General features: G+C 65.0%; 57 protein-coding genes (2 of these 57 cut by a window edge). 25 read left to right on the top strand and 32 right to left on the bottom strand.

Annotated features, from left to right (window positions below; genetic code table 11):
• The 4 genes in view from QQA13_RS15875 to QQA13_RS15890 are tightly spaced (at most 50 nt apart) and all read left to right on the top strand, a layout consistent with a single transcriptional unit that may run on beyond the window.
• Positions 1-349: the 3' portion of a TIGR02391 family protein gene (locus QQA13_RS15875; RefSeq protein WP_108470220.1), read on the top strand. The gene continues 656 nt to the left of window position 1, outside the view; 349 of the gene's 1,005 nt are visible here — the last part of the coding sequence; its start codon lies beyond the left edge, outside the window; it ends in the stop codon at positions 347-349.
• Positions 350-399: 50 nt separating this feature from the next.
• Positions 400-2,418 carry an FTR1 family protein gene (locus tag QQA13_RS15880; protein ID WP_234411237.1) on the top strand — a complete coding sequence of 673 codons (2,019 nt, stop codon included), beginning with the start codon at positions 400-402 and terminating at the stop codon, positions 2,416-2,418.
• Positions 2,419-2,430: 12 nt separating this feature from the next.
• On the top strand, positions 2,431-3,054 hold the full coding sequence (locus tag QQA13_RS15885) for a cation transporter (RefSeq protein ID WP_108470219.1): 624 nt from the start codon (positions 2,431-2,433) through the stop codon (positions 3,052-3,054).
• Positions 3,051-3,620, top strand: a complete 570-nt coding sequence (locus QQA13_RS15890; protein ID WP_108470218.1) for a phosphatase PAP2 family protein — start codon at positions 3,051-3,053, stop codon at positions 3,618-3,620. Before QQA13_RS15885 ends, QQA13_RS15890 begins: the two co-directional genes overlap by 4 nt.
• A 213-nt stretch (positions 3,621-3,833) precedes the next feature.
• Here the strand turns inward: QQA13_RS15890 and QQA13_RS15895 are convergent, their stop codons facing one another.
• The 9 genes from QQA13_RS15895 to merR all read right to left on the bottom strand — a co-directional run bounded on the left by QQA13_RS15895 (position 3,834) and on the right by merR (position 12,928).
• Positions 3,834-4,739, bottom strand: coding sequence for a cation diffusion facilitator family transporter (locus QQA13_RS15895; RefSeq protein WP_108470217.1), 906 nt, complete (start codon positions 4,737-4,739; stop codon positions 3,834-3,836).
• A complete protein-coding gene (locus QQA13_RS15900) occupies positions 4,739-5,359 on the bottom strand; it encodes a cation transporter (RefSeq protein ID WP_108470216.1) in 621 nt (206 codons plus the stop codon). Before QQA13_RS15900 ends, QQA13_RS15895 begins: the two co-directional genes overlap by 1 nt.
• Positions 5,360-5,492: 133 nt before the next feature.
• Entirely contained in the window at positions 5,493-5,822 is a 330-nt protein-coding gene (locus QQA13_RS15905; protein WP_108470215.1) for a P-II family nitrogen regulator, read from the bottom strand.
• Complete coding sequence (locus QQA13_RS15910) at positions 5,819-8,953, bottom strand: efflux RND transporter permease subunit (protein WP_108470298.1); 3,135 nt, start codon at positions 8,951-8,953, stop codon at positions 5,819-5,821. The genes QQA13_RS15905 and QQA13_RS15910 overlap by 4 nt, the downstream gene beginning before the upstream one ends.
• A complete protein-coding gene (locus tag QQA13_RS15915; RefSeq protein WP_108470214.1) occupies positions 8,953-10,050 on the bottom strand; it encodes an efflux RND transporter periplasmic adaptor subunit in 1,098 nt (365 codons plus the stop codon). The genes QQA13_RS15910 and QQA13_RS15915 overlap by 1 nt, the downstream gene beginning before the upstream one ends.
• Positions 10,047-11,195 (bottom strand): TolC family protein, encoded by a 1,149-nt coding sequence (locus QQA13_RS15920; protein WP_234411240.1) that lies wholly within the window; start codon positions 11,193-11,195, stop codon positions 10,047-10,049. Before QQA13_RS15920 ends, QQA13_RS15915 begins: the two co-directional genes overlap by 4 nt.
• A 212-nt stretch (positions 11,196-11,407) precedes the next feature.
• Entirely contained in the window at positions 11,408-11,731 is a 324-nt protein-coding gene (locus tag QQA13_RS15925) for a hypothetical protein (RefSeq protein WP_234411236.1), read from the bottom strand.
• A gap of 123 nt (positions 11,732-11,854) precedes the next feature.
• Positions 11,855-12,292, bottom strand: coding sequence for an arsenate reductase (glutaredoxin) (gene arsC / locus QQA13_RS15930; protein WP_159082129.1), 438 nt, complete (start codon positions 12,290-12,292; stop codon positions 11,855-11,857).
• A gap of 228 nt (positions 12,293-12,520) precedes the next feature.
• Positions 12,521-12,928 carry an Hg(II)-responsive transcriptional regulator gene (merR, locus tag QQA13_RS15935; protein ID WP_108470211.1) on the bottom strand — a complete coding sequence of 136 codons (408 nt, stop codon included), beginning with the start codon at positions 12,926-12,928 and terminating at the stop codon, positions 12,521-12,523.
• A 333-nt stretch (positions 12,929-13,261) separates the two neighbouring features.
• Here merR and QQA13_RS15940 point away from each other — a divergent pair, with 333 nt between their 5' ends.
• The 6 genes from QQA13_RS15940 to QQA13_RS15965 all read left to right on the top strand — a co-directional run bounded on the left by QQA13_RS15940 (position 13,262) and on the right by QQA13_RS15965 (position 18,303).
• Positions 13,262-13,594 carry a hypothetical protein gene (locus QQA13_RS15940; protein ID WP_159082128.1) on the top strand — a complete coding sequence of 111 codons (333 nt, stop codon included), beginning with the start codon at positions 13,262-13,264 and terminating at the stop codon, positions 13,592-13,594.
• 98 nt (positions 13,595-13,692) lie between these two features.
• Positions 13,693-14,055: a mercuric ion transporter MerT gene (merT, locus tag QQA13_RS15945; RefSeq protein ID WP_108470209.1), complete on the top strand. Its 363-nt coding sequence runs from the start codon at positions 13,693-13,695 to the stop codon at positions 14,053-14,055.
• A gap of 18 nt (positions 14,056-14,073) precedes the next feature.
• The gene (gene merP / locus QQA13_RS15950; protein ID WP_108470208.1) at positions 14,074-14,352 is read left to right on the top strand and encodes a mercury resistance system periplasmic binding protein MerP; all 279 of its coding nucleotides are present in this window, start codon (positions 14,074-14,076) and stop codon (positions 14,350-14,352) included.
• A gap of 19 nt (positions 14,353-14,371) precedes the next feature.
• On the top strand, positions 14,372-14,800 hold the full coding sequence (merC, locus tag QQA13_RS15955; RefSeq protein ID WP_286042293.1) for an organomercurial transporter MerC: 429 nt from the start codon (positions 14,372-14,374) through the stop codon (positions 14,798-14,800).
• A gap of 311 nt (positions 14,801-15,111) precedes the next feature.
• A complete protein-coding gene (gene merA / locus QQA13_RS15960) occupies positions 15,112-16,833 on the top strand; it encodes a mercury(II) reductase (RefSeq protein ID WP_108471277.1) in 1,722 nt (573 codons plus the stop codon).
• 123 nt (positions 16,834-16,956) lie between these two features.
• Positions 16,957-18,303 carry a dihydrolipoyl dehydrogenase family protein gene (locus QQA13_RS15965; protein WP_108471276.1) on the top strand — a complete coding sequence of 449 codons (1,347 nt, stop codon included), beginning with the start codon at positions 16,957-16,959 and terminating at the stop codon, positions 18,301-18,303.
• A gap of 381 nt (positions 18,304-18,684) precedes the next feature.
• Here QQA13_RS15965 and QQA13_RS15970 read toward each other — a convergent pair whose 3' ends face one another.
• From QQA13_RS15970 to QQA13_RS16060, 19 genes are all read right to left on the bottom strand, one after another.
• Positions 18,685-19,911, bottom strand: coding sequence for an MFS transporter (locus QQA13_RS15970; RefSeq protein WP_108471275.1), 1,227 nt, complete (start codon positions 19,909-19,911; stop codon positions 18,685-18,687).
• Between the two features lie 86 nt (positions 19,912-19,997).
• Positions 19,998-20,693 (bottom strand): cytochrome c biogenesis CcdA family protein, encoded by a 696-nt coding sequence (locus QQA13_RS15975; protein ID WP_108471274.1) that lies wholly within the window; start codon positions 20,691-20,693, stop codon positions 19,998-20,000.
• 1 nt (position 20,694) lies between these two features.
• Positions 20,695-20,955: a thioredoxin family protein gene (locus tag QQA13_RS15980; protein WP_108471273.1), complete on the bottom strand. Its 261-nt coding sequence runs from the start codon at positions 20,953-20,955 to the stop codon at positions 20,695-20,697.
• A 4-nt stretch (positions 20,956-20,959) separates the two neighbouring features.
• Complete coding sequence (locus tag QQA13_RS15985) at positions 20,960-21,382, bottom strand: heavy metal-responsive transcriptional regulator (RefSeq protein ID WP_108471289.1); 423 nt, start codon at positions 21,380-21,382, stop codon at positions 20,960-20,962.
• A gap of 90 nt (positions 21,383-21,472) precedes the next feature.
• Positions 21,473-21,739, bottom strand: a complete 267-nt coding sequence (locus QQA13_RS15990) for a thioredoxin family protein (RefSeq protein WP_108471272.1) — start codon at positions 21,737-21,739, stop codon at positions 21,473-21,475.
• A 589-nt stretch (positions 21,740-22,328) separates the two neighbouring features.
• The gene (locus QQA13_RS15995) at positions 22,329-22,670 is read right to left on the bottom strand and encodes a hypothetical protein (protein ID WP_108471271.1); all 342 of its coding nucleotides are present in this window, start codon (positions 22,668-22,670) and stop codon (positions 22,329-22,331) included.
• 127 nt (positions 22,671-22,797) lie between these two features.
• On the bottom strand, positions 22,798-23,142 hold the full coding sequence (locus tag QQA13_RS16000) for a copper-binding protein (protein WP_234411306.1): 345 nt from the start codon (positions 23,140-23,142) through the stop codon (positions 22,798-22,800).
• A gap of 9 nt (positions 23,143-23,151) precedes the next feature.
• Positions 23,152-26,328 (bottom strand): efflux RND transporter permease subunit, encoded by a 3,177-nt coding sequence (locus QQA13_RS16005; RefSeq protein ID WP_108471269.1) that lies wholly within the window; start codon positions 26,326-26,328, stop codon positions 23,152-23,154.
• Entirely contained in the window at positions 26,325-27,629 is a 1,305-nt protein-coding gene (locus tag QQA13_RS16010) for an efflux RND transporter periplasmic adaptor subunit (protein ID WP_234411305.1), read from the bottom strand. Before QQA13_RS16010 ends, QQA13_RS16005 begins: the two co-directional genes overlap by 4 nt.
• A complete protein-coding gene (locus QQA13_RS16015) occupies positions 27,626-28,900 on the bottom strand; it encodes a TolC family protein (protein WP_108471268.1) in 1,275 nt (424 codons plus the stop codon). Before QQA13_RS16015 ends, QQA13_RS16010 begins: the two co-directional genes overlap by 4 nt.
• A gap of 82 nt (positions 28,901-28,982) precedes the next feature.
• Entirely contained in the window at positions 28,983-29,378 is a 396-nt protein-coding gene (locus QQA13_RS16020) for a hypothetical protein (protein ID WP_234411304.1), read from the bottom strand.
• A 247-nt stretch (positions 29,379-29,625) separates the two neighbouring features.
• Positions 29,626-31,971 (bottom strand): heavy metal translocating P-type ATPase, encoded by a 2,346-nt coding sequence (locus QQA13_RS16025; RefSeq protein WP_108471266.1) that lies wholly within the window; start codon positions 31,969-31,971, stop codon positions 29,626-29,628.
• Positions 31,972-32,016: 45 nt separating this feature from the next.
• Positions 32,017-32,559 carry a DUF411 domain-containing protein gene (locus tag QQA13_RS16030; protein WP_343230547.1) on the bottom strand — a complete coding sequence of 181 codons (543 nt, stop codon included), beginning with the start codon at positions 32,557-32,559 and terminating at the stop codon, positions 32,017-32,019.
• A gap of 11 nt (positions 32,560-32,570) precedes the next feature.
• A complete protein-coding gene (locus QQA13_RS16035; protein ID WP_108471264.1) occupies positions 32,571-33,674 on the bottom strand; it encodes a c-type cytochrome in 1,104 nt (367 codons plus the stop codon).
• 11 nt (positions 33,675-33,685) lie between these two features.
• Complete coding sequence (locus tag QQA13_RS16040; RefSeq protein WP_234411303.1) at positions 33,686-34,969, bottom strand: copper resistance protein B; 1,284 nt, start codon at positions 34,967-34,969, stop codon at positions 33,686-33,688.
• The gene (locus tag QQA13_RS16045) at positions 34,966-36,744 is read right to left on the bottom strand and encodes a copper resistance system multicopper oxidase (RefSeq protein WP_108471263.1); all 1,779 of its coding nucleotides are present in this window, start codon (positions 36,742-36,744) and stop codon (positions 34,966-34,968) included. Before QQA13_RS16045 ends, QQA13_RS16040 begins: the two co-directional genes overlap by 4 nt.
• A 112-nt stretch (positions 36,745-36,856) precedes the next feature.
• Positions 36,857-37,261, bottom strand: coding sequence for a hypothetical protein (locus QQA13_RS16050; RefSeq protein ID WP_159082173.1), 405 nt, complete (start codon positions 37,259-37,261; stop codon positions 36,857-36,859).
• A gap of 58 nt (positions 37,262-37,319) precedes the next feature.
• On the bottom strand, positions 37,320-37,649 hold the full coding sequence (locus QQA13_RS16055; RefSeq protein ID WP_108471262.1) for a hypothetical protein: 330 nt from the start codon (positions 37,647-37,649) through the stop codon (positions 37,320-37,322).
• A 109-nt stretch (positions 37,650-37,758) separates the two neighbouring features.
• Entirely contained in the window at positions 37,759-39,243 is a 1,485-nt protein-coding gene (locus tag QQA13_RS16060; RefSeq protein ID WP_159082172.1) for an ADP-ribosylglycohydrolase family protein, read from the bottom strand.
• Between the two features lie 167 nt (positions 39,244-39,410).
• Between QQA13_RS16060 and QQA13_RS16065 the strand changes: the two genes are divergently transcribed.
• On the top strand, positions 39,411-40,208 hold the full coding sequence (locus QQA13_RS16065; RefSeq protein WP_234411302.1) for a hypothetical protein: 798 nt from the start codon (positions 39,411-39,413) through the stop codon (positions 40,206-40,208).
• A 316-nt stretch (positions 40,209-40,524) separates the two neighbouring features.
• Here the strand turns inward: QQA13_RS16065 and aroE are convergent, their stop codons facing one another.
• Positions 40,525-41,355 (bottom strand): shikimate dehydrogenase, encoded by an 831-nt coding sequence (aroE, locus tag QQA13_RS16070; RefSeq protein ID WP_108471285.1) that lies wholly within the window; start codon positions 41,353-41,355, stop codon positions 40,525-40,527.
• A 119-nt stretch (positions 41,356-41,474) separates the two neighbouring features.
• Here aroE and QQA13_RS16075 point away from each other — a divergent pair, with 119 nt between their 5' ends.
• Positions 41,475-41,732 carry a hypothetical protein gene (locus QQA13_RS16075; RefSeq protein ID WP_108471260.1) on the top strand — a complete coding sequence of 86 codons (258 nt, stop codon included), beginning with the start codon at positions 41,475-41,477 and terminating at the stop codon, positions 41,730-41,732.
• Positions 41,733-41,785: 53 nt separating this feature from the next.
• Here the strand turns inward: QQA13_RS16075 and QQA13_RS16080 are convergent, their stop codons facing one another.
• Positions 41,786-43,273, bottom strand: coding sequence for a RimK family protein (locus QQA13_RS16080; protein ID WP_108471259.1), 1,488 nt, complete (start codon positions 43,271-43,273; stop codon positions 41,786-41,788).
• A gap of 191 nt (positions 43,274-43,464) precedes the next feature.
• Here QQA13_RS16080 and QQA13_RS16085 point away from each other — a divergent pair, with 191 nt between their 5' ends.
• The 5 genes from QQA13_RS16085 (at position 43,465) to idi (ending at position 49,054) form a co-directional block, all read left to right on the top strand.
• Complete coding sequence (locus QQA13_RS16085) at positions 43,465-43,998, top strand: GNAT family N-acetyltransferase (RefSeq protein WP_428992325.1); 534 nt, start codon at positions 43,465-43,467, stop codon at positions 43,996-43,998.
• A 99-nt stretch (positions 43,999-44,097) separates the two neighbouring features.
• Positions 44,098-45,090, top strand: coding sequence for a diphosphomevalonate decarboxylase (mvaD, locus tag QQA13_RS16090; RefSeq protein WP_108471257.1), 993 nt, complete (start codon positions 44,098-44,100; stop codon positions 45,088-45,090).
• Positions 45,090-46,109, top strand: a complete 1,020-nt coding sequence (locus QQA13_RS16095) for a mevalonate kinase family protein (RefSeq protein WP_108471256.1) — start codon at positions 45,090-45,092, stop codon at positions 46,107-46,109. Before mvaD ends, QQA13_RS16095 begins: the two co-directional genes overlap by 1 nt.
• Positions 46,110-46,137: 28 nt before the next feature.
• Positions 46,138-48,474: a hydroxymethylglutaryl-CoA reductase, degradative gene (locus QQA13_RS16100; protein WP_108471255.1), complete on the top strand. Its 2,337-nt coding sequence runs from the start codon at positions 46,138-46,140 to the stop codon at positions 48,472-48,474.
• On the top strand, positions 48,467-49,054 hold the full coding sequence (gene idi / locus QQA13_RS16105; RefSeq protein ID WP_108471254.1) for an isopentenyl-diphosphate Delta-isomerase: 588 nt from the start codon (positions 48,467-48,469) through the stop codon (positions 49,052-49,054). Before QQA13_RS16100 ends, idi begins: the two co-directional genes overlap by 8 nt.
• On the opposite strand, the gene QQA13_RS16110 is transcribed toward idi, so the two are convergent.
• Positions 49,032-49,721, bottom strand: coding sequence for a hypothetical protein (locus QQA13_RS16110; protein WP_108471284.1), 690 nt, complete (start codon positions 49,719-49,721; stop codon positions 49,032-49,034). The genes idi and QQA13_RS16110 overlap by 23 nt on opposite strands.
• Positions 49,722-49,833: 112 nt before the next feature.
• Here QQA13_RS16110 and lptM point away from each other — a divergent pair, with 112 nt between their 5' ends.
• The 8 genes from lptM to rbsK all read left to right on the top strand — a co-directional run bounded on the left by lptM (position 49,834) and on the right by rbsK (position 56,453).
• Positions 49,834-50,013: an LPS translocon maturation chaperone LptM gene (gene lptM / locus QQA13_RS16115; protein ID WP_108471253.1), complete on the top strand. Its 180-nt coding sequence runs from the start codon at positions 49,834-49,836 to the stop codon at positions 50,011-50,013.
• Positions 50,014-50,026: 13 nt separating this feature from the next.
• Entirely contained in the window at positions 50,027-50,872 is an 846-nt protein-coding gene (gene dapF / locus QQA13_RS16120) for a diaminopimelate epimerase (RefSeq protein ID WP_108471252.1), read from the top strand.
• 94 nt (positions 50,873-50,966) lie between these two features.
• Positions 50,967-51,659 carry a DUF484 family protein gene (locus QQA13_RS16125; protein ID WP_108471251.1) on the top strand — a complete coding sequence of 231 codons (693 nt, stop codon included), beginning with the start codon at positions 50,967-50,969 and terminating at the stop codon, positions 51,657-51,659.
• A 7-nt stretch (positions 51,660-51,666) separates the two neighbouring features.
• Entirely contained in the window at positions 51,667-52,554 is an 888-nt protein-coding gene (gene xerC / locus QQA13_RS16130) for a tyrosine recombinase XerC (RefSeq protein ID WP_108471250.1), read from the top strand.
• Between the two features lie 188 nt (positions 52,555-52,742).
• Complete coding sequence (hslV, locus tag QQA13_RS16135; protein WP_108471249.1) at positions 52,743-53,279, top strand: ATP-dependent protease subunit HslV; 537 nt, start codon at positions 52,743-52,745, stop codon at positions 53,277-53,279.
• 123 nt (positions 53,280-53,402) lie between these two features.
• Complete coding sequence (hslU, locus tag QQA13_RS16140; protein WP_108471248.1) at positions 53,403-54,737, top strand: ATP-dependent protease ATPase subunit HslU; 1,335 nt, start codon at positions 53,403-53,405, stop codon at positions 54,735-54,737.
• Positions 54,738-54,764: 27 nt separating this feature from the next.
• Positions 54,765-55,397 (top strand): hypothetical protein, encoded by a 633-nt coding sequence (locus QQA13_RS16145; RefSeq protein WP_199909819.1) that lies wholly within the window; start codon positions 54,765-54,767, stop codon positions 55,395-55,397.
• 162 nt (positions 55,398-55,559) lie between these two features.
• Complete coding sequence (gene rbsK / locus QQA13_RS16150) at positions 55,560-56,453, top strand: ribokinase (RefSeq protein ID WP_108471247.1); 894 nt, start codon at positions 55,560-55,562, stop codon at positions 56,451-56,453.
• 4 nt (positions 56,454-56,457) lie between these two features.
• On the opposite strand, the gene mnmE is transcribed toward rbsK, so the two are convergent.
• On the bottom strand, positions 56,458-57,099 hold the 3' portion of the coding sequence (mnmE, locus tag QQA13_RS16155) for a tRNA uridine-5-carboxymethylaminomethyl(34) synthesis GTPase MnmE (RefSeq protein ID WP_108471246.1). Its footprint extends 705 nt past the window's final position; the window shows 642 of its 1,347 coding nt (coding positions 706-1,347); its start codon lies off the right edge, out of view — the gene reads right to left on this strand; its stop codon occupies positions 56,458-56,460.

A 57,099-nucleotide genomic window follows, 5' to 3' on the forward strand; every position in this document is an offset into this window, starting at 1 on the left:
ATCCGGTCAGTCCGAACGACACGATACGGTTGTGACCGAGGCAACCCGCATTCTGGAGCATCGTCTGCGTACGTTGACCCGATCCACCGATGCCGCCACCGGCGCCGATCTGGCCGCCCGCGCCTTTGCGGGTGGGACGCCGGCGATCCGCGTCAGCGATATCCAGGGAGAGCAGGATGCGGTCCACCTGCTGTATCGAGGCGTGTTTGGCTTCATTCGGAACCAAGTGCACCACAAATTGCTGTCCGACCTGGCACCCGAACGTGTGGTGCAGATTCTGGGTCTGATCGACTATCTGCTGTACGTGGCGAATACCGGCGTCCCATCGGAAGGTAAAGAAGTGTCATAACAATCGTGATGTGCTGCCTCATACGCGCGAGGCGCTGCCCAATTTGATCTATGCAATCTCTCAAGGACGAGTATCATTTGCCAATGATAACGAATCGTATTCGCAGTATTTTACGCAGCTTTTCCATAGCCGCCCTTCTCCTGTTCGGCATGACTGCCTTTCCGGTCATGGCTCAGGACGCGATGACCTCGGTTCCGCAAACTTGGCAGATGCTCGACTACCTGGCGACCGATTACGCGGGGGCAGTGAAGGATGGCGCTGTGATCAGTACCTCCGAGTACGCCGAGATGCGGGAGTTCACGGCGACGGCGCGATCCCGTATCGCCGCTCTGCAACCGACCGCGGCCACGCCTTTACTATTGAAGCAGGCCGATACGTTGGTGATCTCGGTCGAGGCCAAAGCGCCGCCCGCTCAGGTGGCGACACAAGCACATGCGTTGGCCGACGCGTTGCTGCAGGCGTACCCCGTGCCGACCGCACCGGAACACGCTCCCGATCTGGCGCGCGGGGCTATGCTCTATCAAAACCAGTGCGCTGCCTGTCATGGCGTCACCGGACACGGTGACGGGCCCGCTGGCCTGCAACTGTCGCCCCGTCCGGTGAACTTCACCGATCAAACGCGGGCAGATCAACGCAGCGCGCTGTCGTTGTATGAGGTGATCAGCCAAGGCGTGGAAGGCACGCCGATGGCAAGCTACGCGCAGCAACTCTCTTCCGATGACCGTTGGGCGCTGGCGTACTACGTAGGTTCGCTGGCTTACGCCAAGGAAGCGGTCGCCGGTGCCGATACCTGGCAACATGACACCGCCGCGCGAGCGCAGATCGCCGACTTGAAGGAGCTGTCGCGTGCGCGTGTCGCGCAGCTGACACCCACCCTCGGTGCGGAGCGTGCCCGGACGATCGTGGGTTATGTGCGGGCTCACCCTGACGTCATCCAGCAGCAGGCCTTGGCGGGTATTCCTCTGGCGCGGGCGCGACTGGCGGCGAGCCTGACGGCTTACCGTGCTGGTGCGAAGACACAGGCCACCCAACTGGCGCTGTCGGCTTACCTCGATGGGGTGGAACCGGTCGAACCGCAACTCAATGCGCGTGACGGCGCGTTGCGCGCCCAGCTCGAAACGGCGATGGGCGCTTATCGCAGCGCATTGTCGGGTAACACGCCCATGGCGTCGGTGGTAAAACAGGCCGATGCTGTCGACGGTCTGTTGGTACGCGCGCAGGAAGTCACCGCCGATGCGGCGGGCGATGCGGCTGCCATCTTCTTGGGCGCCTTCACCATCCTGGTTCGCGAGGGTCTGGAAGCCCTGCTGGTCGTGGTCGCACTGCTCGCCTTCCTGCGCAAGGCCGCGCGACCCGAAGCGCTGCGCTACGTGCATGCCGGCTGGAGCCTCGCACTGGTCGCCGGCGGGATCACTTGGGCGATCGCCAGCTATGCGATTTCCATCAGCGGTGCCGGTCGTGAATTGACCGAAGGGCTGTCGTCGCTGTTTGCGGCGTTCGTGCTGCTCGGGGTCGGTCTGTGGATGCACCAGAAGAGCATCGGCGGTCGCTGGCAGGCGTATCTGAAGGAAAAGATGGCGGCCGCGCTCAACCGACGTTCGGCGTGGTTCCTGTTTGGGCTGGCCTTCATCTCGGTGTACCGCGAGGTGTTCGAAAGCATCCTGTTCTACGCCGCACTGTGGAACGACGGCCAGGAAGTGTGGCTACTCGGCGGCATCGCCGCCGGTGCGGCAGTGCTGGGGCTGATCGCCTGGGTGCTGCTGCGCACCAGCCGGCGGCTGCCGATCGGCACATTCTTCTCCGCCAGTTCGGCGCTGATCGCTGTGCTCGCCATCGTGTTGACTGGCAAGGGTATCGCCGCCCTGCAGGAGGCCGGATGGGTCGCGGTGGGCGTCGCGCCGGTGCCGCATATCGAACTGCTGGGTATCTATCCGACCTGGCAATCCTTGCTGGCCCAGTTGACGATTCTGGTGCTGCTGGCGGTCGGATTCGTGTTCAATATCCGTCGTGGCCGTCAACCATCGGCGTCGGCCACCACCACCAAGGAAGTTCTCCCCGATGCAGAGTGAAGGCGATACGGCATGAGTGAGTGTGGCTGCCATACGCAAGCGACCAACGAAGCGGAACGCCGGATCCTTCGCCTCGCCTTGGGACTTAATACCACCATGTTCGTGGTCGGCATCGTCGTCGGTCTGATCGCCCAATCGATGGGATTGATCGCCGACTCGCTGGATATGCTGGCCGATGCGAGTGCCTACGGCATCGCCCTGATGGCGTGGGCGCGCAGCGCGAGCTTCAAGGCCTCGGCGGCACAACTGAGCGGAACGCTGCTGTTGGTCTTGGGGCTGGGTGTCTTGCTCGGTGTCGCGTGGCGCCTTGTGGTGGGAAGCCATCCCGAGGGCGCATGGATGATGGGTATCGCCTTTGTGGCTCTCGTTGTCAACGCCACCGTGCTGCGATTGCTGGAACGCTTTCGTCATGGCGAGGTGCATTTGCGAGCGACCTGGCTGTTCACCCGGGTCGATGTCATCGCGAACCTGGCGGTAATCGTTTCCGGCGTACTGGTGCTCCTTTTGCACAGCGCCGTGCCTGATCTGGTGATCGGTGCGGCCATCGCGTGCTACGTGCTGAAGGAGGCGCTGGGCATTCTGCGCGAAGCAAAGGAAGCGCGGGTTGCAGCCCGCGAATCGATTGTCAAACCATGACCTCTCCGGTGTTAGGTCTTGGCTCGGTGCTGTATGCCGTTGACCTTCGACTGTTCCACGCCATCCATCCGTCCATACCGCCGTCGCCCGCGATGCTGCATCTGGCGCGAGGTCTGGCCGATGGGCCGCTGATCCTGACCGCCACTCTCCTTGGGACGATGCTGATGTTTCCTCGGTGGTCGATGCGCTCGATCGCCCTGAAGGCGGTGGCTGTCGCTGCGGCGGCACTACTCCTAAACCTGGTCATTGGCGCCGTCTGGGATCGAGCGCGCCCCTTCGTGGCCGGTGTCGGCCAAGCATGGATTTTCCATGCGGCGACCGGCAGCTTTCCCAGCGACCATCTAACCGTGCAGTGGGTGGTGGCCGGCATACTGCTGCTGAATCAACGCAGCCGAGTTTGGGGCATCGGGATCGCACTGCTTGGTCTGCCCATGGCATGGGCACGCATCTACCTGGGCGTGCATTATCCCGGCGATATGCTGGGAGCCCTCGCGATGGGTGGGCTGGTCATGCTGAGTGGCTGGGCTGTGGTTGCGAGCCAGCCCCACGCCGTCCAACGGCGGTGACCACGTAGCTGCGCATACTGTCGCTGCCTTCCACCGTGGCCAGCGGCGCCTGCGGCGCACGCGATCGCCCAGGTTCACCGGCATCGCAAGCACAATGACGTGCGCAGGCTTGAGACAGGACGGCGGTTCCCGTCGCAGCCACGCCACGCCGACGGGGAGTCGTCGCGTGGAAGCGGCACCGGGCGCGCGGTTTGGCAAAGCGACTGTGTGAGGTCAAACCTTTTGCGGCTCCTCGCACCCCAGCCCGCACGACGTTGTTTCGACCTGCAGCGTCACGTGATGGATGTCGAAGCGCGCTTCCAGCATCTGCGCCAGCCGGAGCCGCAGAGCCTCCGCGTCTGATGCGTCGCCATCCATGATCACATGCGCCGCCATCGCCGAACGCGTGCTGCTGAGCGCCCATACGTGCACATCGTGCAGCGCAGCCACGCCCGGAGTGGCCAGCATTTCGGCGCGGACCCGTTCGGTATCGACGTCACGAGGCGCCCCCTCCATCAGGACATTCCCTGCCTCTCGCAGCAGGATCCATGTTCGCGGCAATACCCACAGACCAATCAACACGGCGATGATGGGATCGGCGATGTAGAAGCCGGTGAACTTGATGATCAACGCACCGATGATTACGCCAACCGAACCGAGCATGTCGGCCCAAACTTCCAGATACGCACCTTTCACATTGAGGCTTTCACCGCTGCCGGCATTGAGCAATCGCATCGAGATGAGGTTGATCACCAGCCCCAGCACCGCGATCACCAGCATGCCGGTGGAGGCCACCGACGGCGGTTCGCTGAAGCGCCGCACCGCCTCCCACAAGATGTAGCCGGCGACGAGGAACAACAGGCCACCGTTGACGAGTGCGCCGATGGCTTCCATGCGCGCGTAACCATAGGTGCGTTTCGCATCGGGGGGACGTCGTGCCAGGCGCACGGCGGTCAGCGAGATCGTCAGCGCGATCACATCGGTCGCCATGTGTGCCGCGTCCGACAGCAAGGCCAAGCTGTTGATAAGCAGACCGCCGATAATCTCGGCGACAAGGAACATACTGGTCAGGCCGAGTGCCCACCACAGGGGCGTCTCGTGCTTGACCCCCGTACCCACGTGATTGTGCCCGGTACTCATCATCTGTCTCCGTTCGCGTAGCTGCACCACGCCATGCGGAACACCCGCCATGCCGAGCGCAGAAACATCAGCAACAACGCTGACGCAACCAGCAGATCGGGCCATCCTGCGCTGAACAGGCCGACGCCAGCGGCGGCGGCCAGCACGGCGATACCTTCGAACACGTCATTGCGCGAGCACTCCCACGCCGAAGCCATATTGACGTCGCCTTTGCGGTAAGGCAGCAGCAGGCGCAGACATGCGACATTGGCGGCCAGGTTCAGCAAGGCGGCGATTCCGATCGCCTCGAAGATCGGCACGCCCGGATGCAGGAGACGCCAGCCAATCTGGATGGCGACCGCGATCGCAGCGCCGAGAATCAACGCGCCCTTGAACAGCGCCACCCGGGCTTTCGCGTGACCACTGGCACCAATAACCGCAAGACTCAAGAGGTAGGTGAGCGCATCGCCCAGATTGTCCAACCCGCCGGACAGCAGCGACGACGAACCGCTGTAGATCGCCGCGGCCAGCATCATCGTGAAGGTAGCGAGGTTGATCGCCAGAACGCTCATCAATACTCGACGCTGCCGCGCCTGCAATGCCGCAATATCGATGGTGGTGGCACAACACGTATCAGTCATGAGCCGGTAACCCGATGGCTTGTATGCATGCTTCAGGCATTGGAATCCCTCATTGCGGCGGCAACTCTACGCGGCCGCCGCCGTGTTATGAAATGACACCGATGCAGCGGCGGGAGTGCTCCCGCCGCCACGATCAGTCGTTGTCCACACGCCCGTCGATCGGCCATGCCCGATCCACCGTGCTCTGGTACACCCAGCCGGCGACCGTCTGACCGGTTCGTCCGTGCAGGCGGATCAGTTGCACGGCGCGTTCGGCCTGATCGTCCTCGCAGAACACTTCAAGCTTGATCTGCCTGGTCACCCGTTCGCCCAGTTCCATCGAATAGATCTGTTCTTGGCCGCTGAGCGCGGTCAGCAGACCTTTGACGTCGCTCACCGATAGGTAACGAAACCCGGCTTCTTCCAGCGCATGGATGACGTCGACCACACGGCCGCGGTGGATAAATGCCTTTACTTCTTTCATGGGGCGGTCTCCTTGGCGAGGCGCCGGGCGGCGCGTTCTTCGATCCAGTCGTAGAGCACCGGCAACAGCACCAGAGTCAGCAACGTCGAGGTGATCAGCCCGCCGACCACCACGGTGGCGAGTGGACGCTGGGTTTCGGCACCGACACCACTGGAGAGCAGCATCGGCACCAGGCCCAGGATGGCCACGCTCGCCGTCATCATCACTGGGCGCATGCGCAACGCCGTGCCGCGGATCACCGCCTCCCGCACGGGCAAGCCTTTCTCGCGTTGCTCGTTCAAGAAGCTCACCAACACGATGCCGTTCAACATCGCCACGCCGAACACCGCGATAAACCCGATCGCCGAAGGCACCGACAGGTACTGCCCGGTGATCGCCAGGCCGACGATGCCGCCGATGGTGGCGAATGGCACGTTGGCCAGGATCAGCGCGGCGTACTTCACCGAGTTGAACGCGGTGTAGAGCAAGACGAAGATGAAGAAGATCGTTGCCGGCACGATCAACGACAACCGCTTCAACGCCCGCTGCTGGTTCTCGAACGCGCCGCCCCATTCGCTGTAGTAACCGGTCGGCAGCTTCACCTGTTGCGCGATGGCCGCATTGGCGTCCTTGACGAAGCCGTCGATGTCACGACCGCGCACGTCCATCTGGATCACCGCATAGCGCTGCAACTGCTCGCGGCGAATGAACGAGTAGCCTTCCGCATCGCTGACCTCGGCCACCTGCGACAACTGCACCAGCGCGCCGCTGGCCGTACGGATCGGAATACGCTGGATCGCCGGCAAGGACGCCTTGTCCGCATCGTTCAGTCGCACCGCGATGTCGAAGCGTTTCACCCCGTCGAGCAGCGTGGTCACCGGCTCGCCACCGATGCCATTCTTCACCACCGTCAGCACGTCGTCGGCGTTCAAGCCATAACGAGCCAGCGCATCGCGATCCACCTTGATGCGGATTTGCGGCTTGCCGATGTTCGCCTCCAGCGCCAGATCCGCGACGCCCGGCACGCCGGCCAAGGCGTTCTTGACGCGACCGCTCAGGCGATCCAGCTCGCCCAGATCGTCGCCGTAGATCTTCAATGCCAAGGTGGCGCGCACACCCGAGATCAATTCCTCGATGCGCATCTGGATCGGCTGGGTGTAGCTCACCACCGCGGTCGGCAAGGCTGCCGACAGTTCCTTCTGCATGGCCTCCTCGATGCTCTCCAGCGTTTCGCCCTTGCGCCATTGATCCTTGGGCTTCAGCGGTGTGTACACCTCCATGTAGTTCACGTCGGCGGTTTCGCCTTTCTCGGCGCGACCGATCATTGCCAGCGTGGTCTCGACCTCGGGAAACTTCTGTTTGACCAGCGTCGACACCTGTTTGGAGATGGCGATGGATTCATCCAGCGACGCCGACGGGATCGAGGTGATGCGCCACATGATGGCGCCTTCTTTCAGGTTGGGCATGAACTCCTTGCCGAGGAACGGGAACAGCGCAAGGCTGCCGATCAAGGCACCGGCGGCGATGCCCAGCACCAGCTTGCGCCGCGCCAGCGCCCAGGCGAGCACCGTGGCGTAATGGCGTTTCAGGAACGCCACCAGCCAGGTGTCCTTCTCCACCTTCGGTTTCAACACCAGCGCGGCGAGCACCGGGATCAGCGTCAACGCCAGAATCAGGGAGCCGGCCATCGCGAAGCTGATGTTGAACGCCATCGGCTTGAACATCTTGCCTTCCAGCCCTTGCAGACTGAACAGCGGCAGGAACACCACAATGATGATCAGAATCGCGAACGCCATCGGGTTGGCCACCTCGCGAGCCGCGGCCAGCACGGCAGCCGTGCGATCCACCGGTTCGCCATGCGCCCTGCGCTCGGCCATGATGCGGTAGGCGTTTTCCACCATCACCACCGCCCCATCCACCATCATGCCGATACCGATCGCCAGGCCCGCCAGTGACATCAGGTTGGCCGACAGCCCGACCTGATTCATGCAGATGAAGGCAATCAGCATCGCCAACGGCAACGCCACGACGACAACCAGCGCGCTGCGGAACTCGCCCAGAAACAGGAACAGCACCAGCGCCACCAGGATCGAACCTTCCACCAGCGCACGCACGGCGGTGCCCACCGCCGCGTTAACCAGTTCGGTGCGCTCGTACACCGGTTTCACGACCACGCCCGGCGGCAAGGATTGCTTCACCGTATCGAGCTTGGCCTTGACCGCATCGACCACGCTCTTGGCGTTCTCACCGATGCGAGCCAGCGCCTGGCCCATCACCACTTCCTTGCCATCGCGGGTGACTGCACCGGTGCGTGGCGCACCCGCTTCGGTGATGGTGGCAACGTCACGCACGTACACCGGCGTGCCGTCGTCGGTCTTCAGCACAATGTTGCCCAGGTCTTTCGCGTTCTGGACCAGGCCCAACCCGCGCACCAGATATTGCTCGCGGCCGACGTCGACAAAGTTGCCGCCGACCTGCGCGTTGTTCGCCTGCAGCGCCTCGATCACCTCCTTGAAGCCGAGCTTGTGCGCAATCAGCTTCATCGGGTCGATACGCACCTGGAACTGCTTTTCCTGCCCGCCCCACGAGGTGACGTCATCGACGCCAGGGGCGGTACGCAGGATCAGGCGGATGGTCCAGTCCTGCAGCGTGCGCAGATCCATGTCGTTCGGTGCCGTGCCGGCTGTGGCACCCTTGAGCTTGTCGTCAGCACGCTCGACCGTGTACCAGAACACCTGGCCAAGGCCGGAGGTGTTCGGTCCCATCTCGGGCTTGCCGTAACCGGCCGGCAGGCGATCGCCGACTTGCTGCAACCGTTCGTTGACCAGCTGACGGGCGAAATAGATATCCATGCTGTCGTCGAAGTACACCGACACGTAGGACAAGCCGAACAGGCTCACCGAGCGGATATGTTCCACCTTGGGCAAGCCGGCCAACGCCGACTCCACCGGGGTGGTGAGCAGTTGTTCCACGTCCTCCGCCGCAAGCCCCGAGGCTTCGGTATAGACATTGACCTGCACCGGCGTGACATCGGGGAATGCGTCGATGGGCAGCTGGCGTACCGCCTGGAAACCGAGAAACCCGATCACCACGAAGATGATCAGCACCAGCACCTTGTAGCGCAGGGAGAATTCAACCAGACGTTCCAGCATCATTCTTCTCCCAGCTGCGAGCGCAGCAAGCGGGCCTTCAACGCGAAGGCTCCCTTGCGCACATAGGTATCGCCAGCCTTGAGGCCCTGGGTGACCACCGTCCAGCCATCACGCGTGTCGCCGACCATCACGGACGCCGGCTCGAACGGGCCCTTGCCTTTGGCGAGGAATACGGTCGGCTGGTTCTGCAGCAACACGATCGCTTCGGCGGGCACCGCCAGCTTCTGCACGGCGCCGCCGACGGCGATGCGGGCCTCGACCAGTTCCCCCGGATGCAACAGATCCTTGCGGTTGTCGACTTCGATGCGCACCGGCACGGTGCGCGTGCGCTCATCGGTCTGATGCGAGCGCTGGACCACCTTGCCGGGTATTTCGGTGTCGTGCACGAGAATGCGGGCGTCGGCATCGGGCTTGACCCGTTCGGCATCGGCCGGCGCCATCTGTGCGACGACCCATACCGAATCTTCCTTGACCAGGGTGAACAGCGTGCGGCCGGGTTCCACCCGCTCACCGACCAGAAATTCGTCGGTGGTGACGCGACCGGCGGCCGGGGCAAGCAGCTCGAAGCTGCCATCGGCACCAGCCGAACCCTTGCGCAGCAACACATCGATCTGACCGTCGGACAGCCCGTAGGCACGCAATTTGGCGCGCGCCTGATCGCGCTGCACCTTTGCTTCGTTGTAGCGCCGTGCCGACACCGCCTGCGGCCCCAGCGACGCGATGCGTTGCCAATCCTGTTCGGCCACGATCAACGTGCCTTGCGTCTCGGCCACCTGCACGCTGGAGAGCACCACCAACGGCGCTCCGGTTTTCACCACGTCGCCGAGCTTGGCCTTGCGGGCCAGCACCTGCGATTCCACGCGCGGCGACACCAGTACGGTGGAATACGCATCGGCTTTCACTTCGCCTGGGGCTTTCAACTCGTCGGTCAGGGCACGCGGAGCGGCCTTGTCGAGGACAATGCCGGCGTCCTTGATTGCCTTGGCGTCGAGCGCCAGCGGATTGGCCGGTGCGGGTTCCTGCGCCATGACGGGGCCGGCCAGCGCAGCCAGCAGCGCCATGCCCAGCAGGCTGCGTTTCAAAAGAGAGACATTCATCGGGAAACATCCTGAGTGCGGCCGTCGAGCCAGTCGGTCAGACGGCCCGCGGCGGTGAGGTAGTCGAACCAGGTCTGCCAGGTTTGGCTTTCCAGTTCCTGGCCGGACAACGCGGTATCCAGGCTTTGCTTGAGCTGCACGAGGTAATCGGAGGTGCTGATTTCACCGGCACGCCAGAGTTTCTCCAGCAGAGCGGTGCGATCCTCGAACGCGGCGGCACGACCGCTGCGAAAGGCTTCGGTCGCACCACGCAAGGCGGCGTAGCGGGCTTGCGCTTCCTGCAATCCGGCGCGCAACACAAACTGGCGTGAGCGGACGCCGGCGGCAGCCGCATCGGCTTCCGCACGGGCGGCATCCACTTCGGCGCGTCCGGTGTTGAGTACCGGCAACGGAATGGACACACTTACGCCGATCACCTGATCGGTCCGCGGGCCGCTGCGCACCTGACCGCCGGTCAGACTGAGCGTGGGATCGGGAATGCGTGCCCGGCGGGCGACCTGCACCCCGGCCTCGGCGCTCGCCTGCTGGGCACGGGCCTGACGCAGTTCGGGTAGTTCGTCGACGGGCAGCGGCGTGACACTGCCCGCCGCCGGTGACATGCCCTTGGGCAACGGTGGCAGCGCGGTCAGTTGATCACCGCTGATGGCCAGCAACGCCGCGCGGGCCGCCGCTTCATTGCCCGCGAGGGTGGCTTGTTGCACCTGCGCCTCGCCCAAGGCCAGGCCGGCCAGATCGCGTTCGGGGCTGCTGATGTCGCCGACCTTCAGTCGCTGCGCGGCCAAGTCATCGAAGCGCAGCATCAGCGCCAGGCGACGCTGACCCAGCTCGCTCTGTCGGGCCGCAAGTGCGGCCGTCGACCACGCTTTCAGCCAGCGGGTGGCCACGTCGCGACGCAAGAGGTTGTAGCCAGCTTCAGCAGCCAGCAGGTCGGCCTCGCCCTGGCTGGCCCGGGCGCGACGCTTGCCGGACAGATCCAGCGGCAGGCTGATGCCGGCCGTGCGCCGATTGGCGTCCGCGTTCTCCGCATCGAGCGACAGTGAGGGGTTGTACAGCGGCTGCGCAGCGGCACGCGCACGGGCCTGGGCAGCATCAAGGTCTGCCCGCGCGGCCTGCACCTCGGGACTGGCTTGCCAGATACGGCGCACCGCATCCTGCAAGGGAGACGATGCTAACGATGTCGGTAGGGGAACTGCGGGTGGGGAAGGATAGGATACGGGGGCGGCACTGAGCATCGCCGCATACAACAGACACACGGTGCCGATCGGCACCGAACGAAAAACAGACATGAAACCATCTCCTGAAAACGATCACGAAGCGATGCACCGCACAGGCGGTGGTATCGCGTAACGGAGTGGTTTCAGGCGATGGGAGGGCGTAGCAGCGAGCCGGTCGTGGCCGGCGTGAATCCCGAATGGATGGTGAGTAGTGCGAAACGGGCTTCCATCCTGACGATGGGAAGCGGCGCGCTGACGGGGAACGTCACCGAATGCGCACAGGCACAATGGCAACTGCGCCCTTCACCCAGAAGACAGGGGTTCGCTTCGTCAGCCGATACCGTACTGACGGCGGTATCCGCCAGCAGGGTGGTCGGAGCAGCAGCGGTCGCCGAAGCGAATCGCGCTCCCAGCCCATCGGCCACGCAGATCGAACCGCTGACCAGCTTGATCAGCAACACGGCCACGGCCAACACCCACAAACCGCGATGGCGGCGCAAGCGAGTCAGCAGTGATGGCGCAGACTGATACATCCTTCGATCCTATACGACAGACGCACTGTTAGACAATTTCATCCGACCGCTTTTTGATCAGGTCCGCTGGCCATCCGTATCGATCACTACCTCACCGTCTTCCTTGGCGAACGAGCGTGTCACAGGGGGCAGGATGTCGAGTACAACTTCGGAGGGACGGCATAACCGTGTGCCACGTGGTGTGACCACGAAGGGGCGGTTGATCAGGATCGGATGCTTCAGCATGGCATCGATGATGACGTCATCGGTGATTCCGGGGGCACCCAATCCTATCTCGGCGAAAGGCGTTCCCTTTTCACGCAATGCCTCGCGTGGCTTGAGTATGGCTTCGTCGATGAGCTGGATCAATTGCTCGCGACTGGGCGGCGTCTTGAGATATTCGATCACCGTGAGCTCAATGCCGGCGTGGCAGAGCAACGCCAGTGTGTTGCGCGATGTGCCCGCAATAGGGGTGTGGTAAATCGTGGCGGTCAGCGGGGGCGTGGTGGCCGTCATCAGCGCCCCCCTTTGACGCAACAGCTGGCCTTCCCCGGTGGTTCCACCGAGGTGGTCATGGCTGCCTCAATGACGTTGGCCGCATCCGACAGCGCACGCGCTTCGGCCGCTCCCTTGGCCGCCCCAGGCGATTTCGAAATGACGCATGGCCGAGGCATAGCTGCGCCGGGTATTGGCACGCGTGGCCGTAACTAGGTACCGATCGATGGCGGCGGCGAATCGCTCATCTCAACAGCTGTGCAACGAGGCGATCAAGGGACAGGCAATGGTGCCGCGATGCGAATCGCACTGAGCCACCAGACGGGACAGGACGGTCTCCATGCGCTTGAGGTCTTTCAGGCGAGCGCGCACGTCAGCCAGATGCCGCGCGGCGAATTCCGCCGCCTCGCTGCAATGGGTACCATCCTCCAACGTGAGCAGCTGTGCGACTTCGTCGAGGCTGAAACCCAGCCGCTGCGCGGATTTGATGAATTTCACCCGGGCGACATCTACACCACCATAGCGCCGGATGCTGCCATAAGGTTTATCCGGTTCCGGGAGCAGGCCCTTGCGTTGATAGAACCGGATGGTTTCCAGGTTGACCCCAGCGGCTTTGGCAAATGCGCCAATGGTCACTTGCTCCGAACTGCTTCCCATACCGGTTGACTCCGTATATGACTACGGAAGTAGCTTACGCCCGGTTCATCCCTTTGGAGAAGCCCATGCCCGTGTCCGTTGGCATCTACTCGGTGCCGCTGGTGTGCGAGGCGGTGCCGCAGATCGGTTGCGGGTGCCTTGCCAAACCCGTACTGACCCAACTGGGCGATCACCCCGATATTGCACGGGCCTGGTTGCACCATCGCGGTGACGTGATCGCGATCGAATGGTTGCGTGAGCTTGATACCGATCAGCAGGTGGGCCTACTGCGTGCTGCCCTCGGCGGTGACAGCCATGTTGCTTTGGTAGCTACCGCGGCGGCGTCGGCGTTGCTTGCCTCCTTTCCAAACCCTTCCGCACTGGTACCAGCGCGAGACGGTCGATCAGCTCAGTCAGGAAGAGGCGCACACCATCGCCGTCCGTCTTCTCCAACGGCTGTCGCACGCACGCGTTCCGTTGCCCGATAGGGCCGCACCGCAATGCGATCTCGCGTGTGCGCTGCAAGAGGTTCTTGTGGCGGACGAGGCCATGGCTATCGAAGCCCGGCTTGCCAGGCTGCTCGTGGTGGCGCGAAACGCATTCCAGCAACATCTTGAACCGAACGCACTGCCGCAGCTCGATGCGTGGTTGACCCCCGCTGCGCTCTTGCCCGAGGGCGCCGGTTGACGTATCGCCCAGGCCCGTGAAATCCACACGCTTGACTCTGTACCTATGTACGCGAATACAGTGCTCGCGTCGATTCTCCATCCATCGGGACCGCATCCATGGAAAACACCCAAGACTCCAAGAAGACCGGTTCTGGCGCTCTTGTGGCTGGCGGGATCGCCGCGCTCCTAGCGTCGACCTGCTGCCTCGGCCCACTGGTGCTGATCACTCTCGGATTCAGTGGCGCCTGGATCGGCAACCTGGCGGCGCTCGAACCGTACCGTCCGTTCTTTATCGGTGCGGCGTTGATCGCGATGGTCTTCGCCTGGCGTCGCATCTACCGGCCCACCGTGGCGTGCGCGCCCGGCGACATCTGCGCTGTGCCGCAGGTCAAGACCACCTACAAAGTATTGTTCTGGATCGTCGCAGCCCTGGTGCTCGTGGCGCTGGCCTTCCCCTATCTCGCCCCGCTGTTTTACTGACCCGTCGGAGGATCCCCCATGAAGAAACTCGCCGCTCTTATCGCTCTTGCCGCCGCCCTCTCCACACCCGCATGGGCGGCCACGAAGACCGCCACCCTATCGGTGTCCGGTATGACGTGTGCCGCGTGTCCCGTCACCGTCAAGAAAGCGCTGTCCAAGGTCCCCGGTGTCGAAAAGACCGAGATCCTGTTCGACAAGAAGGAAGCCGTCGTGACCTTCGATGACGCCAAGACCAGCGCCCAGGCGCTCGTCAGCGCCACGACGGATGCGGGCTACCCCTCCACCGTCAAGAACTGAAGCGTCCAAGGCCATTCCCATGTCCCTTCCTAATCCTCTTACGCGCACGGCCGACAAAGCCGGCGTGATCGGTGCCATCGTCACGGCGATGGGCTGCGCGGCGTGCTTTCCCGCCCTCGCCAGCCTGGGTGCCGCCATCGGGCTGGGCTTTTTGAGCCAGTACGAGGGCGTGTTCATCCGTTACCTGCTGCCGCTGTTCGCCGTCATCGCCTTGCTGGCCAATGTGATCGGCGGACTTCGTCATCGGCAATGGCCACGGATGGTCCTTGGCATGATCGGTCCCGTCCTGGTGCTGGCGGCCGCCTTGCTCATGAGCACCATGGGGATGCCCACGGCGTTGTTGCTCTATCCCGGTCTGGTGTTGATGGTCGCGGTATCGATCTGGGATTTGGTATCCCCGCCAGGAAAAAGTCACGGCGGAGCGAACCGAGACCCCACCTGTTGCTGAGTGGCCGCCATGACCTCCCACTGGCGGGGTTCTTGGATCAAGCCCGCGAATAGCTAGCGACCAGACCAGACCCCTCGGCATTACATCCGAGGATGAAACACATGAAGGCGTGGCTGATTGCCAAGAAAACCGACCTCATCACAGCGGCGATCGTCATCGGCATCGTGCTTCTGTTGATCGTCGTGGTGCCCTATTGCTGCTGATCGGAGCAATGCCGCGACCGTGATTGTTGGTATGGCCTTTTTATCGATTCAACGGTGTGCCGTTCTGCTCGAAACCGAAGCGACACACGCTCATTTGCCAGGAACATCATGAACGAACAAACCCTCTCCGTGACCGGCATGACCTGCGCGGATTGTGCCCGGCATGTCGAAAAGGCACTCAAGACGCTCACCGACATCGTCGCGGCCGACGTCGCCTACCCGCAAGGCGTGGTGCATATCCGCAGCATCGAGCCCGTGAGTCTGGAGCAACTCAACGCGACCTTGCCGAAAAACTATCGCGTCGCTGCGGCCCCGCTATCGCACCCCGACTCATCCGCGGCCAAGCCGTCCAGGCTCAACCAAGCGTTGGACTCGTTGGGTGGTTTGTTCAAGCCCCGTGGCGATATCGGCGCCAAGCCCACCGATGCCGAACAGCGGCTGCGCATCGCCATCATCGGCACGGGCGGCGCCGCCATGGCGGCGGCACTCAAGGCCGCGGAACTCGGTGCTCACGTGACGGTCATCGAGCGCGGCACCATCGGCGGCACCTGCGTCAATATCGGCTGCGTGCCCTCGAAGATCATGATCCGCGCGGCGCACGTGGCGCATCTTCGTCGGACCAGTCCCTTCGATGCCGGCATCTCCAACACGATGCCGGTGATACGGCGTGACCGGCTGCTCGCCCAGCAGCAAGGCCGCGTCGACGAACTGCGTCACGCCAAGTACGAGGGCATTCTCGACACCAGCCCCAACATCCAGCTGCTGCGTGGCGAAGCGCGTTTCAAGGACGCACGCACGCTGATCGTCAAGTCGACGGCGGGGGATGAATCGGAGGTCTCCTTCGATCGCTGCCTCATCGCCACCGGTGCCAGCGCGGCGGTTCCGCCCATCCCGGGCTTGAAGGAAACGCCGTACTGGACGTCCACCGAGGCGCTGGTGAGCGGCGCCATGCCACCACGGCTCGCCGTCATCGGCTCGTCGGTGGTCGCCGTGGAACTGGCGCAGGCGTTTGCCCGGCTGGGCAGTCAGGTGACGATCCTGGCGCGTAGCACCTTGTTCTTCCGTGAAGATCCGGCGATCGGTGAGGCCATCACGATCGCGTTCCGCGCCGAAGGCATCAAGGTGCTGGAGCATACCCAAGCAAGCCGGGTCACCTATACGAACGGTGAATTCGTGCTCACGACCGAACACGGCGAAGTGCGCGCCGATCAACTGCTCGTCGCTACCGGCCGCACAGCCAATACGCGCGGCCTGGAGCTAGACTCAGCGGCCATCGCGGTCAATGCACAGAACGCCATCGTGATCGACCGCGGTATGCGCACCAATGTGTCGCACATCTACGCCGCTGGCGACTGCACCGACCAGCCGCAGTTCGTCTACGTGGCGGCGGCCGCCGGCACGCGCGCGGCCATCAATATGACCGGCGGTGAAGCAACCCTGGATCTCACGACCATGCCGGCGGTGGTGTTCACCGAGCCCCAAGTGGCGACCGTGGGCTACAGCGAAGCGGAGGCTCACCTGAAAGGTATGCAGACCGATAGCCGCACGCTTTCACTCGACAACGTGCCGCGGGCACTCGTCAACTTCGACACCCACGGGTTTATCAAGCTGGTCGCCGAGGCCGGCAGCGGCCGGCTCATCGGCGTGCAGGCGGTCACGCCCGAAGCGGGCGAGATCATCCAGGCTGCTGCACTTGCCATCCGGGCACGCATGACGGTGCAGGAACTCGCCGACCAGTTGTTCCCGTACCTGACGATGGTCGAGGGCTTGAAGCTGGCGGCACAGACCTTCACCAAGGATGTAACGCAACTTTCGTGTTGCGCGGGATAAATACGAGGCGACCATTGGACGTCGAAATCTCGATCATAGGCGTTGGAAAATCAGATTGAATTGAAATGGCCGTCACGCGTTACCAGCAACGATCCGCTTACCGTTAATTACTGGAGAGGCGCCATGGCCAAGCCATACGATCTTGTGGTGATTGGGACCGGAACAGCGGCCATGGTGGCTGCGAAGCGGATTCGCGCAGCCGGTTGGCGCGTTGCGGTTATCGATTGCCGTCCCTTCGGTGGCACCTGCGCCTTGCGTGGTTGTGATCCCAAAAAGATGCTCATCGGCGGTGTGGAGGCCACCGACCACGTCCGTCGGATGCAGGGCAAGGGCGTGGCCGGAAACGTCACGATCGATTGGCCCGATTTGATGGCGTTCAAGCGCAGCTTCACCGATCCCGTGCCGGCGAACCATGAACAGCGGTATCGCGAAAAAGGGATCGATACCTATCATGGGCAAGCCCGGTTCACGGGCCCCAACACCATCGCGGTCGGTGAGGATCGCCTCGATGCCAAACACGTAGTGATTGCCTCCGGTGCGGAGCCCGTCAAACTGCATATCCCGGGCGAAGAGCACCTGGTCACCAACGAGGACTTCCTGGCGCTGCCGGCGCTACCAAGACGCATCGTGCTCGTCGGTGGTGGCTACATCGCTGCCGAGTTCTCGCACATCGCGGCTCGCGCCGGTGCGCAGGTGACCATTCTTCAGCACGGCGCGCGCCTGTTGAATGGCTTTGACCCCGACCTCGTCGGCTGGCTCATGCCGGCGTTCGATATCCTCGGCGTGGATGTGCGTCTGGAAACCACGGTCACCGCGATCGAAAAAACAGCCGCCGGCTTCCGTGTGCGTTCAACTTCCCATGGTGAGACAACGACGATCGATGCCGATCTCGTCGTCCACGCCGCCGGGCGAGCGCCTGCACTGGAGTCGCTTGACCTCGAAGCGGCAGGGATCGCCAATGATCACGGCCGTCTGATTCTCAACGAATACCTGCAGAGCGTGTCCAATCCTGCCGTTTTCGCTGCGGGAGATGCCGCCCAGGTAGGGCCGCCGTTGACACCCGTATCGAGCCACGACGCCCACGTGGTGGCCGCCAATCTCCTCAAAGGCAATCATCGGCTACCTGATTATCGAGGTGTGCCGAGCGTCGTCTTCACCATCCCGCCCATGGCGACCGTGGGGCTGAGCGAAGCCAAAGCCCGCGAACAAGGGCTGAAGTTCACGATGAAATCGCAAAAGGCCTCAGACTGGTTCACGGCACGCCAAGCGGCCGAGCCCGTCTACGGATTCAAGGTGTTGGTGGACGAGGCTAGCGACCGCATTTTGGGTGCCCATCTCGTGGGTCCGCATGCAGAGGAGGTCATCAATCTCTTCGCACTAGCGATCCGCCACGATCTCACCGCTGCGGACCTGAAGAACACGATATTCGCCTACCCAACGGGCGCCTTCGACATTGGCTACATGGTCTGAGCGCACGTCTCGATCACTTTCGTGTTGGCGTTGCTGACCGACGTGCCTGACGTGATCTTGGGGCGATACGCGGGACGTTTTGAGCTATGCAGTCCGGACTTTACGCTTTGGTTTGGTGGCGGCAGTCGTTGGCTTGCATGAGGTCGTGGCGACTGCGCAGCTACCGCCGGAGTGACTGCAGCAATGGTCGGCGCGATAGTCAATCAGGTCGTTCATGGCTTCGATCGCGGGGGCGTAGTAGATGAAGCGGCCATTCTGCTGGCTGGTCACGAGACGCAACAGCTTCGATTCAGCTGGATGGCGGACGCGACACCGCTGCCGTCTTCGGCGATGCGAAGATGACGACGGCGCTGCTCGGGCACCTGAACACGTGAGCTGCGTTCAGTGTATGCCTTCCGCCCTCGTATTGGCCTCTTCCGGCGCGCTACTGAGCGGAATCTCCGCGCTGAACCATCCGATGGACAGCGCGGTCGCCAACGCTTGAACCATGACGAAGATGCCAAGCGCCATCCCGAACCCAAGCCGAAGCGCCTCGCCGAACAGGAGGCTACCCACGCCGAATCCAGCGAACAGTGCGAAGACGTTCAAGCCCATCGCCTGTCCCGGGCGCTTTCCTCCAAGCGCGGTGACGATGCCCCCGAAGAGGGGCTGCGTCATGTCGTAGCCGAGAGAAAGGACGGTCACGGCCACAATCGCGAGTATCAGGGGACCGTTGAAAATCAGGGTAGCGGCACCTAGGGCACCCAACCCGAGCCCGATGGGCAACAACCTGGCGCGCCCCCAGCGGTCGGCGGCCCGGCCGATCAGCGGGCCGAACAAGAAACCAGGAATCCCGTAGCCGAGCAGGGCTACACCAATCCCTACGGGGCCAAGACCGTAACGCTGCTCGAAATAGACACCGAGCCACGTGAAGACGCCAGAGTGAAAAATCGAATTGACGAAAACATAGCCATAAGTGCGCTGCCCCCGCGGAGTGCCGATGAGATCGCGATATCCGAGGAATAGCTCTCCCATCGTCTCGGGAACAGCCTTCCTCGTCGAGGAAATAAGTGAACGGTGGAGCAGCAACACCACGAACACACCCACGGCGGCCAAGGCGACCAAAACAAAGAGGCCGCGCCAACCAAGCAGAGGCTCCAGCACGGCACCGAAAGTCGAGCCGAAAGCCATGCCACCGGCCATCGCTCCGAACAGCCAGCCGAGGGGCCGTCCACGTTGTTCGTACGGATACAGGCTGCCGATGAGCACCAAGGCGAGCGGCACGACGCCACTGGCACCCAGGCCGGTCAGGGTACGCCACAGCGTCAGCTGCCCGATCGATTGCGCGCCTGCGGTGAGTGCCGTAAGCACCGCGAACATAGCCAGCGACGCAAAGATGAGACGCTGAATGCCGATTCGATCCGCAAGGAGCCCAAAGACCAGCGTCGCCACGCCGTAAGGGATGAGGTAGGCGGGAACAATCACGCCAATCGCTTGGACGGACGTTCCAAAGCTTGTCGACAGCACCGGAATGATCGGCGCCACCATGTAAGCCTGAAAAAAGATGATGAAGGTTGCCAGCGCGAGCGCCCTGAGCAGGCGTTCGCGTTCGTCGGTTGTGGTCAGCATCAGGCTTCGCCTATGTGCGCAATCAAATTCATTCGAGATGGGCTGTCTGGTTCGCTCTATGGGAAGCTCGTGTCCTTGACGTCAATTCAGCTCGCCAAAGCCGGTAACCAGAAGAAGTACGCATTGAGCATGTATAGCCCCATAGCAATGAGGGTCGCCGCACCGGCAATTTCGAAGACGCGACGGTAGGCCGAGACGAACCGGAGGTTCTCCAGCCAGCCCAGCGACCACGCACCCACGGCCAGCGGTACGGCACGCCCCAATGCAAAGGCCAGCAACAGCAGTGCGCCAAACCAGGGCGATCCGAGACTTGCTACCACCCCCAACAGCACGGCCAACGCCGGCGTGCATATCGGGCAGATCGCGATGGAAAAAGGGATACCCAGAAGGAACGCGCCGAAGGAACTGTTCGGGCGCTTCACTTTGAAGGTGAATGCTGGCAGCGGAATGCGTAGCCATCCCGGCCACATCAGTCCGAGTACGATCAGCACCGGACCGATCAGCACGCCCCACTTGCGATCCAGCAGCTTCTGCACGCCCAGGCCACCGAATCCGGCGACGAGGCCGAGCACGACATGGATCACGATCATCCCGAGAATGAACATGGCGGCGAAGACAAACGCCTGCCGGCTCGTGCGGGCTTTGGTCACATAGGCCAGCGAGACCGGGATGGCGGCTATCGCCACCGGATTGAAACTGAAAACGAGGCCCGCAAGAAAACTGGTCACGACGGCAGCCGTACCCGCGTGTTCAACAGCGAGGCGAAGCGAGTCGACGTCCACGTTAATTCACTTCCTTGCTGCGTTCGGAAAGTGCTGCACAGAGCTGCCATCGGGTGGGCAACGAGGTGAAGACGAGCTCGCCGTCGATGGCGACCGCCGGCAACGTCAGAACGCCCAATTGCACGGCGTAGTCCAGCTCATCGAGTACATTGAGTTCCCGCCAATCCAAGTCCGCGACGATCTCAAACGCAGCGGTCTTGAGGCCATCACGCGCCTCGGCACAGCGGTCGCAGCCAGGCGAGTAGAAAAGTTCGAGCTTCATGCAGTCATCGGCCAGTCGTCGTTGCAATGTTGGCTTTTTCCAGCCCAGCGAGGATCGGGCACTCGACGACGGGATGACTTTCCTCGCTGCAATCGTTGATCAGTTTGTCGAGTGCTTTCGACATCGACTTCATGAGCCGTATCTTGCCTTCGATCCGCAACTTTTTTTCGATGGCAAGTCGGCGCACGTCCCCACAGCAAGCGGCCTGCTCGGATCGCAATGCCAGCAGCTCGCGAATTTCGGCCAGCGTGAAACCACATTGCTGCGCCTGACGAATGAAGCCGACGCGTTGCACGGACTCTGGTCGGTAGAGCCGATAGCCGGCGCCGCTCTTCGCATCCGGTACGATCAATCCTTCCTGCTCGTAGTAACGCAGGGCCTCAGTGCTGATGGAGGCGAGGCCGGCCAATTTGCCGATCGTGAACATGATGATCTCGATGGTGATGGGCAATTAAAAAAAATAAGTGGTGACCGGCCGCGGAGCCTTTCGGCGACTCCCCGGCTGGTCACCCACCGGTTACGAGGACCGACCCAGACCCGCAACGCGCAGGATCGCTTCGTCGATCCCGCGTCCTTCACAGCAGGCCGCGAGCTTGCCATCGATGACCACGGCCGGCACCGATCGAATGCCGAGGGTCTTTGCCCGTTTGGCGGCGTTGATGTCCTTCATGTCGTGCACGGTGACCTCGCAGGACGAACAGGCCACACGCTCGACCAGCGCCACTGCCTCATCGCAGACTGCGCAGCCGGCACTGAATACTTCCACTTTGCGTTTCGTGTTCATGGTTTGCTCCTTGAATGGCTATCGCCCTCGACTCTCTCTCGGCGCGGCAACGAGGCGAACCGCTGTCGGGCCATATCGCGATAGTCCCAGGCTAAACCTTCAAGTTAACCCCAGAGTCAAGAGGTTTTATTGGATGCTCCTGCCGTAGGTACCATCACTTCTCTGGACCCACTACAACGCGCCCACGGACACGCCTAAACGTTCTTCTGAGTGATAGGCGGGCTCCACGCATCGATGGCGGAAGGCACTCTCCGAACGATGCGCGACAGGGCCTACGGCTCATGACGAAATTCCACCAACTCGCCCATCGAAGCTAAACCGTCTTCAAGCGTGGCCCGTGCCTTATGCGCGGAGAGAATTTCATCGATCCAAACGGATCCGCTTCTCCTTTCGCTGTAATAGGGTTTTCCCTTAGTGAGGGTGTCCTGCCCGCTGATCGCCTCGTTGCATGCCTGCTGAAATGGCGGCAGGCAGGATGCGACAGGCATGACGCCGGTGAAGTGCGTCGGCTGGATGTTGTAGCCACGCCCTGACCGCTCCGCCGTGGGCGCCGCGGAACATGCTTTGGCGGCCTTGTCGTCGTGTCCGTTCAGTCCGCGCGCCGCGCGTGATCGGTCCGCTTCGCCGTGCCCTGGGTCAGCTCGGCACGCACGCAGTGCGCGTCGATGATCGACGTTACCGTGGCATACCCCGCCACCGCGAACTGTTGGCGGGGCAGCCCTTTGTTGGGAACCACGAAGGATGTCCGCAGGACCTCCAGTCGCGCACCAACCGCCGGCAGCGGCGTGACTCGATAACAGACGTCCAAACGCTGGCCATCCACATGGCCAACCCAACCATCGGTGTAAGAATCGGCCGCGTACGCGACGCTACCCATGGTGAGGCCCGCGAGCAGCAGCGGGAGGCTGAGACAAGCAGCAAACGATTTCATGGTCGTTCTCCATAAATGACAACCGCAACAAACACCGCCACGCGCACGCATAACGTGCGTGGCGGTACTGCTTTCACGACCGCCGGCTGGCCCTCGACAGTTGGGGGCCAGCCGGCGACGTGGTCTGTCAACGTGCCGGACGGATCGCCGTCACCGTGCTGCCCGTGCTGGCCTGGTGGAAGGTGAATTGCACCTTATCGCCCACCTTCACGTGCGTCAGTAGCTCCGGCGAGGCCACCTTGAACGGCATCGTCATGGCCGGCCAGCCGATCGCGGCAATCGCCTCATGCTGCAGCGTGAGGGTGCCCTTGGCGGTGTCGACCGCCTTGACCACACCCACGCCCTGCACATCGGCGGGTGTGGCTTCGTGCATCCCAGCCATGCCCGGCATGTTGGGATCCATCTGCTGAGGGTTGGCAAACACCGGAGCAGTGAACAGCGCAGCGGTGATCGCGAGGGTGATGTATGGCATTTTCATGGGTCAGTTTCCTTGTGGGTTGGGGTGAAGTGTGGCGTTTGCCTTGCTGGCTTTACGCAGCCGATAACGAACCAGCAGGCGGTACGCTGCGGGTATAACGAGCATGGACAGCAAGGGTGCAGTGACCATGCCGCCGATCATCGGGGCGGCTATGCGCTGCATCACTTCCGAGCCGGCGCCATGGCCGAGCAGGATCGGAAACAGGCCGGCGAGGATCACCGCGACGGTCATCGCCTTCGGGCGCACGCGCTGCACGGCACCTTCGCGGATCGCTTCGTCCAGCGCTTCCGGGCCGGCGTGGGGATCGAGCGCCAGTTGGTGCTCCCAGGCATGGTGCAGGTAAAGCAGCATCACCACGCCGAATTCGGCAGCGACGCCCGCCAGCGCGATGAAGCCGATGATCGTGGCCACCGACACCGCATGCCCAAGCAGCCAGATCAGCCACAGGCCGCCGACCAGTGCCAACGGCACGCTGGCCATGATCAGCGCGGCTTCGCTCACGCGCCGGAACACGGCATAGATCAATAGAAAAATGATCACCAGCGCAATCGGCACCACCACCTTGAGTCTTTCCATGGCACTGGCCAGGTATTCGAACTGACCGGACCACGCCACGGTCGTACCCGGCGGCAATTTGACTTGCTGCGCCACCGCGCGTTGCAGGTTGGCCACCACCGTGCCCAAATCGCTGCCGGCCGTATCGACGTAGACATAGGTCGCCAATTGACCGTCCTCGCTTTTCAGCATGGACGGTCCTGCTTCAACGGCAATGTCAGCAACCTGGCCAAGTGTGATCTGTGCACCGTTGGCAGCGACGATCGGCAACTGCCGCAGCGCTCCGATGGAATCGCGCTCGGCACGCGGGTAGCGCACCACGATGGGGTAACGTTCGCGCCCTTCGACGGTCTGACCGATCGGATCGCCGCCGACCACGGTTGCGATCAGTTGCTGCACGCGCTCCTGGGTCAACCCGTAGCGCGCCGCGGCGTCGCGGCGGATGTGCACGTCGACGTAGCGGCCACTGGTCGGACGCTCGGCAATCGCCGAACTGACACCGGGCACGGTCTTCGCCACCGTCTCGATCCGATCGGCCACGATCTGCAGCGTGGCCAGATCGGTACCCAGCACCTTGATGCCGATCGGGCTCTTGATACCGGTGGAGAGCATATCGATGCGGTTGCGGATCGGCGGCACGAACAGGTTGGTCAGCCCCGGCACGCGCACGGCCTTGTCCAGTTCCGCCTTGATCTTGTCCATCGTCATGCCGGGCCGCCACTGGTCCTTCGGCTTGAAGGTGATCGCGGTCTCGAACATTTCCAGCGGCGCCGGATCGGTGGCCGTTTCGGCGCGCCCCGCCTTGCCAAACACATGATCAACCTCGGGCACGGTCTTGATCATGCGGTCGGTCAACTGCAGCAACTGCGAGGCCTTGCCAGCGGACAAGCCTGGCAGTGCGGTAGGCATGTACAACAACGTGCCTTCGTCCATCGCGGGCATGAACTCGCTGCCGAGCTTGGTCATCGGAATGACCGCGGTGAGCAGCAGCACACCGGCCAGCACCAGGGTCGCTTTCGGATAGCGCAGTACGGCTTCGAGGAGGGGCCGATAGCCATGGATCAAACCCCGGTTGAGCGGATTGTCGCGCTCGGCCCGGACGCGTCCGCGGATCAAATAGCCCATCAGCACCGGTACCAGGGTCACCGCCAGACCGGCCGCTGCCGCCATCGCATAGGTCTTGGTGAAGGCCAGCGGCTTGAACAGCTTGCCTTCCTGGCCCTGCAGCGCAAAGACCGGCACGAACGACAGCGCGATGATCAACAGGCTCACAAACAGTGCGGGCCCCACCTCGGCGGCGGCATCGCCGATCAGCGACCACCGCTGCGCACCTTGCGGTTCACGTCCGTCGTTCGCGTCACGCCAATGTTCCAGATGCTTGTGCGCGTTCTCGATCATCACGATCGCCGCATCCACCATCGCGCCGATCGCGATCGCGATACCGCTGAGCGACATCAGGTTCGCCGTGACGCCTTGCAGATGCAGGGCAATGAAAGCAACCAACACGCCCAGCGGCAGCGTGATCACGGCCACCAGCGCCGAGCGCAGGTGCCCAAGAAACAACACGCAGACCAGCGTCACCACCAGGAATTCTTCGAACAACTTGCTCCACAGGTTCTCCACCGCGGCGTCGATCAATTGCGAGCGGTCGTAGGTGGGCACGATCTCGACGCCGGCCGGCAGGCTGCGCTGCAGTTCCGCCAGTCGTGCTTTCACGGCGGCAATGGTGGCCTTCGCGTTCTTGCCCGTGCGCATCACGATGATGCCGCCGACCACTTCGCCTTGCCCGTCCAGTTCGGCGATGCCGCGGCGGAACGTCGGGCCACGGCGCACCGTGGCCACGTCGCGCAGCAGCACCGGGACGCCGCCGGCGTTGACGGTGATGGGCACGTTTTCGAAGTCCGTGCGGCTCTTCAGGTAGCCTTCGCTGCGCACCATCAGCTCCGCTTCGCCTTGTTCGATCACCGAACCGCCGTTGGCACCATTGGCGCTGCGCACGGCATCGACCAACTGCGCCACGGTGATTCCGCGCGCCGCCAGCGCCTGCGGATCGGGCACGATCTGCCACGCCCGCTCCATACCGCCCAACGTGGCCACCTCGGCGACATTCGGCACGGTCTTCAGCTGATAGCGCAGGAACCAATCCTGCAGCGCGCGCAACTGGCCGAGGTCGTGCTGGCCGGTGCGATCGACCAGCGCGTATTCGTAGATCCAGCCGAGCCCCGTGGCATCGGGGCCGAGGGCGGGCGTCACACCCGTCGGCAGGCGATCCCGTGCCTGGCTCAGGTACTCCAGGACACGCGAGCGTGCCCAGTACAAGTCGGTGCTGTCATCGAACAACACATCGACGTAGGAGTCACCGAAGAACGAAAAGGCGCGCACCGTCGTCGCGCCAGGCACCGAGAGCATGGTGGTGGCGAGCGGATAAGTGACCTGATCCTCGACCACCTGCGGCGATTGGCCCGGGTAGCTGGTGCGGATGATCACCTGGGTGTCGGACAGGTCGGGCAGCGCGTCGACCGGCGTGCGCGCCACCGAGAACATGCCCATCAGGGCCAAGGCCAGTGCAGCCAACAGCACAAACACCCGATGTGCGATCGCCGCGCGAATCAGGGCGGCGATCATGGTTTGCCTCCCATCGGCATGCCCGGCATCGGTGCACTTGCGGCCGGTACCGGTTTGGCGGTGGTGTCATTCAGACGTTCCAACGCACCGGACAGGCTCGCCTCCGAATCGATCAGGAATTGGCCGGAAACCACGACTTTCTCGCCCCCCGCGAGGCCGTCGAGAATTTCCGTATAGCCGCCGGCCGCACGCCCGATGCGCACCGATACGGCACGGAAATGGCCATCTCCCTCGGCGAGAATGACTCGCGTGTGGGTGCCCGTCGCGATCAGCGCGTCGTCCGGCACCACCGGTACGGCCGCGTCCGGAGTCGGGTTGAGTTGCACGGTAGCGAACATGCCCGGACTCAAGGCACCGTCGGGATTGTCGAGCACGATGCGCGCGCGCTGGGTGCGCGTCACCGCATCCACATCCGGCAGCAAGGTTTCCACGGTGCCGTGGAACGACCGACCCGGCAGCGCATCGACCGTGACCACCACCGGCGTGCCGCTGCGCACCGTACCCGCCGCGGCCTGCGGCAGGGCCGCCTCGATCCACACGGTGGACAGGCCATTCACTGTCATCAAGGTCTGACCAGCCGTGACGCGCTGGCCTTCACGCACATCCAGTGTCGTGACGACGCCCGCCTGCGGAGCGTGCAGTGTGATCGCCGCACCCGCACCATGACGCGATGACTGAATATCTGCCGGAGTCAGACCCAGCACCTGCAGGCGTTGCCGCGCTGCGGAGCGCAGCTCGCGCGCGTCGGCGGACCGCGCCTGCTCCAGCGCGCGATATTCCGCCAGCGCACTATTCCATTGCGGCGCCAGCAATTCGGCCAGTGGCTCACCCGCTTTGACCTCGGTGTACGGTGCGCGTACGTCCAGCTTGCTCACCACCGCATCAACGCGGGCACTGATGATGGTGGCTTGGCGCAGATTCCAGGTGATGGTTCCTGGCACCCGGATGGCCGAAGCCAGCACCCGCCGCTCCACCGGAGCCGTGCGAACGCCCAGGTTCTGTACCGTCGCCGGATCGATCCGGACGATATCCTTGGCCGCCCCTTCATCGGCATACTTGGGCACCATCTGCATGCCCATCGGCGACAGGCCCGGCTTGTCGAAGTGTTGCTGCGGCACCATTGTGTCGTACCAATACAGGACTTTTTTACCACCGGCTTCCGGTGCGGATGCCGCGTTGCCAGCCGACGCCGACGCCGGCGCACGCGAGCGGCCGCCGAGATAGCCAACCACCAGCAGTACCGCCACGAGCAAGACGCCGGCGAAAATCATCAGGGCAGGTTTCACGGGCGCACGCTTCATGGCATCGTCTCCGAATTGGGTAGCAGATAGGCCAGCGCGGCCCACAGGCGCGCATGGGTCGCCAGCGCCTCGGCGTAGGCCAGCCGCTGTTCGATTTCATCGCGACGGGCATCGAGCCACGGCTGCAGTGCACCACCACCGCGGTAGCTGGCCAGCGCCGTGCGTGCACGATCCCGTGCGAGTGGCAGCAACGTGTCCTGATAGCGCTGGACTTGTCGTCCCCAACCCTGCCAATTCACCACCGCACGCGCCACCGCTTCGCGCTGGGCGCGACGCGCATCTTCGTGATCGGCCTGCACCGCATCCCATTGCGCCTGCTTGGCGCTGATTCCGCGATCCTGCCGGTTGCGCGTGAACAACGGCAGGCTCACACCCACCTGCAAGGTCACCATGTCCGAGAGATACGGTGCACGGCGGCCATAGTCCACCGACACGTTCCAATCGGGGTGTTTGGCAGCCCGTGCCCGGGCGAGTGCGGCCTCAGCTACCTGTTCGCGCGCTTGCCACACGCGCATGGGCGCCTGCTGATCAATGGCTTGCTCAAGCAGGGCTGGCGCTACCGGCAGCACCTCGAAATCAGGCGCGTCGGCCACGGTGGCCGCGTCCTCACCAAGCCAACGCTGCAACCCCGCACGTGCTGCGGCGAGGTCGGCGTCAACGGCCTCCAGTCGGTTGTCCAGTGTGGCCGCATCCGTGCGCGCCGCCAGCGCGTCGGTGGCGCTGCCGTCCCCGCCACGCAGCCGCGCCTGCGCGATCTGCACGGCTAATGCGCTTTCGTCGCGCAACTCGCCCAGCAGCGCACGCTTCTGTTGTGTGGCCCATACCTCGATCCACGCATCGGCAATGCGTTCGCGCACCGTTTGGGCCGCGCCGACGTAATCGGCTTCGGACGCATCAATCTGCGCCGCGGCCAAACCGCGCTCGGCGTCGCGCGCCGCTCGCGATGGAATCGTCTGCATCACGCCCACGGTGCGCATGGTCATGCCGTCCGAGCGCAGGCTGAAAGCCCCCGGACTGGTGACAGGGAAATTGGAAAGCCCGAGCGTCAGGGTGGGATCCGGCAACTGCCCGGCACGCGCGCCTTCCTCGCGGGCTGCCGCCGTATCGGCGGTACGCGCTTCAAGTTGTGGCGCCCGCGCCAAGCCTTGCCGAACGGCCGCCTCAAGCGTCAGCGGTGGCTCGATGGCACAGGCCGTCGTGGCCAAGGCCCCCAACAGGAGCGCGGCCAGACCCGACACCATCAGGCGCCGGGCAAAGTGAAAGGACAACATGGGTGAATACTCCGTCAATCTGTGGTTTACGTCGCGCCATGCAGGCGCGACGCCACGTACGTCAATGCCGCAACGTGTCAGATCAGATCAGGAGTGAGCAGAACAACAGCATGGGCGGAGGTGGTGGCGCGCGCAGATGCCCGGCACGTTGGAGCGCGCGATTCGATGGCAGCGCAACGACGGCGGGCGTCATCAGCATCGATGGCATTGCCGGCAATACGCTCAATGGCACCGCCGCCGTATGCGCTTCAACCTGCGTCGCGTGATCGGGCGTGCAATGCTTTTGGCACAGCGGGTTGGCGGGGGCATCCTGATTCTGCGTACAACCACCGTCCATGCCCGGCATCGAAGTCATCAGCGCAGCCGCCGGTGTCGCTTCGGGGACCGTCGGACAAACGTAGGCAGCCAGTGCCGTCTGCTGCCAAAGCATCAGCAGCGTCACCAGCCAGATAAGGCGGCGACGTGTGGTGCGATGCATGCGGAAAGGGCGGGCCATAGGCAACACTATATCTCCAAAATACCAAGAATTTCATTGACCTGAATCAACTACAGATTGTCGGCCCGGTCTCCTTCGCTGTTCTCGCCGGCCAACCCCGGCCCTCCTGGAGAACGGGGTGGTCGCCAGCGCCGGGCGTGAGGAAGGAAACACATGGTGGCGTACTCCCGCGTGCCGGTGAAGGCATCGAGTTGGGTTCGCTTTGCTCCACTCGCCGGCGTTGATCATCTCAGTCATGCCGCTTTCGGCCCAGCCGCAATGCGTTGGCAACCACCGACACGGAGCTCAAACTCATCGCCAAAGCGGCGACCATCGGGCTAAGCAACAGGCCTGTCAGGGGGTACAGCACGCCTGCCGCGATCGGTACGCCCAGTGCGTTGTAGAGGAACGCAAAGCCCAAGTTCTGCTTCATGTTGGTCACGGTATCGTTGGAGATCGACCGTGCCCGCACGATGCCACGTAAGTCGCCCTTCACCAGTGTCACCTGCGCACTCGACATCGCCACGTCGGTACCGGTGCCCATCGCGATGCCGACATCGGCTCCGGCAAGCGCAGGTGCGTCGTTGATCCCGTCGCCGGCCATCGCGACCCTGTGTCCCTTGGCTTGCAGCTGTTGTACAAGGTCGATTTTGTCCTTCGGGCGGACCTCGCCATGAACTTCGTCGATGCCCAAGGTGCGTGCGACCGCACGAGCCGTGGTGACGCCGTCGCCGGTGGCCATCACGATTTTCAGGCCCGCACCGTGCAGCGCCGCGATGGCGTCGGTGGTGGTGGCCTTGATCGGGTCGGACACCGCGAGCAGGCCCGCCAGGACGCCATCCACCGCCAGATACATCACGCTGGCGCCGGCTCGGCGCAGCTCTTCGGCCGGGATGGAAAGAACGGAGGCATCGACCCCGACCTCGTGCATCAGCGCGGTATTGCCGATCGCCAGGATGGAGCCACCCACCTTGCCGCGTACCCCAATACCGGTGGATGACTCGAAGCTCTCCGGCGTTTCCAGCGTCAGGTCACGACGGCGGGCTTCCGCGACGATCGCGTCGGCCAGTGGGTGCTCGCTGCCCTGATCGAGGCTGGCCGCCAGGCGCAGCACCTCCTGCTCGGTGAACCCTTCGGCCGCGAGCGCGCTGTGGAACGCCGGGCGTCCCTCGGTCAGGGTTCCGGTCTTGTCCACGATCAGGGTGTCGATCTTGCGGAGGTTCTCAATCGCCTCGGCATCGCGGAACAACACGCCTTCCCCGGCGGCGCGGCCGGTCGCCACCATGATCGACATCGGCGTGGCCAGTCCTAGCGCGCAGGGGCAGGCGATGATCAGTACCGAGATCGCGTTGAGAACCGCGAACGTCCACGACGGCTCCGGGCCGAACAGCCCCCACACGAAGAATGTCGCGACGGCGGTCGCCAGGACCGCCAGCACGAACCAGAAAGCCACCTTGTCGGCCATGCGCTGCATCGGTGCGCGCGAGCGTTGCGCCTGCGCGACCAGTTGCACGATCTGCGACAGCACCGTCGCCGAACCGACTTTCTCTGCCCGGATCACCAGGCTGCCGGTGCCGTTGAGGGTTGCGCCGATCACGCTGGAGCCGATGGTCTTTTCGACCGGGACAGGCTCCCCGGTCAGCATCGACTCGTCGACATGGGAGCGCCCTTCGATCACTTCGCCGTCCACCGGCACCTTTTCACCCGGGCGTACCCGCAGGCGGTCACCGACGTGGACGTGGCCGAGTTCGACATCCTCCTCGCCGCCATCGTCGCGCAGGCGGCGTGCGGTCTTTGGCGCCAGCCCCAGCAGGGCCTTTAGGGCGGCTGATGTCTTCGAGCGGGCACGCAGCTCGAGTAGCTGGCCGAGCAGTGTCAGCGAGACGATCACCGCAGCGGCTTCGAAGTAGACGCCCACGCGGCCGTGTTCGTGGAACGACTCGGGGAACAGACCCGGTGCAATGGTAGCCACGATGCTGTAGCCGAACGCCGCCGCCACGCCAATGCCGATCAGGGTCCACATGTTGGGACTGAGGTTGCGGACCGACTGTACGCATCGAACGAAGAATGGCCAGCCAGCCCACACCACCACCGGCGTGGTCAGTATCAGCTCGATCCAGGTTCGGGTGTCCACCGGTAACCAGGGGAAGTGGTGGCCGAACATCGCCAGCACGAGCACCACCAGCGTCGCCGGCAAGGTCCACCAGAAGCGGTGGCTGAAATCACGCAGTTCGGGATGGTCCTCATCGTCCAATCCCGGCATCTCCGGTTCCAGCGCCATGCCGCAGATCGGGCAGATGCCGGGGCCGTCCTGGCGCACCTGCGGATGCATCGGGCAGACATACATCGTTCCCGCCGGTGCCTGCGCGGGGGCGTCATCGGGTCGCCGGGTCAGATATTTGGCCGGATCCGCCACGAAGCGTTCCAGGCAGCGCGCCGAGCAGAAATGGTGCGTTACCCCTTCATGGTCGGCGTGATGGGCGGTCTGATCCGGGTCGACCTGCATGCCACAAACCGGATCGACCGCGGCTGTCCCTACGCCGAGGTGGGTGCCATGTCTGTTGTCGGCGCCCGTGTGGTGATGGTGGGTGTTCATGCATCCTCCCGTGACAACGGCAATGGCTTGACGTTGATCGACGTATCAATACGCGTGGCGAGCGAAGGCGGAAGTGGTGCCGTCGTGGGCAACAAGCTCGACAACATAGGGCTGGACGCTGCCATCGGGCATCTCCATGCCCGGTGAGCCAGCCGGCATGCCCGGCACGACGAGGCCCTTGGCATCGGGCTTTTCAGCCAGGAGACGCTTGATGTCCAGCGCCGGCACATGACCTTCGACGAAATAGCCGCCCACTTCGGCGGTATGGCACGAACCCTTGCTGGCCGGAACGCCGACGCGACTTTTCACCGGGTCGAGGTTGTCGACATTGCGCACGTCGACGCTGAAGCCGGCGGCGCGCATTTGATCGACCCATGCGCCACAACATCCGCAACTGGCGTTCTTGTGCACCAGCATGACCGGAAGCGACCCGTCCCGTGAGCTTGCTGTTGCGGCATGGATTGTCGCCGGGGATGGCTGGCTGGACTGCGCATCGACGGGGTGGGTGCAGGCACCAAGCACGCTGAAGGAAACAACCGAGATTGCTGAGAACAAAACGTTTCTTGCATTCCTGACTGAGATGCTCATTCGCTTCACGGTCATTCTCCCGGTATCGGTGCGGATTGCCACTGGATGGACACGATCTTCCAGTCCTTGCCGTCCTTCTTGAGGTTGAGCAGCTCGCGGCTGCGCAACGTGGTCGATTTGCCTTTGGCCGTGGCCTGGATGTCGCTCTCGCTACCGACCATGGCGGTGTCGCCCATTGGCATCGAACCCAGCGAGACCGGCGTGATCTTCGCACCCTTCAGGAACGCGATGTCTTCACCCAAGTGGCCATTTGCATATTCGTCGTGCGTCTGCGTATGGCCGCCTTCGCTGATGGTGACTTCGGGTGCTAGTAGCGCGAGCACGGCCGCGCGATCACCGCGCTGCAACGCCGTCTGGAACCCCTGCGCCACCGCTTCGGCCGCGGGTGCCGCCTTCGGCTTCATTCCGTCCAGCGAAAACGGGGCTTCGGCTGCGGGCGCGGCGGCTGCCTCATGATCGTGACCATCTTCCGCAGCCGCATCATGGCTGTGACCGGCTTCACTTGACATATCCATGCCCTTCATGTCGGCGGCACCGTGGGCGTCCTCATCGGCCGCCCCGCCATGACTGTGGCCACCCTCGTCGTCCATGTCGTGATCCGCGGGAGCCCTAGCCACCATGTCCTTGTATTGCGCCGGCGTCATGTCGGGCAGCTTCTGCAGAAACGCGACCATGCTCCACATCGTCGGGTCGTCATGGCTGCCACCCCATGCGGGCATCGCGCTCATCTTGATGCCGTGCTTGATGATCCAGAACGCTTCCTTCGGCTCCACCCGCACCTGCGACAGGTTCGGCGGTTGCGGGTACAGACCCGGGCGTATCTCCGAGTCCTTCATGCCGGGCTTGAGATGGCAACCGGTGCACATCGCTGCGTATTGACCGGCGCCCTTGAGTATCAACTGCGGATCGTTGAGGTCAGGCACGACGATGTCCTTGGAGCGCGCATGAATGGAGTTTTCACGCAGGGTCTGCAGTACCGCGAACACAGGCTTGGTGTGATGGTCGTCGGCGCCGATGTTGTAGATGCCGGAGTAGACAAACGCGCCCGCGCCGATGGCCAGCACGCCCAGAACGACGGCAACCGTGATGCTGTGATGCTTGATGTGTTGCTTCATGATGTTTCTCCTCAAAACCAGATGCGAACGCCGGCAACGATTTGCCGATCGAGGACGGGTTGATGATCCTGCCGCGCGTAGTCGGCGCTGGTGCCGATGCGACGCACCCAGTTCACCCCGATGTACGGTGCGAACTGCCGGCGGATCTCGTAGCGCAGGCGCAGGCCAAACTGCACGTCGGAGACACCGCTGCCGATCCGACGCTGCGGATCGTCCTTGCCGTAGAGATTGACCTCCGCTTCCGGCTGCAGGATCAACCGCTGCGTGAACAGCAACTCGTACTCAGCCCGCAGGCGCGCAGCCGTGCGCCCGTTGGCGCCCACATAGCCGGTCGCTTCCAGTTCGAACCAGTACGGTGCCAGGCCCTGCACGCCGAAGGCCGCCCAACTACGGTTCGGCCCCTCACCGAGTTCTTGGCGTACACCGAGCTGAGTGCTCCAAAACGTGGCGATGTTGTGGTTCCAGAACGCCTCCAGGTCACCGTCTTCCAGCTTGCCGCGACTGCGCTCGCCTTCGGTGCGTACCCACAGCTTGTTCTCGTCGTTGCCGTACCAGCCCTGGGCTTCCCAGCTCTGGCCGTTGGCATCGCGGCCGTGGAACGCCTCCAGTTGATCGATCAGCAGCATGCCGAACGGCGCGCTGCCGTGCATGTGCAACCCCTGTACGGGGCTACCCGCGTCACCATCGGAATAATCGCCACTGCGCGCATCCGCAGGCGCGCTGCCACCCTGCATCGGTCCCATCGTCATGCCCGGCATCGCGCCCATGTCGGCCATGTCGCCTTGTCCCTTTTTGGGCATCGCGCCGTGATCCGTGCCGGCCATGCCACTGTGGTCCATCCCTTGCATCGCTCCCGAACTCATGCCGGGCATCGACGAGTGATCCATCCCCGACATGTCACCGATGGGTGCCGCCGATGCGGCAGGCTTGGCGGGCATCGGCATGGCCGACATCGCGCCGTGGTCCATGCCTGGCATGGTGCTGTGACCCATGCCCTTCATACCGTCCATGTCGTGGGAAGCGGGAGTCGACGGGGCCGGGATGGACTTCTTTACGGCCTTCTCGGCGGGCGCTTTTGTTGCCGGCTTCGCGGTACTGCTCGCAGTGGCTGGCATGGTCATACCGGGCATACTGCCGTGATCCATGCCTGGCATGGAGCTTATGTCCATCGATGATGTGCTGCTGGACGCGGGCGCGCTCTGTGCTGTGGCTGCCAGTGGCAACGCCAGCAGCAGCGCGGCCAGCAATACCGAACGGTGCGGAACAGTTGAGGTGTCGGGACGATTCATGTTCATGACACGACCACCTCGCGGAACATGCCCGCTTCCATGTGATACAGCAGATGACAGTGGTACGCCCAGCGGCCGGGGTTGTCGGCGGATACCGCATAGGTGACGCGCTGCGCCGGTTGCACGTTGATGGTGTGTTTGCGCACCTGAAATTGGCCGTCCGGATTCTCCAGCTCGCTCCACATGCCGTGCAGATGAATCGGGTGGTTCATCATGGTGTCGTTGACCAGCACGATGCGCAGGCGCTCGCCGCTGTTGAAGTGCACCGGTTTGGCGTCGGAGAACTTCACGCCGTCGAACGACCAGATGAAACGTTCCATGTTGCCGGTGAGGTGCAGCTCGATCTCGCGACCGGGTTCGCGCGTGTCGATCGGGCCGCCGATGGTGTGCAGGTCGGCGTAGGTCAGCACGCGGCGGCCGTTGTCGCGCAGGCCGATGCCCGGATCGTCGAGGTTGGTGCGCGGCATGTCGACATGCATGTCCACGCCGGGGCCGTATTCGGTACGGGCGTGGCGCACCACGGGTGCGGGTGCAGCCGCCATGCCGGCCATGTTGCCGTGATCCATGCCGGCGTGATCCATGCCGGGCATCGCCGCGCCCGCGCCATGGCTGCTGTCGTGACCCATGCCGTCCATCGACATCGCGCCCATCATGTCCTGCATGCCGAGCCACACGCGTTTGTCCATCGCCGGCACATCGGCGAGCATGCCCGCACGCGGTGCCAGCGTGCCGCGCGCATAGCCGGTGCGGTCGATGGATTGGGCAAACAGCGTGTATGCACGCTCGTCCTGCGGTTCGACGATGACGTCATAGGTCTCCGCCACCGCGATGCGGAATTCGTCGACCGCCACCGGCTGCACGTCCTGGCCATCGGCCGCGATCACCGTCATCTTCAAGCCGGGGATGCGCACGTCGAAAAAGGTCGATGCCGAGCCATTAATGAAACGCAACCGAATTTTTTCACCTGGCCGGAAGATGCCGGTCCAGTTGCCGGCCGGCGCGGCACCATTCATCAGGTAGGTGTAGGTGTAACCGGAAACGTCGCCCAGATCCGTCGGGTTCATGCGCATCTCGTTCCACATCTTGCGCATCGCCAAGGCTTGACTCAGCCCCTTCTCGCGCACGTCGCGCAAGAAATCCGGCACCGTCGGCTGCGCGAAGTTGTAGTAGTCGCTCTGCTTCTTGAGCTTGGCGTAGATGCGCTCGGGATCCTCATCGGTCCAGTCGCTCAGTATCACTACGTAGTCGCGATCGGTCGGATGGCGATCCGGGCCCGCCGGTTCGATCACCAGTGGGCCATACAGCCCAGTCTGTTCCTGAAAACCCGAATGTGAGTGGTACCAATAGGTGCCCGACTGGCGCACCTTGAACTGGTAGAGAAACGTTTCGCCGGGGGCAATGCCGTCGAAACTGATGCCCGGCACACCATCCTCCTGAAACGGCAGGATGATGCCGTGCCAATGGATCGAGGTCGGCACGCGCAAGCGGTTGGTGACGCGCAGGTTCACCGTGGTGCCTTCCTTCCAACGCAGGATCGGGCCGGGGATACCGCCGTTGACGGTGGTGGCCAGGCGCGTGGCGCCGGTGTAGTTGACCGGCGTCTCGGCAATATCCAGCGCGAAGTCGGTACCGCTCAACACCGTGGGGTGGCCGGGGCTGGTCAGCGCCCAGACGTTCGAGGGGCGCAGCAGGCCCAAGCCGGCCACCGCGCCACCGATGGCCACGCCTTGGACGAAGCGACGCCGCGACAAATCTGCCGGGGGCGGGGAAAACAGGTTCATGGGATCTCTCCAGGGCGGGTGGTATCGCGCGTGTCGATACCGATCACAGCCGATTGCCACGATGGTCGACGAGCGACCACCACGAGCAAAGCTCATCAACAATGAGGGAGAGTCAGACCGCCGGTGGTCGCAACGGAGGGGCGGTATTCAACGCGGGCGCACTGCTGGGCAGTGGCATGGCATAGCTGGCAGTAATCGTGGCCGAGGCCAGAACGACAGCCGTTGCGGGTGGCAACGTGGTACTGCACATCGCCGCACAATTGCAGGTTTGACCCGTCATGCCGCCACAGCAACCGGTCTGATCGTCGCAACAGGATCGGGATCCCTTGACGGCCACGTGGTGATGACAGTGTTCACTGGCCGCCGCGACCGTTGCGTGCATGGGATGGGAATGGGGGCCTCCCATCATGCCCATCGGTGCAGCGGCCAATGAGTTGATGACCAGCATCAGCCACGCCAGCACGCCCATCGCCCGAAGACGACGTGAACGAGCGAGCAGACGCAGCGAGAAGGTCATGGGCCGAGCTTACCCGTGCGACCTGACACGCTCAACCCTGGAGGTGGGTGCAGTTGTCTCACGGCTTGCTGAAACCCATGTGCAGCGTGATCTTGTCACCGGCTTTCAGGCTGGCCATGGTGGCGGGCGGGAAATGCAGCTTCAAAGCCATGCCTTCGGAAGTCACGCCGACCATGCCGGTCTTCGCATCGGCCGCCGTCACGGTCGCTGGCATCATGTGCATGCCCATCATGTTGTCGTGCATACCCTTCATGTCCGAGTGCATCGCACCCATCTTGTCCATACCGCTTGTGGGCGTGCTGTCCTGGGCCACGGCGACACCACTGATGACCAGCGCGAGCCCTAATGAACCGAGCATCGAAACTAGTGGTTTACGAGAAATAGCCATGTGACCGTCTCCAACAGTGAGTTGCCAGACGCAACGAACAGACGCTGCGCCTAGCCATGTGAAGGCGATTTGAAATTTGAGCGTTCATGCTTACTGTGTGGAAAGCGGCCTATCCGGAGAGATGCGTCGCCAGATAGCGCTCCTGAACGACTGTTTCGATCGCATTCGGTCGTGCTTCGCGTACATGCTCGACCACTTCATCGAATGGCAGTGCCGGGTCACGACTTGCCAGCAAAAGTGCGGCTACGGTGCCCGCCCGCCCCAAGCCGCCCTTGCAATGCACGACCACGCCTTCACCGCGATCGAGTGCTTCATGAAGTTGGGGAAGGATGACAGGCCACTTGCCCTCGAACCACTCTTCCTGTTTGAAATCCTTCGGCAGTATGTCTGGTGCATGCCCATCCAGAATCGGCGCGTGGTGCCATATCAGCCCGTGCGCCTTGGCTCGCTTGGGTAGCGCGACAACATCAAGCTCGACAAACTCCCAAGGGGCAATCAGCGTCACCAGATGCGTGGCACCCCAAGCCCTGACGGCTTCGAGATCGGTGTCGAGGTCACGATTCCACGCGCCCGTCTCCGCAAACGGCTGTTTCTTGCCCGGGCAGAAGGTGATGCCGATCTTGCCCCCGCCTACCAGATGGATAGTGCCGATGCGTAAGGGATCGGTGCGACTACTGCGCGCCTTGCTGATCCAGGGGGCTTGGCGCGGCGTGGCATGGATCAGGAGCACAACGAGCCGGTCGTCTATTTTTTCTTTGCCGCGTAGCTGCTCGCGCCACATATCCGGAATGCCATACATGCCATATCGGAGCCCGGCGAGGCCACCCGTCACGGCCGCTGTGATATCCGTGTCACCTCCGAAAGTAATCGCGCGACGCACGGCATCGGCATAGCTATTGGTTTCATTCATCGCCACCCGTGCCGACCACAAGCTATCAATGACGTCGCTGCTGCCCGAAGCATAGCCTCCATGCTCAAGATCAAGCACCTGTTCAATATCCGTCATAGCCAGCCCGGCCGTTGGGCCTAGCTCGCGCAATCGTGCCGCGGCATAGGTCCATGGCGCAGGAATGGCATCCAGTTCGGCGCGCGCCCACAAGGCATACATCACGGACACGGTCTTGGCGAAACGGTGTGCTGTCTTGGTTGAGGACAATTGTATCGCCTTGGCAACCAGCTCCGCCTCGCTACCAAGGTGGCAGAGAACGAGCGGAAGCATACGGATCAACGCACTTCGGTCATCGGTACGCACCGCATCATGTGAAACGTGGCCAGAAGGCGCGTTCAATAGCGACTGGACCATACCAGCCATGTCGGGATCGTTTGCGGGCTTACAGGAGTCGACCGAATAAAGGCCCATCTCGGCCCAGCCGATCACACGCTCTGTCAGATCATCCAGGCCAAACTGCTCGTGAAGGAGAAGCGCGTGCAGAAGACACAACGCCTGCGCTCCCTGCATGGTCCATGTTCGTGGAGGTACATCCACATAGGATCGGTCGAAGCCTGCGGGAGGTTCGAAGTCGATCGTCTCGATAGCGACCAATTCCTCTACATCGTGATGCGCATACGGCACGCCCAGGGCATTACCGATCAAGAGGCCCCATAGGCCACCGGCGAGACGATCGCGCCTTATATACAGACTTCCGGGTTGAGCCATGAAATTAAATTTGCTCGCCGGCTAAGATTTCCTTAGTATCGCCGGTTTGCCGCAGCCATTGCACTCGCACAACGGTGCAAATCACGAGACGACGAAGGCCAACCTTGAACCCGAGTGATCTGACCGCCAGCTTGTACTTCACTGCCGCCGTTCGCGTGGCGGCAGATGCCTCGTTGACCCGCCTTTTACCCCTGGACGCACTCCAGAATCTGCTAGCTCCTCATGAGCACTTCTCTCATCGCATCCTTCTATCCTTGCAAGCTCTGGGAGTTATCGAGCCAGAACTCTCTTTGGCACACGCCGATGATTGGCTGCTGTCCCGTGACTGGATGAAATACGGTTTCGACAGTGTGGCGTGGCGTATTCGCTGGACACCTGGTGATTGTCGGCGTCGACACGACATTGCCAACGAAATTTGGAGTGATGTCGACTTCGATGATGACGAGTCGCTATCAGCCCTTCTTGCGCTTTGGGAGGATCTGGCGCTCGCCGAGGTGGCCCAATACACCGGGTGGCTGTTGTCGAAGTCCGGTTACAACCCTGACTGGACCTACTGCGCGATCGACGCGCTTCGACATGCATTAGAAATTTTCAGTGTCAATCAGGTGATGTACCTGGTCTATTTATCGGTTCGATCTGTTGCAACAACCCATCAACTGGGAGGCGTGGAGTCGGCAAGACTAGGATTGGTATTTGCGAGTTCTGTTACCAGCTTCTCCGGACGTGCGAACGCTGAGGGCTGGAACATCCGCGGCATGACCCGTCCAGCCGAGCTCTCCATGAGCAGTATTTCATTGATCTTCGCCCACGAAGTGACACGTCTTGACGACGAATACTTTGCTAAGAGCCCTTCGCTGGAACTTTTACGCGGCTCGATGACGCGGCATCGAACCCTTCACTGATTTCTAAACTCTTGGGTGCTCGGAACAAGTCAAAGGGCGAATCATTCCGTAGAAACCAGACACTCGCCCGACCCTTCGATGAAACAATGTAAGGCAAAGCGTGCTCAAATCATGCAGTCAAAATCTGCTGTCAAATTTAGCTCATAAACTGAAGAAGCATCCAAGTAGTGAATTGATAATTATTGCTTTTTATTGTCTATTCGAAGACAAGTTTGCATCCTGACAAAAAACTGGCTCGCTATGGGCTAAAGAACAAAAGAACTGATCGACGGCGCGATGCAGCAGGCGCCGCAACCGACGCGGCAGGCCGGTGCGTTCACGCGCCTTGCTGGCGCAGCGACTGGTACACCGGCTCGGTGTCCGGGCGCTGGCCATGCCACAGCTCGAACGCGGCGGCGGCGGTTTCCAGCAGCATGCCGAGACCATCGACCGCGTAGCGCGCGCCGGCCGTGCGCGCCCAGTCAAGGAAGTCGATGGCAGCCCTGCCGTACGAAAGGTCGTAGCAAAGTGCGCGCGCCCCGACCAGCGAGAACGGCAACTGCAGCGCCGCGCCCAGCACGCCAGCCGAGGTGGCGTTGACGATCAGGTCGTAGCTGCCGATGTCGGCCAGGTCTTCCCAGTAGCGCGTATGCGCCCGCGCCGGATCGCCGATCGCGTCGGCGAGCGCGTCGGCCGCCGCAGGCGAACGGTTGACGATGGTCAGCGTTTCCACGCCGGCGTCCAGCAGGTTCCACGCCACGCCGTGCGCGGCGCCGCCGGCGCCCAGCAGCAGGGCGGTGTGGCCGCGCAGGTCCAGGTCATGGCGTTCGGTGAGGTCGCGCACCAGACCATCGCCATCGGTGTTGTGCGCGGCCAGCCCGCCGTCGGCTAGTGGAGTCAGCACGTTGGCGCTGCCGGCGCGGGTGGCCGTCACGCTGCGCTGCGCGGCCAGCGCGAACGCCGCGGCCTTGTGCGGCAGGGTGACGTTGGCGCCGCGGCCGCCGTCGGCGAAGAAGCGGTGCACCACCGCGGCGAAATCGGCCGGCGCCACGTCGATCGCGCGGTATTCCAGCTCGATGCCGAACTGCCGCGCGAATGCCTGGTGGATGGTCGGCGACAGCGAGTGGCTGATCGGATGGCCGAACACGGCGAACTGGGCGGCTGGCATGAAGATTTCCCGGTGGTGGCTGGCGGCCATTCTACGTGGGGGTCCGCCGCAAGGGGGTCGCAGCCGGTGAGATGGGCACGCGCCAGCCTGTGCTTGCCCATCCCGACGAGACGACCGCCATGCGCACGCCAGCCTTGCCACCCGCCCACCATCCACGCCTGCTCGGCGCGGCCACGCTGTGGCTGCTGGGCGGCGGCGCATTGCTGCTGAGCACACTCGTGCCGGCGCACACCGACTTGCTCGGCTGGACGCCGACGTTCTGGCTGCTCGGCGCGCCGCTGGTCGTGCTGCTGGCGCTGGAGCCTTCGCTGCCGCGGCAACTGCTGGCGCTGTGCCGGCCGCGGCGGCGCATGGTCCGACACGCGGCCTGGCATTAGCAGCGCCCCGCCCGGACCTTCCTCCGCGTTGCAGGGGAGGGCGCGCATCAGCGTCAGTCGGCGGTGTCGCCCTGGCGCTTGCGCTCCATCCGGCGCAGGAACTCCCGCATGACGCGCAGGTACAACTCTTCGCCGAGGTAGGCGTCCTCGACGCCGGCGTCGATCGATGGGTTGTCGTTCACCTCGATCACCACCGGCTTGTTGCCGACCTGCTTCAGGTCGACACCATAGAGGCCGTCGCCGATCGGCTGGGTCGCCTTCAGCGCCAGCTTGACCACCGCCGCCGGCGCCTCCTTCAGCGCGATGGTCTCGAAGCCGCCGGATTTTGCCGTGCCCTTGGCGCCGTGGTTGTAGATCTGCCAGTGGCCGCGCGACATGTAGTACTTGCAGGCGTAGATCGGCTGGCGGTTGAGCACGCCGATGCGCCAGTCGAACTCGGTGTAGACGTATTCCTGCGCCAGCAGCAGCGCGCTGTGCTGGAACAGGCCGCTGGCCGCGTGCGCCAGCGCCTCCTCGTCCTCGACCTTGACCACGCCGCGCGAGAACGAGCCGTCCGGGATCTTCAGCACCAGCGGGAAGCCGAGCCGGGCCACCACTTCCTTCATGCCCTTGCTGTCGTCGCGGTAGAGGATCTCGGTACGCGGCACCGCCAGCTTGCGCGAGACCATCAGGTCGTTGAGGTAGATCTTGTTGGTGCAGCGCAGGATCGAGCTGGGGTCGTCGATCACCACCATGCCTTCCTTCTCGGCGCGGTGGGCGAAGCGGTAGGTGTGGTTGTCGCTCGCGGTGGTCTCGCGGATGAACAGGCCGTCGTATTCGGCCAGGCGCTGGTAGTCGTTCTTGCCGATCGGGTCGACCTCGATGCCGAGCTCCCTGCCGGCGGCCACGAATGCCTTCAGCGCCTTCTTGTTCGACGGCGGCATCTGTTCCTTCGGGTCGACCAGCATGGCCAGGTCGTAGCGGTACTGACGCCGCGCACGCGGCTTGCGCCACAACTTGCGCGAGAAGCGGTCGAGCTCCTCGGCGAACGCGTCCTCCTGGGTGTCGACCAGGGTGTGCAGGCCGACCGGCTTGATCGAACTGACCTGCCACACGCGGTCACGCTCGAACTCGATGCGCAGCAGCGGGCAGGGGAACATTTCGAACACCTGCCGGGCCAGGTCCTGCAGCGCCGGGTAGGCGGTCTCGCCGAAGTAGACCAGGGTGCCGAAGTCGGTGGTGTCGCGGCCGCCGGCCGGCAGGAAGTGGGTGAGCTTCTGGTTGAGGTCGTCGATGTCCAGGCCGTACAGCGAGCGCCGGCGCAGGTCGTTCACCGTGCGCACCGACGGCATCACCTTGTGCCCGCGCGCCTCGGCCAGCAGCGACACGTAGTAACCGGTGCCCAGGTACTTGTAGCTGCGGCACAGGTTGATCACGTGGGTGCGTTCGTCGTCGCCGCCGACCGGCGTGCGCAGGTAGTCCATCGCGCTCATCACGTCGACCGACGGGTAGTACGAGCTCCAGTCGGAAGCTTTTTCGACAACGACGACCAGACGGGTCATGGCACCACTCGGGGGATACGGCGATGGCGGGCCGCCCTTGCGCGGGACGGGGCGGGATGTGCAAAACGCGGAGTTTGGCACAGCGTCGGCATGGCACAAGGGAAAGCGCTGAAGCGCGAGTGAACGAGTCCGGCGCATGCCGGCCAGCAGAAATCACCCGCACGCGCCGGGCCGGCTGCTAGAGTCCGCGCGTGCCGATCACCCTGCCCCTGCCGCCACATGACCACGCCCGCCGCGTCGTAGCGGAATCCACCGGGATGCCGCCGGCTTCCGCCAGCCTGCGCGTGCGCCGCGCCGCCGCGTCCGACCTGGACGAGCTGGTCGCGCTGGAGCTACGCAGCTTCAGCAGCGACCTGCTGAGTCGCGCGCAATACCGCCGCCACCTGGACAGCGATTCCGCGCTGGTGCTGGTGGCCAGCGCCAACCATCATCTTTTCCTCGGCAGCGCCGTGCTGTTCTTCCGAAAGCGCAGCACGGTGGCCCGCCTGTACTCGCTGGCCACCGCGCCGGAGACGCGCGGCCAGGGCGTCGGTGCCGCGCTGCTGGCCGCGGTGGCCGACGCCGCGCGGCGCCGCGGCGCGCGCGTCCTGAAACTGGAAGTGCGCACCGACAACGCCGCCGCGATCCGCTTGTACGAACGCCACGGCTTCCGCCGCAGCGGCCTCTACGCGCACTACTACGAAGACGGCGCCGACGCCTGGCGCTACGAGCAGACGCTCGGCTGACCCATGCGAGGGTGCGCGACCTGATGTACATCAGGTCGCGCAAGGTCCGTCGCCGGCACAATGGCGCGGGTGCCGGCGACGTGTCTGGCCGGAACCCCGATGGCCGCCACCGCGCAAGCACAACCGAACATTGCCCTGGTCAAATACTGGGGCAAACGCGACACGCGATTGAACCTGCCGGTCACCGGCTCCCTGTCGATCACCCTGGACGCGCTGTGGACGCGCACCCGGGTCGAGTTCGATGCGTCGCTGCGGCATGACGAGCTGCGCCTGAACGGGGCGGAAGACCCGGCCACGCTGGCCCGGGCCAGCACCTGCCTGGATCTGCTGCGGCAACGCGCCGGCACCGCGCAGCGCGCGCGGATCGACACGCACAACAATTTCCCCACCGCGGCAGGACTGGCTTCCTCGGCATCCGGCTTCGCGGCGCTGGTGGTGGCGGCCGATGCCGCGCTCGGCCTCGCACTGGATCGCCAGACCCTGTCCATGCTGGCCCGGCAGGGTTCGGGCTCGGCGGCGCGCTCGCTGTTCGGCGGCTTCGTCAGCATGGCCGCCGGCCAGCGCGACGACGGTGCGGACGCGGTCGCGCAGCCCCTGCTCGACGCCGCCGCCTGGCCGCTGGCGGTAGTCGTCGCGGTGACCACGGATCGCCGCAAGCCGGTCGGCTCGGGCGCCGGCATGGAGCGCAGCCGCCGCACGTCGCCGTTCTACCCGGCGTGGGTGGACGGTGCGGCGGCGGACCTGGCGGCCGCGCAACACGCAGTGCGGGCGCGCGACTTCGCCGCGCTGGCCGAGCTGAGCGAACACAATTGCCTGAAGATGCATGCGGTGATGCAGTCCAGCCGGCCGCCACTGTTGTACTGGAACGGCGCCACCGTCGACTGCATGCAGCGCATTCGCGCCTTGCGCGAGGACGCGGGCGAGCAGGTCTTCTTCACCGTCGACGCCGGCGCCCAGGTGAAAGCCGTCTGCACGCCGGACGCGGCGCCCCGGGTCGCCGCCGCGCTGGCCGAGCTGTCCGGCGTCGAACAGGTGCTGAGCAGCCGCCTGGGCGAAGGCGCGCGGCGGCTCGACGACAGCGAGGCGCCCTGATGCGCGTGCTGGCCACGGCGCCGGGCAAGCTGGTGATCGCTGGCGAGTACGCGGTGCTGGAGGGTGCCCCCGCGCTGGTGCTGGCGATCGACCGGCGGGCACACGTGACGCTGGAAGACACCGGCGGCAGCGACTACGAGATCACGGCGCCCGGGCTCGGCATCGATGCCGCGCACGGCCGGCTGGACGCGGCCGGGCGGATCGCCTGGCCGGCGCTGGATGCGGCGGCAAGCGCACCGTTGCGACTGGTCGGCGCCATCCTGGAAACGCTCGGCGCGGAAGACCGGCCACCGCCATTCCGCGCCAGCCTGGACACCCGCGCGTTCCACGCCAACAGCGACGGCCGGCGCAAGCTCGGCCTGGGTTCCAGCGCGGCACTGACGGTGGCGCTGGCCAGTGCGATCCGTGCGCTGGGCCGACGCGGCGCGCCGTCCCTCGACATGCTGCTGGCGGCGCACCGCCGGGCGCAGGGTGGCCACGGCAGCGGGCTGGACGTCGCCGCCAGCCTGACCGGCGGCCTGCTGCTCTATCGGCTGCACGACGGACAGCCACGGATCGCGCCGGCGACCTGGCCGCACGGGCTCGAGTGGTGCTGCGTGTGGTCCGGCCGACCGGCCTCGACCGGCCACTTCCTGCAGCGGCTGGCCGCCTGGCGCGCGCGGGCGCCGACGCGCCACGCCACGGCGATGCGCGAGCTCGGCGACTGCGCCGCGGTGGCCGCCGGTGCGGCCAGCGCCGACGCGCTGCTCGAGGCGGTGGCCGCTTGCGCGCAGGCGCTGGATCGCCTGGGTGCGGCCAGCGGCCTGGACATTTTCAGCCCCGAGCACCGCGCGCTGGCCGCACTGGCGGCGCGCCTGGGGGTTGCCTACAAGACCTGCGGTGCCGGCGGCGGCGACATCGGCATCGCGCTGGCCACCGACGCCGCGCGCCTGCAGGCCTTCCGGCGGGCCGCCAGCGCCGCCGGCTTTCCCGTGCTCGACCTGCACCCGGCCGCCGCCGCCAGCGTGCAGGTGCACTGATTCGACCGACCTATCCAGGAAAATCCCCGTGGACTCGTTACCCGCAACCGGGCAGGCCGACTCGCCTGCCGCCACCCAGGCCGACGACACGCCGCGCGATCACGCGGCACACGCGCCCGAGCATCCCGTCCGCCTGCCCGGCTTCCATCGACTGGCGCTGACCGAGCGGCTGCAGCTCTTGCGCAGTCGCGGACTGCTGACCCGGGCCGACCATCGCGCGCTGACCAGCGGTGCGCAGCGGCTGGAACCGGTGCAGGCCGACAAGATGATCGAGAACGTCATCGGCGTGATGGGACTACCGGTGGGGTTGGGCCTGAATTTCCTGATCAACGGCAAGGACTACGTGGTGCCGCTGGTGGTCGAGGAGCCGTCGATCGTGGCCGCGCTGAGCGCCGCCGCCAAGCTGGTGCGCGGCTGCGGCGGTTTCACCACCGCGAGCGACCGGCCCTTGCTGATCGGCCAGGTCCAGCTGACCGGCCTGGCCCACTCGGGCAGGGCGCGCACGGCCCTGCTGCAGCGGCGCGAGGAGATCATCAACCTGGCCAACAGCCTGCACCCGAACATGGTCGCGCGCGGCGGCGGGGTGGTGGATGTCGAGGTGCTGATCCACGCCGCGCCGGACGGTGGCCCGGACATGGTGGTGCTGCACCTGCTGGTCGACACCTGCGACGCCATGGGTGCCAACCTGGTCAACACGATGTGCGAGGGCGTGGCCCCGCTGGCGGAGGCGATCACCGGCGGCAAGGCCTGCCTGCGCATCCTGTCCAACCTGACCGACCGCGCGCTGGTGCGCGCCAGTGCGGTGATCCCGGCGCATGCGCTGGCCGGCAAGGGCCACGATGGCGGACAGGTGCGCGACGGCATCATCCTGGCCAACGACCTCGCGCTGGTCGACCCGTACCGTGCCGCGACCCACAACAAGGGCGTCATGAACGGCGTGGACGCGGTGGCACTGGCCACCGGCAACGACTGGCGCGCGCTGGAGGCGGCGGTGCATGCCTACGCTGCGCGCGGCCAGGGCTATCGCGCGCTGACCCGCTGGTCGCGCAACGCGCAGGGCGACCTGGTCGGCAGCATCGAGCTGCCGCTCAAGGTCGGCACCGTGGGCGGCTCGCTGCAGGCGAACCCGATGGTGGCGATCAACCACCGCCTGCTGGGTTCGCCCGGCGCGCGCGAACTGGCCGAGGTGATGGCCGCCGTCGGCCTGGCGCAGAACTTCTCCGCCCTGCGGGCGCTGGTCACCGACGGCATCCAGCAAGGCCACATGACCCTGCACGCGCGCAGCGTGGCAATGGCGGCCGGCGCCACGCCGCCGATGTTCGAGCAGGTGGTGGAACGCCTGCTGGCCGATGGCGAGATCAAGCTGTGGAAGGCGCAGCTGATCGTGGCCGAGCTGGGCGGGCAGGCGGCGGGACAAGCGGCAGGCGGCCAGGCGCGGGCCGCCACGCAGGAATGGGCGGCCGGCCACGGCAAGGTGATCCTGCTCGGCGAACACGCCGTGGTGTACGGCCGCCACGCGATCGCCGCGCCGTTGCCGCTGGCGATCCGCGCACGCGTGGAGGACGCCCGCGACGGCACCACGCTGCTGATCCCGCGCTGGGGCATCGAGCAACGCCTGCAGCAGCCGGCGCGTCCGGGTTCCTTCCTGCAGTCGCTGACGCTGCTGCTGGAGCGGCTCGGCCTGAGCCAGCGCGCGCTGCGCATCCAGGTGGCGCCGGAAATGCCCCGGGCGATGGGCCTGGGTGGCTCGGCGGCGCTGGCGGTGGCGGTGATCCGCGCACTGGACAGGCACTGCGCGCTGGGCCTAGATGACGCCAGCGTCTGCGCGCTGGCTTTCGAGTGCGAGAAGATCGCCCACGGCACGCCCTCGGGCATCGACAACACGGTCGCCACCCACGGCCAGGCGCTGCTGTACCGGCGTGGCGAGCCGGCGACGAGCCGCCCGCTTGCGCTGAAGCAGCCGCTGCCGCTGGTGATCGGCCTGAGCGGCAGCGAGAGCCTGACCGCCAGGATGGTGGCGCGCGTGCGCCAGGCGTGGCTGCAGCATCCGGCGCGCTACGAACGCATCTTCGACGAGATCGACGTGCTGACCCGGCACGCGCTCGACGCGCTGGAAGCCCACGACCTGGGCGAGCTCGGCGAACTGATGAACATCTGCCAGGGCCAGTTGAACGCGCTGCAGGTATCCAGCCGCGAGATCGAGGAGCTGGTCCAGCTGGCGCGCGAGCACGGCGCCGCGGGCGCCAAGCTGACCGGTGGCGGTGGCGGCGGCGCGGTGATCGCGCTGTGTCCCGATGGCGGCGCGCGCGTGGCCCGGGCGATGCGCGATGCCGGCTACCAGGCGCTGGAGGTGTCCTTTGGCTGACGCGTCGCCACGCCACCCCACGGTCTCCTCCGAAGCCGAGCAGCTGATCCTGGTCGACGCCGACGATCGCGCGATCGGCCATGCCAGCAAGGCGGCCGCCCACGATGGCCACGGCCAGCGCCATCGCGCCTTCTCGCTGTTCATCTTCAATGGGTACGGCGAGCTGCTGCTGCAGCAGCGCAGCCGCGGCAAGCGGCTGTGGCCCGGTTACTGGGCCAACAGCTGCTGCAGCCATCCGCACCAGGGGGAAAGCATGGAGCAGGCCACCGAACGGCGCCTGCAGCAGGAGCTGGGCATGCGCTGCCCGCTGCGCTACCTGTTCAAGTTCGAATACCAGGCCGATTACCGCGGGCTCGGCGCCGAACACGAATTGTGCTGGGTCTACGCCGGCACCTGCACGCAGCCGGTACACGCCAATGCCACCGAGGTCGAGGCCTGGCGCTTCGTCGCACCGGCCGCACTCGATCGCGAGATCGCCCGCTGCCCGGAGCACTTCACGCCGTGGCTGAAGCTCGAGTGGGCGCAGCTGCGCCGCGACCCGGCACTGTCGGCCTGCCTCAGCCCCCCAGCGGGTGGCTGATTTTTTCCGCGGTCGCGGCATCCGGGCGCGCCACCAGCGCACCGGTGCGCATCAGGCTCACCGCGTAGTGCCCGCCATCGACCAGCGGCAGGAACGCGCCGCTGCCGTACACGGTGTCGATCTCCGGCACCCAGCGCGGGTACTGTTTTTTCAGGCTGAGCAGGTCGAACGCGCCGGCTTGGTCGAAGCCGATCACCGTGCGCGGTGCTGCGGCCTCCTGCGCCGGATCGTCGTAGCGGCCGGACAGCCGGTCGAGCCGGTACAGCGGCGGCACGCCGGCCAGCAGGGCCGGCAGTTTCCACTTCAGCACGATCGCCTCGACGCGCCAGGCGTCACCGGCCAGCTGCAGCTGGCGCGTGCTGCCGTCAGGCCAGCTGAGGGTGAGCGCCCAGCGCTGCGGCGACAGGATGCGCGCGTCGATCTCGACCACCGGCGCCTCCTCGCCGAGCAGTCGGTAGCCGCGCAGGGCGAGCCCGGCACCAGCCAGCAGCAGGGTCAGCGCGAAACAGGCCACGCACAGCAGCGCACGCCAGCTGGCGGCCAGATGCCGGCCGGCGTGCAGGCGCTGGCGCAGGGCCACCAGCTGCACCAGGGTGATCAAGGCAAACACCGCCGCCAACACCAGCAGCACGGTCATCGGCATGCGCAGCAGCGCGCTCCAGTCCATCGTCATCACCTCGTTGCCGCGTCGTGCACTTCGTATGCGCATCATAACGGGCGACGCCGCGGCCGACCCGTCGCGCCTCGCTATACTGCCCCCGTCTTCAGGAATCCCGACCATGCGCCGATCCTTCTTGCTGCTGCCGTTCTGCCTCGCCATCGCCACGCTTGCCGGCTGCGGCAACAAGGGGCCGCTGGTGCTGCCGTCGAGCCAACCCGCCGCGGCGTCGACCATGGTGAAACCGGCCGCGCCCGCGGTGCCGGCCAGCGTCGGCGACCCGGCGGCCGGCCAGCACTGAGCGGCGGCCGCCCATGCAACTGCGCTTCTCGAAGATGCACGGCATCGGCAACGACTTCGTCGTGCTGGATTGCCGGGAACACCGGTTCACGCTGGACGCGGCGCAGATCCGCGCGCTGGCCGACCGCCATACCGGCGTGGGCTTCGACCAGCTGCTGAGCATCGAGCCGGCACGCAACCAGGCCGGCGCGTTCTACTACGGCATCTGGAACGCCGACGGTTCGCCGTCCGGCCAGTGCGGCAACGGCGTGCGCTGCGTGGCGGCGTGGCTGCACCGTGCCGGTGCACTGGCGATCGGCCAGCACGTGGCGATCGAGAGCCCGTCCGGCCCGGTAACGGTGCGCCTGCTCGGCGCCAATGAGGTCACCGTGGACATGGGCGAGCCGGTGTTCGAACCGGCGCGGATTCCGTTCGCGGCCGACGCCGTGGCCGACCGCTACGCGATCGACGTAGCCGGCGAGACACTGGACATCGGTGCGGTGTCGATGGGCAACCCGCATGCGGTGCTGGCGGTGGACGATCTCGCCGACCCCGCTCTGCAGCGGCTCGGACCGCTGCTGACAAACCACCCACGCTTCGCGCAGGGCGCCAACGCCGGCTTCGTGCAGCGGCAGGACCGCGGCCACCTGCGCCTGCGCGTGCACGAACGCGGCGCCGGCTGGACCCTGGCCTGCGGTACCGGCGCCTGCGCCGCGATGGCGGTGCTGCACCGGCGCGGCGAGGTCGACGACGCGGTGGCGGTCGAGCTGCCCGGCGGCACGCTGCGCATCGACTGGGCCGGCCCCGGCCACACGTTGTGGATGACCGGCCCGGCCGCGTTCGCCTTCGAGGGCGAATGGCCGGTTCCGGCCGCCGCCTGACGCAGCGGTTGAAGCGCGCCCGCGTCCATCGCACACTCCAGCCGGACGGCTCGCCTTCTTCGCGCGCCCCGCAACGGTTCGAGGATTTTCGCGCATGACTGCCACCCTGCTCGACGACGCCACCCAGGCCCGCGTGGTCGCCGCCTACCTGAAACGCCATCCGGAATTCCTCAGCGAATATCCCGAGCTGGCCGCCAGGCTGACCATGCCGCCGCGTGAGCAGGGCGGCGCGGTATCGTCACTGGCGGTGTACCAGTTGCAGAGCCTGCGCGACAAGAACGCGGAACTCGAACGCCAGCTGGCCGAGCTGATCGCGATCGCCGCCGAGAACGAGAAGCTGATGGAGCGCGTGCACGCGCTCACCGTGGCGCTGCTGCGTGCGAACACGATGGAGGTCACCGCGCGCACGGTGGTCGCCAAGCTCAGCGCGGATTTCCACACCGAGCAGGTGCGCCTGCTGCTGTTCGGCGACGAGCCGCAGCTGCCGCGCGCGGACTGGCTGCAGCAGATTCCCGGCGGCGCTGCCGCGCTGCCGGAATTTCGCGAGTTCCTGCAAAAGAACGAGCCGGTCTCCGGCCGCCTGTCCACCGAGAAACTCGAACGCCTGTTCGGCATCGACGCCGGGCAGATCCGTTCGGTTGCGATGATGCGGCTGGGCGACAGCGGCATCCTGGCGATCGGCAGCACCAACCCGGACCGTTTCCAGCCCGGCATGGGCACACTGTTCCTGAAGATGATCGCGGCCACCATCACCGCCGCGCTGGCCCGCTCGCGGGATGTTTCCTGAGCCGGCGATGACCCCCGCACAACAGGTTGAGCAATGGCTGGCCCGCCTCGCGGGTGAGCGGCATGCCTCGCCGCACACGCTGGCCGGCTACCGCCGCGACCTGGCCAAGCTGCTGCGCTTCATGCACGAGCAGCAGCTGGACGCGTTCGATGCGCTGGACGCGAACCGGATGCGCGCGTTCATCGCCGGCGAGCACCGCGCCGGCCTGGCGCCGAAGAGCGTGCAGCGCCTGCTGTCGTCCTGCCGCAGCCTGTTCCGCCAGCTCAACCGCGAAGGCCAGCTGGCCAGTGATCCGCTGCTCGGCGTACGCGGCCCGAAGGTGCGCCGCAAGCTGCCGCAGGTGCTCGACGTGGACGAGGCCACCGCGCTGGTCGAGACCGACAGCGGCGGCCAGCTCGCCGTGCGCGATCGCGCGATGCTGGAGCTGTTCTATTCCAGCGGGCTGCGCCTGTCCGAGCTGGTCGGCCTGCGCTGGCTCGGCCTCAACCTCGACGAAGGCGAGGTACGCGTGCTCGGCAAAGGCAGCAAGACGCGCATCGTGCCGGTCGGCCGCCACGCCGTCGCCGCGCTGCGCGCGCTCGGCGCCGCCGAGGGCATGCCGGCGGACGGCCCGGTGTTCCGCGGTCGTGGCGGCGCGCCGATCAACCCGCGCACGGTGCAGCTGCGCATGAACAAGCTGGCACTGCAGCAGGGCATCCCGAAGCACATCCACCCGCACCTGCTGCGCCACACCTTTGCCAGCCACATGCTGGAATCCTCCGGTGACCTGCGCGCGGTGCAGGAACTGCTCGGCCACGCCGACATCGCCACCACGCAGATCTATACCCACCTGGATTTCCAGCACCTGGCGAAGGTCTACGACGCCGCGCACCCGCGGGCGAAACACAAGCCGTGACGCCCGAACAACTCCCTCCCCGTGCTTGCAGGGGAGGGCTGGGGAGGGGTGCTCTTGACCTGAAAGTCAAAAGCCTTGCCCCCTCCTGACCTCCCCCTGCAAGCAGGGGGAGGAACAGAAGCCCGACATTGAAGCGTTCCCACCGCGGCCCCATCTCATCCGCTCAGACATCTTCTAGCGGAGCTCCCATGGAATCCTTCCACGCCACCACCATCGTCTGCGTGCGCCGCGACGGCCGCGTCGTGATCGGCAGCGACGGCCAGGTCACGCTGGGCAACACGGTGATGAAGGGCAACGCGCGCAAGGTGCGCCGGCTGGGCAAGGCGGGCGAGGTGGTGGCCGGCTTCGCCGGCGCCACCGCCGATGCGTTCACCCTGTTCGAGCTGTTCGAGCAGAAGCTGGAGAAGCACAACAACAACCTCACCCGCGCCGCGGTGGAAATGGCCAAGGAATGGCGCACCGACCGCCGCTTCGGCAAGCTCGAGGCGATGCTGGCGGTGGCCGACAAGGAAACCTCGCTGCTGATCTCCGGCAACGGCGACGTGGTGGAGCCCGAGCACGGCCTGATCGCGATCGGCTCCGGCGGTCCGTTCGCCCAGTCCGCCGCGATGGCCCTGCTCGAAAACACCGAACTGGACGCGCGCACGATCGTCGAGAAGGCGCTGAAGATCGCCGGCGACATCTGCATCTACACCAACCACAACGTGTCGATCGAAGAGCTGTAGGCGCAACGCGCTGCTGCTCTCCAGGGTCGTCATTCCGGCGCAGGCCGGAATCGCTCTTGGTTGAAATGCGATTCCGGCCTGCGCCGGAATGACGGCCTTAAACCCAACCTTCCCGGTGCCCCCATGTCCGAACTCACTCCCCGCGAAATCGTCAACGAACTCGACCGCTACATCATCGGCCAGCACGACGCCAAGCGTGCGGTGGCGGTGGCGCTGCGCAGCCGCTGGCGGCGCATGCAGCTGGCGGCGGAGATGCGCAACGAGATCACCCCGAAGAACATCCTGATGATCGGCCCCACCGGCGTGGGCAAGACCGAGATCGCGCGGCGCCTGGCCACGCTGGCCAACGCGCCGTTCGTGAAGGTCGAGGCGACCAAGTTCACCGAGGTGGGCTACGTGGGCAAGGACGTGGAGTCGATCATCCGCGACCTCGCCGACGTGGCCTACAAGCTGACCCGCGAGCAGGCTGCCAAGCGTGTGCGCAGCCAGGCCGAGGACCGCGCCGAGGACCGCATCCTCGACGCGCTGCTGCCGCGCCGGCAGACGCCGACCGACTGGAGCCATGATGCCGCGCCGGCGACCGACAGCGACACCCGCCAGAAGCTGCGCAAGCAGCTGCGCGAGGGTGCGCTGGACGAGCGCGAGATCGAGCTGGACTTCACCGCGAGCGTGGGCGTGGAGATCATGTCGCCACCCGGCATGGAGGAGATGGGCGCGCAGCTGCGCCAGATGTTCCAGAACATCGGCGGCGGCAAGACCCAGAGCCGCAAACTGGCGATCAAGCTGGCGCGCCCGCTGCTGATCGACGAGGAGGCCGGCAAGCTGCTCAACGACGAAGAGGTCCGCGCGCAAGCGATGGAAGCGGCCGAGCAGAACGGCATCGTATTCATCGACGAGATCGACAAGGTCGCCCAGCGCAGCGACCACGGCCACGCCGGGGTCAGTCGCGAGGGCGTGCAGCGCGACCTGCTGCCGCTGGTGGAAGGCTCCACCGTGTCGACCAAGTACGGCCCGATCAAGACCGACCACATGCTGTTCATCGCCTCCGGTGCGTTCTCGCTGGCCAAACCGTCGGACCTGATCCCCGAGCTGCAGGGCCGCCTGCCGATCCGGGTGGAACTGTCCGCGCTCAGCGTGGACGACTTCAAGCGCATCCTGCGCGAGCCGCACAACGCACTGACCAAGCAGTACGTGGCCCTGCTCGGTACCGAGGGCGTCGGCATCGAGTTCACCGACTCGGGCGTCGACCGGCTGGCCGAGGTGGCATTCCAGGTGAACGAGCGCACCGAGAACATCGGCGCGCGCCGGCTGCACACGGTGATGGAACGCCTGCTGGAGAAGATTTCCTTCGAGGCAGCGGACAAATCCGGCGAAAAATACCTGATCGACGCCGAACAGGTAGACAAAAACCTGGGAAGCCTGGTCAAGGACGAAGATCTCAGCCGCTACATCCTGTAAACAAGCCGGTCAGGCCGGTCTGCTAAAATGAGCACCGTGAACAACGTTATTGAATTGAAGAACACTGGCCAGCGCGCCCAGTTGCGCGAGGCGCAGCAGAAGCAGATGCTGGTGCGGTTGTGGCGCGAGGAGCTTGAACACGGCAGCTTCTGCGGCTACGTGGGTGGCGTGGGACGCGAATTCTTCCTGCTCTGGGTGGTCGGCGACGGCATCACCTACGATGGCATGTACGTGATGCGCCACCGCGACGTCACCGAACTGGAGGCGCCGGACAAGCACCACTCGTTCATGGAGAAGGCGCTGGCGCTGAAACAGATCCTGCCGCGGATGCCACGCGGCTTCCCGCTGGACGGCATCCGTGAGGTCATCCAGGCCGCCGGTGCCCAGGCGCCGGTGATCGGCGTGCACGTGGACAGCGAGGACGAGGACGAGGTTTGCTACATCGGCCGCCTGATCGATGTCGAGGAAGACGGCTTCAACCTGCAGGAACTGAGCCCCGACGCGGAATGGATGCGTGAGCCCTCGTTCTTCGCCTGGGACGAGGTCTCCACCGTCAGCATCGAGGACAGCTACGCGCAGTCCCTGCTCGCCGTGGCCGGCCCCGCGCCGGCCCTGCTGCCCGGCGGCGACACCGGCATCGGCCGCGTCCCGTCGCCTTGACTGAGTTCTGCTCCCTCCCCTGCATGGCAGGGGGGAGGGCTGGGGAGGAAGGAGTCGCTCCTCGCCCTCCTTTCGCGAAGAACCACACGGCTGAAGCCATTCGCACAGACCGCAGCAGGTAAGCTCTCCCCTCCATCGTGAAACGGCGCAGGGGAGCCACAGATGACACGCACCGTCGTCGTCGGCAGCATCAACATGGATCTGGTCACCCAGGCGCCGCGCTTCGTCGGCCCCGGCGAGACCATCCTGGGCGAACGCTTCCTCACCGTGCCCGGTGGCAAGGGCGCCAACCAGGCTGTGGCCGCCGCCCGGCTGGGCGCCGAGGTGGCTCTGGTCGGCGCACTGGGTCGCGACGCCTTCGGCGACCAGCTGCACGCGGGACTTGCCGCCGAACACCTCGACCTGACCCACGTCGCGCGCCTGGACGACTACGCCAGCGGCACCGCCTCGATCACCGTCGCCGACGGCGAGAACCAGATCATCGTGGTGCCTGCCGCCAACACCCGCGTCACGCCCGCCCAGGTCGAAGCCGCCCGTGCGCTGATCGAACGCGCCGACGTCGTGCTGGTGCAGATGGAAATCCCGCTGGACACCGCCGAAGCCACCGTGCGCCTGGGCCACCGCCTCGGCGTGCCGGTGATCCTCAACCCCGCGCCCGCGCAGAAGCTGCCGAACGACTGGCTCCGGCTCGCCCGCTACGTCACCCCGAATCAGCACGAGCTGGCGATTCTGCTCGGCGCCGACCCCGCGGAAGACTTCCAGATCCTGATGCAACGCGCGCCCTGTCCCGTCGTGCTCACCCGCGGTAGCGAAGGCGCCTGGTACCGCGAACACGGCGAACCGCTGCACCAGCCCGGCTTCAAGGTTGACGTGGTCGACAGCACCGGCGCGGGCGACACTTTCAACGCGGCGCTGGCGGTATTCCTGCACGAAGGCCTGCCGCTGGCGGTGCGCAAGGCCTGTGCCGCGGCGGCGCTGTCGGTGACGAAGCTCGGCGCGCAGGGCGGCATGCCGGACCTGCGTGAACTGGATGCTTTTCTCGCGCAGCAGCGCTGATTGATTACTTGCCGATGCAGAACGAGCCGAAGATCGCGCCGAGCAGATCATCACTGCTGTAGCTGCCGGTGATTTCGCCGAGCGCGTGCTGGGCGGCGCGCAGTTCCTCGGCGGCGAGCTCGCCGGCGCGAGTGGTGGCAAGGATCGCGGCGGTGCGGTCGAGATGCATGCCGACTTGCTGTAGCGCCAGCACGTGGCGGCGTCTTGCGCTGAAGGCGCCTTCGCCGCTGCCGGCGCCGGCGAGTTGCTTGAGGTGGTCGCGCAGGGCGTCGAGGCCGACACCCGTCTTGGCCGAGGCCCACAGCCAGGTGACGCCATTGCGCGATTCATCGTGCGGAGCGAGCTGGTCGCGGTCGATCTTGTTGACCAGCACGATACGTTCGACGCCGGCCGGCAGTGGCGCGAAGAAGGCGAGGTCGGCGTTGGCGTGTTCGGCGTCGGTGACCAGCAGGGCGACGTCGGCGCATTGCAGTTCGCTGTGGGCGCGGCGCACGCCTTCGCGTTCGACTTCGTCTTCCGTCTCGCGCAAACCGGCGGTGTCAGCCAGTTCCAGCGCGATGCCGTCGAGGCTCAGGGATTCGCGCAGCACGTCGCGGGTGGTGCCGGCGATCGGGGTGACGATGGCGCGATCGCTGCCGGCCAGTGC

Source organism: Rhodanobacter thiooxydans (genome assembly GCF_030291135.1).
In the GTDB taxonomy this organism is placed as follows: domain Bacteria; phylum Pseudomonadota; class Gammaproteobacteria; order Xanthomonadales; family Rhodanobacteraceae; genus Rhodanobacter; species Rhodanobacter thiooxydans_A.

Bases quoted from the DNA above. Each gene is read 5' to 3' on its own strand.
- merA (WP_108471277.1), top strand. From the start codon at position 15,112: ATGAACGAACAAACCCTCTCCGTGACCGGCATGACCTGCGCGGATTGT.
- QQA13_RS15985 (WP_108471289.1), bottom strand. From the start codon at position 21,382: ATGTTCACGATCGGCAAATTGGCCGGCCTCGCCTCCATCAGCACTGAG.
- QQA13_RS16035 (WP_108471264.1), bottom strand. From the start codon at position 33,674: ATGAAGCAACACATCAAGCATCACAGCATCACGGTTGCCGTCGTTCTG.
- QQA13_RS15900 (WP_108470216.1), bottom strand. From the start codon at position 5,359: ATGACTGATACGTGTTGTGCCACCACCATCGATATTGCGGCATTGCAG.
- QQA13_RS15895 (WP_108470217.1), bottom strand. From the start codon at position 4,739: ATGAGTACCGGGCACAATCACGTGGGTACGGGGGTCAAGCACGAGACG.
- QQA13_RS15885 (WP_108470219.1), top strand. From the start codon at position 2,431: ATGAGTGAGTGTGGCTGCCATACGCAAGCGACCAACGAAGCGGAACGC.
- QQA13_RS16005 (WP_108471269.1), bottom strand. From the start codon at position 26,328: ATGATCGCCGCCCTGATTCGCGCGGCGATCGCACATCGGGTGTTTGTG.
- QQA13_RS16080 (WP_108471259.1), bottom strand. From the start codon at position 43,273: ATGACCCGTCTGGTCGTCGTTGTCGAAAAAGCTTCCGACTGGAGCTCG.
- QQA13_RS16045 (WP_108471263.1), bottom strand. From the start codon at position 36,744: ATGAACCTGTTTTCCCCGCCCCCGGCAGATTTGTCGCGGCGTCGCTTC.
- merP (WP_108470208.1), top strand. From the start codon at position 14,074: ATGAAGAAACTCGCCGCTCTTATCGCTCTTGCCGCCGCCCTCTCCACA.
- QQA13_RS15970 (WP_108471275.1), bottom strand. From the start codon at position 19,911: ATGCTGACCACAACCGACGAACGCGAACGCCTGCTCAGGGCGCTCGCG.
- QQA13_RS15980 (WP_108471273.1), bottom strand. From the start codon at position 20,955: ATGAAGCTCGAACTTTTCTACTCGCCTGGCTGCGACCGCTGTGCCGAG.
- merR (WP_108470211.1), bottom strand. From the start codon at position 12,928: ATGGGAAGCAGTTCGGAGCAAGTGACCATTGGCGCATTTGCCAAAGCC.
- QQA13_RS16125 (WP_108471251.1), top strand. From the start codon at position 50,967: ATGACTGCCACCCTGCTCGACGACGCCACCCAGGCCCGCGTGGTCGCC.
- aroE (WP_108471285.1), bottom strand. From the start codon at position 41,355: ATGCCAGCCGCCCAGTTCGCCGTGTTCGGCCATCCGATCAGCCACTCG.
- QQA13_RS16020 (WP_234411304.1), bottom strand. From the start codon at position 29,378: ATGCATCGCACCACACGTCGCCGCCTTATCTGGCTGGTGACGCTGCTG.
- lptM (WP_108471253.1), top strand. From the start codon at position 49,834: ATGCGCCGATCCTTCTTGCTGCTGCCGTTCTGCCTCGCCATCGCCACG.
- QQA13_RS16015 (WP_108471268.1), bottom strand. From the start codon at position 28,900: ATGTTGTCCTTTCACTTTGCCCGGCGCCTGATGGTGTCGGGTCTGGCC.
- hslU (WP_108471248.1), top strand. From the start codon at position 53,403: ATGTCCGAACTCACTCCCCGCGAAATCGTCAACGAACTCGACCGCTAC.
- QQA13_RS15995 (WP_108471271.1), bottom strand. From the start codon at position 22,670: ATGAAATCGTTTGCTGCTTGTCTCAGCCTCCCGCTGCTGCTCGCGGGC.
- QQA13_RS16075 (WP_108471260.1), top strand. From the start codon at position 41,475: ATGCGCACGCCAGCCTTGCCACCCGCCCACCATCCACGCCTGCTCGGC.
- QQA13_RS15905 (WP_108470215.1), bottom strand. From the start codon at position 5,822: ATGAAAGAAGTAAAGGCATTTATCCACCGCGGCCGTGTGGTCGACGTC.
- merT (WP_108470209.1), top strand. From the start codon at position 13,693: ATGGAAAACACCCAAGACTCCAAGAAGACCGGTTCTGGCGCTCTTGTG.
- QQA13_RS15890 (WP_108470218.1), top strand. From the start codon at position 3,051: ATGACCTCTCCGGTGTTAGGTCTTGGCTCGGTGCTGTATGCCGTTGAC.
- QQA13_RS15910 (WP_108470298.1), bottom strand. From the start codon at position 8,953: ATGCTGGAACGTCTGGTTGAATTCTCCCTGCGCTACAAGGTGCTGGTG.
- QQA13_RS16030 (WP_343230547.1), bottom strand. From the start codon at position 32,559: ATGAGCATCTCAGTCAGGAATGCAAGAAACGTTTTGTTCTCAGCAATC.
- xerC (WP_108471250.1), top strand. From the start codon at position 51,667: ATGACCCCCGCACAACAGGTTGAGCAATGGCTGGCCCGCCTCGCGGGT.
- hslV (WP_108471249.1), top strand. From the start codon at position 52,743: ATGGAATCCTTCCACGCCACCACCATCGTCTGCGTGCGCCGCGACGGC.
- QQA13_RS15915 (WP_108470214.1), bottom strand. From the start codon at position 10,050: ATGAATGTCTCTCTTTTGAAACGCAGCCTGCTGGGCATGGCGCTGCTG.
- QQA13_RS16050 (WP_159082173.1), bottom strand. From the start codon at position 37,261: ATGACCTTCTCGCTGCGTCTGCTCGCTCGTTCACGTCGTCTTCGGGCG.
- QQA13_RS15990 (WP_108471272.1), bottom strand. From the start codon at position 21,739: ATGAACACGAAACGCAAAGTGGAAGTATTCAGTGCCGGCTGCGCAGTC.
- mvaD (WP_108471257.1), top strand. From the start codon at position 44,098: ATGGCCGCCACCGCGCAAGCACAACCGAACATTGCCCTGGTCAAATAC.
- QQA13_RS16145 (WP_199909819.1), top strand. From the start codon at position 54,765: ATGAGCACCGTGAACAACGTTATTGAATTGAAGAACACTGGCCAGCGC.
- QQA13_RS15880 (WP_234411237.1), top strand. From the start codon at position 400: ATGCAATCTCTCAAGGACGAGTATCATTTGCCAATGATAACGAATCGT.
- QQA13_RS15965 (WP_108471276.1), top strand. From the start codon at position 16,957: ATGGCCAAGCCATACGATCTTGTGGTGATTGGGACCGGAACAGCGGCC.
- QQA13_RS16055 (WP_108471262.1), bottom strand. From the start codon at position 37,649: ATGGCTATTTCTCGTAAACCACTAGTTTCGATGCTCGGTTCATTAGGG.
- arsC (WP_159082129.1), bottom strand. From the start codon at position 12,292: ATGACGGCCACCACGCCCCCGCTGACCGCCACGATTTACCACACCCCT.
- QQA13_RS16040 (WP_234411303.1), bottom strand. From the start codon at position 34,969: ATGAACATGAATCGTCCCGACACCTCAACTGTTCCGCACCGTTCGGTA.
- rbsK (WP_108471247.1), top strand. From the start codon at position 55,560: ATGACACGCACCGTCGTCGTCGGCAGCATCAACATGGATCTGGTCACC.
- dapF (WP_108471252.1), top strand. From the start codon at position 50,027: ATGCAACTGCGCTTCTCGAAGATGCACGGCATCGGCAACGACTTCGTC.
- QQA13_RS16025 (WP_108471266.1), bottom strand. From the start codon at position 31,971: ATGAACACCCACCATCACCACACGGGCGCCGACAACAGACATGGCACC.
- QQA13_RS16010 (WP_234411305.1), bottom strand. From the start codon at position 27,629: ATGAAGCGTGCGCCCGTGAAACCTGCCCTGATGATTTTCGCCGGCGTC.
- merC (WP_286042293.1), top strand. From the start codon at position 14,372: ATGTCCCTTCCTAATCCTCTTACGCGCACGGCCGACAAAGCCGGCGTG.
- QQA13_RS16000 (WP_234411306.1), bottom strand. From the start codon at position 23,142: ATGCCATACATCACCCTCGCGATCACCGCTGCGCTGTTCACTGCTCCG.
- QQA13_RS16095 (WP_108471256.1), top strand. From the start codon at position 45,090: ATGCGCGTGCTGGCCACGGCGCCGGGCAAGCTGGTGATCGCTGGCGAG.
- QQA13_RS16110 (WP_108471284.1), bottom strand. From the start codon at position 49,721: ATGGACTGGAGCGCGCTGCTGCGCATGCCGATGACCGTGCTGCTGGTG.